Source organism: Aeromonas sp. LsrichE-8G (assembly GCF_022869435.1).
Lineage (GTDB): Bacteria > Pseudomonadota > Gammaproteobacteria > Enterobacterales > Aeromonadaceae > Aeromonas > Aeromonas caviae.
Genome location: NZ_JALIHH010000032.1, coordinates 57672 through 115342, shown reverse-complemented (window position 1 = coordinate 115342; position 57671 = coordinate 57672). Strand labels below are relative to the sequence as shown.

Annotated in this window: 46 protein-coding genes, 5 tRNA genes and 1 riboswitch; of the genes, 35 read left to right on the top strand and 16 right to left on the bottom strand. The window is 63.0% G+C overall.

From position 1 onward, the window contains the following. Positions 1 to 172: 172 nt before the first annotated feature. The 3 genes from MUW49_RS07125 to MUW49_RS07115 form a co-directional block, all read right to left on the bottom strand. Complete coding sequence (locus MUW49_RS07125) at positions 173 to 382, bottom strand: cold-shock protein (RefSeq protein WP_005297820.1); 210 nt, start codon at positions 380 to 382, stop codon at positions 173 to 175. Between the two features lie 295 nt (positions 383 to 677). Beyond that, positions 678 to 1337 carry a LysM-like peptidoglycan-binding domain-containing protein gene (locus tag MUW49_RS07120; protein WP_223919918.1) on the bottom strand — a complete coding sequence of 220 codons (660 nt, stop codon included), beginning with the start codon at positions 1335 to 1337 and terminating at the stop codon, positions 678 to 680. Between the two features lie 99 nt (positions 1338 to 1436). Beyond that, on the bottom strand, positions 1437 to 3539 hold the full coding sequence (locus MUW49_RS07115; protein WP_214002447.1) for a methyl-accepting chemotaxis protein: 2103 nt from the start codon (positions 3537 to 3539) through the stop codon (positions 1437 to 1439). A gap of 263 nt (positions 3540 to 3802) precedes the next feature. Here MUW49_RS07115 and gltX point away from each other — a divergent pair, with 263 nt between their 5' ends. From gltX to MUW49_RS07085, 6 genes are all read left to right on the top strand, one after another. Next, positions 3803 to 5218 (top strand): glutamate--tRNA ligase, encoded by a 1416-nt coding sequence (gene gltX / locus MUW49_RS07110; protein WP_167824622.1) that lies wholly within the window; start codon positions 3803 to 3805, stop codon positions 5216 to 5218. Between the two features lie 513 nt (positions 5219 to 5731). Further along, positions 5732 to 5807, top strand: a tRNA-Ala gene (locus MUW49_RS07105). 28 nt (positions 5808 to 5835) lie between these two features. Continuing rightward, a tRNA-Ala gene (locus tag MUW49_RS07100) sits at positions 5836 to 5911 on the top strand. 63 nt (positions 5912 to 5974) lie between these two features. Continuing rightward, a tRNA-Ala gene (locus MUW49_RS07095) sits at positions 5975 to 6050 on the top strand. Between the two features lie 48 nt (positions 6051 to 6098). Continuing rightward, positions 6099 to 6174, top strand: a tRNA-Ala gene (locus MUW49_RS07090). A 34-nt stretch (positions 6175 to 6208) separates the two neighbouring features. Then, positions 6209 to 6284: transfer RNA gene (locus tag MUW49_RS07085), tRNA-Ala, on the top strand. Between the two features lie 460 nt (positions 6285 to 6744). On the opposite strand, the gene MUW49_RS07080 is transcribed toward MUW49_RS07085, so the two are convergent. Continuing rightward, the gene (locus tag MUW49_RS07080; RefSeq protein ID WP_128313561.1) at positions 6745 to 8886 is read right to left on the bottom strand and encodes an ExeM/NucH family extracellular endonuclease; all 2142 of its coding nucleotides are present in this window, start codon (positions 8884 to 8886) and stop codon (positions 6745 to 6747) included. A 293-nt stretch (positions 8887 to 9179) separates the two neighbouring features. Then, positions 9180 to 9263, top strand: a riboswitch (cyclic di-GMP riboswitch). A 145-nt stretch (positions 9264 to 9408) separates the two neighbouring features. Here MUW49_RS07080 and MUW49_RS07075 point away from each other — a divergent pair. Then, entirely contained in the window at positions 9409 to 12414 is a 3006-nt protein-coding gene (locus MUW49_RS07075) for a glycosyl hydrolase family 18 protein (protein WP_244812571.1), read from the top strand. A gap of 322 nt (positions 12415 to 12736) precedes the next feature. Here MUW49_RS07075 and MUW49_RS07070 read toward each other — a convergent pair whose 3' ends face one another. The 7 genes from MUW49_RS07070 to MUW49_RS07040 form a co-directional block, all read right to left on the bottom strand. Beyond that, entirely contained in the window at positions 12737 to 13972 is a 1236-nt protein-coding gene (locus tag MUW49_RS07070; RefSeq protein WP_042014300.1) for a tetratricopeptide repeat protein, read from the bottom strand. A gap of 11 nt (positions 13973 to 13983) precedes the next feature. Further along, the gene (locus MUW49_RS07065) at positions 13984 to 14619 is read right to left on the bottom strand and encodes an energy transducer TonB (RefSeq protein WP_043154309.1); all 636 of its coding nucleotides are present in this window, start codon (positions 14617 to 14619) and stop codon (positions 13984 to 13986) included. A gap of 16 nt (positions 14620 to 14635) precedes the next feature. Further along, a complete protein-coding gene (locus MUW49_RS07060; protein WP_010675476.1) occupies positions 14636 to 15043 on the bottom strand; it encodes a biopolymer transporter ExbD in 408 nt (135 codons plus the stop codon). 67 nt (positions 15044 to 15110) lie between these two features. After that, entirely contained in the window at positions 15111 to 15638 is a 528-nt protein-coding gene (locus MUW49_RS07055) for a MotA/TolQ/ExbB proton channel family protein (RefSeq protein ID WP_043154305.1), read from the bottom strand. Between the two features lie 10 nt (positions 15639 to 15648). Continuing rightward, positions 15649 to 17022, bottom strand: a complete 1374-nt coding sequence (locus MUW49_RS07050; protein ID WP_244812569.1) for a MotA/TolQ/ExbB proton channel family protein — start codon at positions 17020 to 17022, stop codon at positions 15649 to 15651. Further along, entirely contained in the window at positions 17019 to 17783 is a 765-nt protein-coding gene (locus MUW49_RS07045) for a DUF3450 domain-containing protein (protein ID WP_244812567.1), read from the bottom strand. Before MUW49_RS07045 ends, MUW49_RS07050 begins: the two co-directional genes overlap by 4 nt. Positions 17784 to 17885: 102 nt before the next feature. Further along, the gene (locus MUW49_RS07040; protein WP_244812566.1) at positions 17886 to 20492 is read right to left on the bottom strand and encodes a TonB-dependent receptor; all 2607 of its coding nucleotides are present in this window, start codon (positions 20490 to 20492) and stop codon (positions 17886 to 17888) included. A gap of 736 nt (positions 20493 to 21228) precedes the next feature. Between MUW49_RS07040 and MUW49_RS07035 the strand changes: the two genes are divergently transcribed. The 5 genes from MUW49_RS07035 (at position 21229) to MUW49_RS07015 (ending at position 27359) form a co-directional block, all read left to right on the top strand. Continuing rightward, a complete protein-coding gene (locus MUW49_RS07035) occupies positions 21229 to 22254 on the top strand; it encodes an ABC transporter permease subunit (protein WP_010675471.1) in 1026 nt (341 codons plus the stop codon). A 2-nt stretch (positions 22255 to 22256) separates the two neighbouring features. After that, positions 22257 to 23300 carry an ABC transporter permease subunit gene (locus tag MUW49_RS07030; protein ID WP_162624619.1) on the top strand — a complete coding sequence of 348 codons (1044 nt, stop codon included), beginning with the start codon at positions 22257 to 22259 and terminating at the stop codon, positions 23298 to 23300. A gap of 82 nt (positions 23301 to 23382) precedes the next feature. Beyond that, positions 23383 to 25200, top strand: coding sequence for an extracellular solute-binding protein (locus MUW49_RS07025; RefSeq protein WP_043154299.1), 1818 nt, complete (start codon positions 23383 to 23385; stop codon positions 25198 to 25200). A 25-nt stretch (positions 25201 to 25225) separates the two neighbouring features. Then, positions 25226 to 26263 carry an ABC transporter ATP-binding protein gene (locus MUW49_RS07020; protein WP_201956805.1) on the top strand — a complete coding sequence of 346 codons (1038 nt, stop codon included), beginning with the start codon at positions 25226 to 25228 and terminating at the stop codon, positions 26261 to 26263. Positions 26264 to 26357: 94 nt separating this feature from the next. After that, positions 26358 to 27359 (top strand): dipeptide ABC transporter ATP-binding protein, encoded by a 1002-nt coding sequence (locus MUW49_RS07015; RefSeq protein ID WP_041212969.1) that lies wholly within the window; start codon positions 26358 to 26360, stop codon positions 27357 to 27359. A 629-nt stretch (positions 27360 to 27988) separates the two neighbouring features. Here the strand turns inward: MUW49_RS07015 and MUW49_RS07010 are convergent. Further along, a complete protein-coding gene (locus MUW49_RS07010; protein WP_039040348.1) occupies positions 27989 to 29440 on the bottom strand; it encodes an aminoacyl-histidine dipeptidase in 1452 nt (483 codons plus the stop codon). Positions 29441 to 30366: 926 nt separating this feature from the next. On the opposite strand from MUW49_RS07010, the gene gpt reads away from it, so the two are divergent. The 6 genes from gpt (at position 30367) to MUW49_RS06980 (ending at position 36062) form a co-directional block, all read left to right on the top strand. Beyond that, on the top strand, positions 30367 to 30834 hold the full coding sequence (gpt, locus tag MUW49_RS07005; protein ID WP_039040347.1) for a xanthine phosphoribosyltransferase: 468 nt from the start codon (positions 30367 to 30369) through the stop codon (positions 30832 to 30834). Between the two features lie 174 nt (positions 30835 to 31008). Beyond that, the gene (gene frsA, locus MUW49_RS07000; RefSeq protein ID WP_010675462.1) at positions 31009 to 32277 is read left to right on the top strand and encodes an esterase FrsA; all 1269 of its coding nucleotides are present in this window, start codon (positions 31009 to 31011) and stop codon (positions 32275 to 32277) included. Positions 32278 to 32339: 62 nt separating this feature from the next. Beyond that, a complete protein-coding gene (gene crl, locus MUW49_RS06995) occupies positions 32340 to 32732 on the top strand; it encodes a sigma factor-binding protein Crl (RefSeq protein ID WP_039040346.1) in 393 nt (130 codons plus the stop codon). 145 nt (positions 32733 to 32877) lie between these two features. Further along, on the top strand, positions 32878 to 33981 hold the full coding sequence (gene proB, locus MUW49_RS06990; RefSeq protein ID WP_010675460.1) for a glutamate 5-kinase: 1104 nt from the start codon (positions 32878 to 32880) through the stop codon (positions 33979 to 33981). Between the two features lie 32 nt (positions 33982 to 34013). Next, complete coding sequence (locus MUW49_RS06985) at positions 34014 to 35270, top strand: glutamate-5-semialdehyde dehydrogenase (RefSeq protein WP_262512438.1); 1257 nt, start codon at positions 34014 to 34016, stop codon at positions 35268 to 35270. Between the two features lie 156 nt (positions 35271 to 35426). Beyond that, positions 35427 to 36062: a murein L,D-transpeptidase catalytic domain family protein gene (locus tag MUW49_RS06980; protein ID WP_042016892.1), complete on the top strand. Its 636-nt coding sequence runs from the start codon at positions 35427 to 35429 to the stop codon at positions 36060 to 36062. A 169-nt stretch (positions 36063 to 36231) separates the two neighbouring features. On the opposite strand, the gene MUW49_RS06975 is transcribed toward MUW49_RS06980, so the two are convergent. Next, complete coding sequence (locus MUW49_RS06975; RefSeq protein ID WP_041212463.1) at positions 36232 to 36663, bottom strand: universal stress protein; 432 nt, start codon at positions 36661 to 36663, stop codon at positions 36232 to 36234. Positions 36664 to 36857: 194 nt separating this feature from the next. Between MUW49_RS06975 and MUW49_RS06970 the strand changes: the two genes are divergently transcribed. Further along, on the top strand, positions 36858 to 37601 hold the full coding sequence (locus MUW49_RS06970) for a hypothetical protein (RefSeq protein WP_042865053.1): 744 nt from the start codon (positions 36858 to 36860) through the stop codon (positions 37599 to 37601). A gap of 43 nt (positions 37602 to 37644) precedes the next feature. On the opposite strand, the gene MUW49_RS06965 is transcribed toward MUW49_RS06970, so the two are convergent. Continuing rightward, the gene (locus tag MUW49_RS06965; protein ID WP_151028079.1) at positions 37645 to 38148 is read right to left on the bottom strand and encodes an RNA methyltransferase; all 504 of its coding nucleotides are present in this window, start codon (positions 38146 to 38148) and stop codon (positions 37645 to 37647) included. A 284-nt stretch (positions 38149 to 38432) separates the two neighbouring features. Between MUW49_RS06965 and MUW49_RS06960 the strand changes: the two genes are divergently transcribed. The 10 genes from MUW49_RS06960 (at position 38433) to MUW49_RS06915 (ending at position 51219) form a co-directional block, all read left to right on the top strand. Next, the gene (locus MUW49_RS06960; RefSeq protein ID WP_227263450.1) at positions 38433 to 41057 is read left to right on the top strand and encodes a nitrate reductase; all 2625 of its coding nucleotides are present in this window, start codon (positions 38433 to 38435) and stop codon (positions 41055 to 41057) included. 28 nt (positions 41058 to 41085) lie between these two features. Continuing rightward, positions 41086 to 41844, top strand: a complete 759-nt coding sequence (cobA, locus tag MUW49_RS06955; RefSeq protein ID WP_010675453.1) for a uroporphyrinogen-III C-methyltransferase — start codon at positions 41086 to 41088, stop codon at positions 41842 to 41844. A 125-nt stretch (positions 41845 to 41969) separates the two neighbouring features. Then, complete coding sequence (locus MUW49_RS06950) at positions 41970 to 42554, top strand: ANTAR domain-containing protein (RefSeq protein ID WP_010675452.1); 585 nt, start codon at positions 41970 to 41972, stop codon at positions 42552 to 42554. Positions 42555 to 42897: 343 nt separating this feature from the next. Then, positions 42898 to 44253, top strand: a complete 1356-nt coding sequence (locus MUW49_RS06945) for a CmpA/NrtA family ABC transporter substrate-binding protein (RefSeq protein WP_244812564.1) — start codon at positions 42898 to 42900, stop codon at positions 44251 to 44253. Positions 44254 to 44267: 14 nt separating this feature from the next. Further along, positions 44268 to 45227 carry an ABC transporter permease gene (locus MUW49_RS06940; protein ID WP_128342978.1) on the top strand — a complete coding sequence of 320 codons (960 nt, stop codon included), beginning with the start codon at positions 44268 to 44270 and terminating at the stop codon, positions 45225 to 45227. 31 nt (positions 45228 to 45258) lie between these two features. Continuing rightward, positions 45259 to 46080 (top strand): ABC transporter ATP-binding protein, encoded by an 822-nt coding sequence (locus MUW49_RS06935; RefSeq protein ID WP_010675449.1) that lies wholly within the window; start codon positions 45259 to 45261, stop codon positions 46078 to 46080. A gap of 26 nt (positions 46081 to 46106) precedes the next feature. After that, positions 46107 to 48680: a nitrite reductase large subunit NirB gene (nirB, locus tag MUW49_RS06930; protein WP_244812562.1), complete on the top strand. Its 2574-nt coding sequence runs from the start codon at positions 46107 to 46109 to the stop codon at positions 48678 to 48680. A 47-nt stretch (positions 48681 to 48727) separates the two neighbouring features. After that, on the top strand, positions 48728 to 49081 hold the full coding sequence (gene nirD, locus MUW49_RS06925) for a nitrite reductase small subunit NirD (protein WP_048208634.1): 354 nt from the start codon (positions 48728 to 48730) through the stop codon (positions 49079 to 49081). Positions 49082 to 49225: 144 nt separating this feature from the next. Continuing rightward, positions 49226 to 50317 (top strand): PfkB family carbohydrate kinase, encoded by a 1092-nt coding sequence (locus MUW49_RS06920; protein WP_042014421.1) that lies wholly within the window; start codon positions 49226 to 49228, stop codon positions 50315 to 50317. Next, positions 50311 to 51219, top strand: a complete 909-nt coding sequence (locus tag MUW49_RS06915) for a pseudouridine-5'-phosphate glycosidase (protein WP_161470691.1) — start codon at positions 50311 to 50313, stop codon at positions 51217 to 51219. The genes MUW49_RS06920 and MUW49_RS06915 overlap by 7 nt, the downstream gene beginning before the upstream one ends. 73 nt (positions 51220 to 51292) lie before the next feature. Here the strand turns inward: MUW49_RS06915 and MUW49_RS06910 are convergent, their stop codons facing one another. Further along, positions 51293 to 52018, bottom strand: coding sequence for a carbonic anhydrase (locus tag MUW49_RS06910; protein WP_109113145.1), 726 nt, complete (start codon positions 52016 to 52018; stop codon positions 51293 to 51295). Between the two features lie 643 nt (positions 52019 to 52661). On the opposite strand from MUW49_RS06910, the gene MUW49_RS06905 reads away from it, so the two are divergent. Continuing rightward, positions 52662 to 53417, top strand: coding sequence for a DNA/RNA non-specific endonuclease (locus tag MUW49_RS06905; RefSeq protein ID WP_111896736.1), 756 nt, complete (start codon positions 52662 to 52664; stop codon positions 53415 to 53417). 206 nt (positions 53418 to 53623) lie between these two features. Beyond that, positions 53624 to 53971, top strand: coding sequence for a DUF2541 family protein (locus MUW49_RS06900; protein ID WP_029314779.1), 348 nt, complete (start codon positions 53624 to 53626; stop codon positions 53969 to 53971). A gap of 31 nt (positions 53972 to 54002) precedes the next feature. Here the strand turns inward: MUW49_RS06900 and mog are convergent, their stop codons facing one another. Continuing rightward, complete coding sequence (mog, locus tag MUW49_RS06895) at positions 54003 to 54533, bottom strand: molybdopterin adenylyltransferase (protein ID WP_041212474.1); 531 nt, start codon at positions 54531 to 54533, stop codon at positions 54003 to 54005. Positions 54534 to 54942: 409 nt separating this feature from the next. Between mog and MUW49_RS06890 the strand changes: the two genes are divergently transcribed. The 4 genes from MUW49_RS06890 (at position 54943) to folA (ending at position 57290) form a co-directional block, all read left to right on the top strand. Next, positions 54943 to 55281, top strand: coding sequence for a DUF3135 domain-containing protein (locus tag MUW49_RS06890; protein WP_010675440.1), 339 nt, complete (start codon positions 54943 to 54945; stop codon positions 55279 to 55281). A 232-nt stretch (positions 55282 to 55513) separates the two neighbouring features. After that, entirely contained in the window at positions 55514 to 56311 is a 798-nt protein-coding gene (locus MUW49_RS06885; protein WP_042014428.1) for a threonine/serine exporter family protein, read from the top strand. Beyond that, positions 56308 to 56775, top strand: coding sequence for a threonine/serine exporter family protein (locus MUW49_RS06880; protein WP_052816098.1), 468 nt, complete (start codon positions 56308 to 56310; stop codon positions 56773 to 56775). Before MUW49_RS06885 ends, MUW49_RS06880 begins: the two co-directional genes overlap by 4 nt. A 23-nt stretch (positions 56776 to 56798) precedes the next feature. Next, the gene (gene folA / locus MUW49_RS06875; RefSeq protein ID WP_039040330.1) at positions 56799 to 57290 is read left to right on the top strand and encodes a type 3 dihydrofolate reductase; all 492 of its coding nucleotides are present in this window, start codon (positions 56799 to 56801) and stop codon (positions 57288 to 57290) included. Positions 57291 to 57671 lie beyond the last annotated feature (381 nt).

Genomic DNA, 57671 nt, shown 5'->3' with positions numbered 1-57671 from the left:
GGGCATTTAACCAAAGCTCATAATTTTGATTTATAGCGGCTGGTGGCGGCCATAGACGGCTTACAGGTGGGGATGGCAAGCCCGGCAAGAGCTCTGCCGATCGGGGAGGGGAAATCGCGGGCAAAAAAATAGGAGGGGCGATGGCTCCTCCTACGGGTTCACTGGCGCTGGCTCAGATAACGGTGACGTTCTCGGCCTGAGGGCCTTTTTTGCCCTGGGTCACAGTGAACTGGACTTTTTGACCTTCAGCCAGGGTCTTGAAACCTGCGCTCTGGATGGAGGAGAAGTGAACGAAAACGTCCGGTCCCTGGGATTGCTCGATGAAGCCAAAACCCTTGGTTTCGTTGAACCATTTTACTTGGCCGGTGCGAATGTCAGACATGTGGTAAGTCCTATCTATAACAAAATGAAACTAAGCCTGGTTGGGCAGCATTTGCCTGGAAGTCAGGGGTTGAAGCATGACTGACCACGTCTCTTTGTCCCAGTAGCATGTAGCACAATCCCTGTCTAAAGCCTGACCGATTGTACTGGAGCCCGATCCCTTGTCAATTTGGCACTTTTCATTTTTTGAGCGAGCTAAAAGTATTGTGAAGTCAGCAGCTTGTTTCATGCTTCACATCAAAAAAAACGGGAGGCCATGGCCTCCCGTCTGCATAAGGGGAAGTGGTCGAGCCCCCTTATTCCTTGAGGGCGAACCCTTCCCCCTGGCGGTCGTAGCGGTAGCTGACCTGACCGAGAGAGCGGACCTCGACCCGCTGGATGCGGCGGCTGGTGTCCACCAGGATGAACACCGACTTGCCCGACTGCAGCCGGGTCAGCGGCCTGTCCGGCCCTTCGATGGCGATGAGCCGGCTGAGCTCGGCCCCCGGCAACTCGAACTTGCGGAAGATGGAGTAGAGGGTTTCACCGGCCTGCACGTCGTGCTGCAACCAGGTGCCATCCACTTTCTCCTCGACGGGCTTGGCGGCCTGGGGCTCACCGGCGTTGCCGACGGTCAGGGCCTGGGCCGGCACGGCCAGGGGGACCGCCAGAGAGCCTGACGGCGCCGTGGTCGGGGCGGCGGGGGCGGGCTCCCAGGCCAGCACCAGCAGCCAGAGCGGGATCAGCACCAGCAACCCTATGGTGTGTTTGCGGGGCAGGGGGCTTGCCAGCTTGAACGAGGCCGCCTTCGGCTCCTTGTTGCGCTGACCCAGGCCACTAATACCCTGGCCGAGACGCTGGCGCAGGGGCAGGGTAGCCGCGTTGATACGTTGGAGCAGGGTTCCTTGTGATTCGTCTTGGCGACGCTGCTGGGCTCGTCTGTTATGGCCACGTGGGCGACGGTCCGGGGTGGGCACGGCATTTACCTCTCACTACATTGCCTGCCATCAGGCAAATATGCCGCCTATGGTAAACGGACTCGCCCCCGAGGGGGAGAGTCCGGAGCATGAAAATTATCAGCTGAGACGAAACTGACCCAACAATTGCTGCAAACGTTCCGCCGCCTGACGCAAGGCCTGACTGGCGTTGGCCGTGCTGGTGGCGTCCCTGGCGATGTCGTTGGCCAGTGCGCTGGTTTTTGACAGATTGCCGGAGACAGTCTCGGAAACCGAGCTCTGCTCCTCGGCGGCGGAGGCGATTTGGTAGGTCATGTCGTTGATGGTGGCGATGGCCTGGAAGATGCTGCCGAGGGCCGCCTCCGCCTGATCCGCTTCCCCCACCGCCTGATGGGTCAGCTGCTGGCTCTGCTGGATGGCGTTGACCGCGTTGGTGGAGCTGTGGCGGATCTTGTCGATCAGCTCCTGGGTATTCTGCACCGCCTGCTGGGTGTTGCCCGCCAGCTTGCGCACCTCGTCGGCCACCACCGCAAAACCGCGCCCCTGCTCGCCGGCCCGGGCCGCCTCGATGGCGGCGTTGAGTGCCAGCAGGTTGGTCTGATCGGCGATCCCCTGGATGACGGTGAGGATGCTGGTGATCTGCTCGCTGTCGTGAGCCAGCCCTTCCACCACTTCGGCTCCCTTGCCTGCCTCGGCGGCCACCTTGTGCATGGAGTGGATCACCCGCTGGAAGCGTACCTTGCCCTCGTCCGCCGCGCTCTGGGCCTGCTTGGCGGAGTCGGCGGTGTTGTTGGCGTGGGTGGCCACCTCCTGGCTGACGTAGGACATCTCCTGTACCGCGGTCAGCATCTGCTCCATTTCCGCCTGGTGATGCTGCAGGTTGCTGTCGGTCTGTCCGGCGATGCGATCGGTATCCCCGGCGTGGCGATGGACCTCGCTCGCGGTCTTCTGCACATCCCCGAGCAAGGCCTGCAGCTTGTCGATGAAGCGATTGATGCCCCGGGCCAGGGCCCCCAGCTCGTCCCGGGAGCGGCTCTCCAGGCGCTTGGTGAGATCCCCCTCGCCGTCGGCGATGTCATCCACCAGGCTCACCATCTGGCGGATGGGGCCCGTGATGCTGCGGGCAATGACCAGCATGGTGCCAAGGGCCAGCGCCAGTACGATGAGGGCACCGATGAGCTGCTGGGTCATGGCGGCGCGGTTCATGTCGGTGAGCTGGCGTGCCAGCTCGTCCGCTCCCGCCAGCACCACCTTGTAGGGCAGGGTGACGATGATGGCCCAGTTGCGGGCCATGCCGGGCACCGCAATGGGCACCGAGATGCGAAACGCGTCGGTGAGCTCCTGGCGCTGCACGTCCGGTTTGAGGTACTGCTGCCAGCCGTTGCCGAGCACCTTGTCGGCGCGGCTGCCGAGCAGGCTGGCGTCGCCGCTGGTGCCGGTGATGACGCCGGCGGCGCTGACGATCAGGGTCTCCCCCTTGCCGTCATAGATGTTGCTGTTGAGGGACTGGGCCTGGCGGCTGATGGAGTCCACCGCCAGATCCAGCGCGGCGATGCCCTTGAACCGGCCATCCACCAGGATGGGGGTGGTGATGGTGCTCACCAGCACCTGCTGGCCGTTGATGTCCACCTTGAAGGGATCGATGAGGCAGGGGCGCCCCTCCCGTTTCGGGCAGGCATAGTAGTCGTTGGCCGGGTTGCCGAACTCGTCCGGATCGCTCTTCTCGATGGAGAGCAGCAGATCGCTGCCGATCTGATCCTTGTCGCGATAGAAATAGGGAACGAAGCGCCCCTTGTCGTCACTGCCGAGCGCGCTCTGGCCGGCGAAGCTTTCGTCCTGGCCGTCGAAGCCGTTGGGCTCGAAGCCCGCGAAGGCGCCATAGAGCTGGGGCTCCAAAGCAAGCTGGGCCTTGAGCAGATCGGTGGCCTGCTGGCGATCCAGCGGCAGTTTGCCCTCCTGCTGGCGGGCGAAAACGCTGGCCATCTGCTGGGTGTAGGAGAGCCCCTTTTGCAGCAGTTGGGTGATGGTGGCGGCCTCGGCGCGGGCGTTGGCGCTCACCTTCTGCCACGCCTCCTGTTGCAGGGCGGCGCGACTGGAGTCGATGGTGAGCTGCTGGGTCTGCCGGCCTGAATACTGGTTGAGCAGGATCAGGATGACCAGGGCCGTGGTCATGGCGACACCGGCCAGTACCAGGATACGATTCTGGATAGAACGAAACTGCATCGTGCGTTCCTTGTATCGTTGAGGGTTCGTTGACGGGGTGACTGAAGTATCGGCTGTGCGGGAGATCTCTCCAGCAACCTCGCCTAGCTAAGCGGGAAAAAAGGGAAAATTCTGAGACATCACTCTAAAACAGCGGTTTTTGCGGGAATAGACCCTATTTTCCCCTCTGCCTCGCCATGGTTTTCCCATCCGTCATTGTCGGTGCTAAAATGCGACGGTTTTTTTAACGAATTGGCCCAAGGCCCTCTACACAAGGCTTAAAGATGAAAGTCAAAACCCGTTTTGCTCCCAGCCCGACCGGCTTTTTGCATGTCGGCGGTGCCCGTACCGCACTCTATTCCTGGTTGTTTGCAAAGAACCAGGGCGGTGAGTTTGTGCTGCGTATCGAGGATACCGATCTGGAACGTTCCACTCAGGAGGCCATCGACGCCATCATTGAGGGCATGGAATGGCTGGAGCTGAACTGGGATGAGGGCCCCTACTACCAGACCAAGCGCTTCGATCGCTACAACGGCCTCATCGACGAGATGCTGGCTGACGGCCGCGCCTACAAGTGCTACTGCTCCAAGGAGCGGCTGGAAGCGCTGCGCGAAGGCCAGATGGCCAACGGCGAGAAGCCCCGCTATGACGGCAAGTGCCGGGATGGCGACCACGATCACCCGGCCGATGCGCCCCACGTGATCCGCTTCCGCAACCCGACCGAAGGCTCCGTGGTGTTCGATGACCACGTCCGTGGCCGCATCGAGTTCGCCAACACCGAGCTGGACGATCTGATCATTCGCCGTACCGATGGCGCGCCGACCTACAACTTCTGCGTGGTGGTCGATGACTGGGACATGGAGATCACCCACGTGGTGCGTGGGGAAGACCACATCAACAACACCCCGCGCCAGATCAACATCTACAAGGCCCTGAACGCGCCGGTGCCGGAGTTTGCCCACGTCTCCATGATCCTGGGTGACGACGGCGCCAAGCTCTCCAAGCGCCACGGCGCCGTCTCCGTCATGCAGTACCGCGACGACGGTTACCTGCCGGAAGCGCTGCTGAACTATCTGGTGCGTCTGGGCTGGTCCCACGGGGATCAGGAGATCTTCACCCTGGACGAGATGATCAAGCTGTTCAGCCTGGATGCCATCTCCAAGTCCGCCTCCGCCTTCAACACCGACAAGCTCTTGTGGCTCAACAACCACTACATGCGCAGCCTGGATCCGGCCTATGTGGCCAAGCACCTGGCCTGGCACATGGAACACCAGCAGATCGACACCAGCAATGGCCCGGCGCTGGCCGACGTGGTCACCCTGCTGGCCGAGCGCTGCAACACCCTGGTGGAGGTGGCTGCCCAGAGCCGCTACCTGTTCGAAGAGTACGAGGCCATCGACGAAGCGGCAGCCAAGAAGCATCTGCGCGGTGTGGCTGCCGAGCCGCTGGCGCTGGCCAAGGCCAAGCTGGCGGCCCTGGAGACCTGGACCACCGAGGCGCTGCACGAGCTGATTGAAGCGACCGCCGCCGAGCTGGGTCAGGGCATGGGCAAGGTCGGCATGCCGCTGCGTGTGGCCGTCACCGGTCTGGGCCAGTCTCCTGCCATCGACGCCGTGATGGCGCTGGTGGGCAAGGAGCGGGTCCTCGCCCGCATCGACCGCGCCCTGGCGTATATCGAAGCGCGCATGGCCGCCGAGTAAGCTTGTCGCCGCACATTGCCGTCACCGGTCTGGGGTAATCTCTCCCCTGCCATCGACGCCGTGATGGCGCTGGTGGGCAAGGAGCGGGTCCTCGCTCGTATCGACCGCGCTTTGGCGTATATCGAAGCGCGCATGGCCGCCGAGTAATTCAGAGCGCCGATACGGGTCAGTCCCCTGGCATCGCCGACGCCGTGATGGCGCTGGTGGGCAAGGAGCGGGCCTCGCTCGTATCGACCGCGCCCTGGCGTCTATCGAAGCGCGCATGGCCGCAGAATAAACATCGGCCATGGCATGAAAAGGGCCCCCTGACGGGGGCCCTTTGTATTTTGGCCTCAAGCGGATTTGCGACGTAAAACAGCGACATAGCGACGAGGTTGGCGGTAAAAACAGCTAACTGCCTGAATTTTGACTAAACGCTCCAGCGGGTGAGAATTTTGGGTTGACAGCAAAGCGGGTGATGCCTATCATGCGCCTCCGTTGCCAGAGATAACTTTGGTAGCGCCGAGGTGAGTTGGGGTTATAGCTCAGCTGGGAGAGCGCTTGCATGGCATGCAAGAGGTCCGCGGTTCGATCCCGCGTAGCTCCACCAAATTCTCCTCGAACAATCTGGAGTCCAAGGGGTTATAGCTCAGCTGGGAGAGCGCTTGCATGGCATGCAAGAGGTCCGCGGTTCGATCCCGCGTAGCTCCACCAGGTTCCCGATTGACATGAAGTACCCAGGGCAGTGCGGTGTGTATCACCCAGGCCGACCTTTGTGGGGTTATAGCTCAGCTGGGAGAGCGCTTGCATGGCATGCAAGAGGTCCGCGGTTCGATCCCGCGTAGCTCCACCATTATTGAGGATGAATGGCCGCCAGAACCATTCATTCAGTACCGAATTTGGGGTTATAGCTCAGCTGGGAGAGCGCTTGCATGGCATGCAAGAGGTCCGCGGTTCGATCCCGCGTAGCTCCACCAAATTCAGAGTGATTCAGCGTCACTCACACACATCGGGGTTATAGCTCAGCTGGGAGAGCGCTTGCATGGCATGCAAGAGGTCCGCGGTTCGATCCCGCGTAGCTCCACCATCTTTCGCAAGAAAGCACCAAGGCCACCGCATCGCGGTGGCCTTTTTGTTTGCCTGTCATTTGGATTTCCCATGATCTCGCCCTTTGCATTTGTCTGGCAAATGGCGTTTCACCCTGTCCGCGAGGGCATCAGCGGCCCTGGCCGCCGCTGACGGGGGTGAGGGTGGGGATTGGCGCCGATGCCGCCATGGCCATGGCGCGGGCTGCGTGGTGCCATCCTCTGCCGCGTGGCGGTTGGCTCGTTCGGCAGCCTGCGGGATACGCTATCCGGCCCCTGATGTCAGCACCGGGTTTCCCCGTCGGCAGGGTGCCAGTCCCCGGGAAAGGGGCGAGGCGGGGGCAACAGGGTATTTATTCATCCCATGATGTGGCCCTTTGCATTTGTTTTTCAAATGGCCCTGGCACAAAAAAAGCCCGCGATCATCGCGGGCTTTGCACCTGGCATCGAGGATGCCGCGTTTTAGCGACGGCGCCGCCAGGCGAGCGGCAACAGGGCCAGCAGCAGGGCGCCCATGGCGCCGCCACCCCCCTTGCTCGCTTCCTTGAGCTTGAGGTCAACGATGACGGGGTCGTGGTCCGAGGCGCTGAAGGGGTTGTCCGACTTGATGAGGTCGCCGGTGTAGGCGCTGCCATATTCGAACAGGTTGCTCTCGAAGGAGTTGATGTGCCAGTCGGCCACCGCCACCACCTTGTCAGCCAGCGCCGGGTTGGCGAGGGCGTAGTCCAGGGTGCCGAGCTCGGCCTCGTAGCTGTAGGAGATGGCCTTCTCCTGGTTGAACTTGACGTTCAGATCCACCAGGCCGTAACCCTTGGCCACCGTCTGGCCCATCTGCTCATAGGGCTTGTCGCCGATGTAGGTGTGGGAGGCGGAGCGGATCTGGCGCTCCCCCGCGACCGGCGCATAGTCGGTCAGCACCCGGATGGGATCCTCCTTGGCGTAGGAGTTGAAGTCCCCCACCAGCAGCACCTGGCCCGGCATCTTGCTCACCGCCTCCCCCAGCACCTTGGCGGCGCTCACCCGAAACTCGGTGCACTTGCCCTGCAGATCCGCAGGCTCCGTCTTGCCATCCCCGTTCTCATAGCAGCCCGACCCCTTGGACTTGAGGTGGTTGACCACCAGGGTCAGGGGGGCGTCGCTGCCCGCCACGGTGAAGCGCTGGACCAGGGAGTCCCGCTGACCGGCGCTCTTGGTGACGCCGCCCGTGGTGTAGCGCTGCTGGGGCAGGGGGATGACGTCGGCATCCCCGCTCGGGGTGAGCAGGGCGGGGCGGTAGATCATGGCCACCATGATGGCGTCGCCGCCAAAGAAGCGATCCTCCGTGAGCAGGGCCTTGGGCAGGGTGACGAAGGCGTAGTGCTTGCTCGCCTCCTTCTGCCTGGCGTTGAGGCTCTCCACCAGATCGTGGAGGGCGGCGTGCTCGTCAAAGCCGTTGTTCTCCATCTCCATCAGGCCGAGCAGGTCGGCGTCCATCTCGGTGATGGCGTTGACGATCTTGGCGCGCTGCAACTGGAACTCCTCCAGGCTCTTGGCGCCGCGGTTGCAGCCCTTGGCGCTGTCCGCATCCGCCTGATCCGCGCAGAGCACGTTGAGGGCGCCCCCCACGCTGGAGTGGCTGGTGAAGTAGTTGAGCACGTTGAAGCTACCGATGCGAAGGTCAGTGCCATCCAGGCGGGCCGGGGCGCTCTGGCGGTCGTTGTCGCCGGTGCGCAGCAGATCCCCCGCGGTGATGGTCTGATCCCGGGGCACGATCAGGCGGTACTCGTTGTAGCTGTAGCCGACCATGGCCTCCAGATTGACAGGGGCATCGCCGATGCGCAGGTAACCCTGCTCCGGCTCCCAGGCGGGCAGCCAGGGGAGCTTGCCGTCCCCCGCCTTGAAGTCCGACTCGAGGAAGACGCGGTTGCTGGCGTTGGCCTCGGCCAGCGCCACGGCCTCGGGGCTGCTCGCCACATGGAGCTGGGTCGGTTTCATCAGCGGGGCGCCGTGAGCGAGCACCAGGTTGTTGCGCCGGGCGGCATAGTCGTAGCTGAAGTTGCGGCTGATTTGGAGGGCGCTGTCGGCGTCGAGGCGCACCCGCATCCCTTCGTGACGCTCCAGGGCCCGGGCCAGGGTTTCCCCCTCCAGTACCCGCAGCGCCGTGGCGGCCGGGGCGTCGCCCTGGGCCAGGGTTGTCAGGCGCGGCGTGCTGCCGTCAAACAGGGGCTTGAGCTGGGTGTGGCCGTAATACTCCTCGACCTTGGCCTCCAGACAGACCAGGGCGCCCGGCTGGATGTCCGGGTACTTGCTGGCGAAGTTCTTGTCGTTGAGGTAGACGAAAATGCCGTCCGACGTCTCGGGGTTGCCGTCCCCCTGCACATCCAGCAGGTAGAAGCCCTTGTTGAGGCTTTCCCCCAGACCTGAGACCACCGCCTTGACCGAGACGCTCTGGGCGCTTTCGAACTGATCGTCCGGGACGAGGGGGCTCTTGTCGCCACTGCCCTGGATGGCGGGGATGGGGGTGAGGGCACTGTCGGCCGGGCAACTGAAGCCGGCGGCGTAGAGAGAGGGGGACGCGAGCGCGAGCCCCACGGCCAGCGACAGCAGGGTAGGTGTTCCTTTCATGGGTATTCCTTTTTTTATTTTTGCCAGTGTTTCCATAGCCTTGGCATCGTGGCCAAGGGCGCGCATTGTCACATTTCTGGCAGCTCTGACCAGTGAGCCAACGCACATTATGAGGAGACAAAGGAGCCCATCTGCCATTTTTTGACGTGGCTAACAGTTTGATATTGATGATCTATTTGTCATCAGGTGGGAGCGAAAAGTGTGAGGCGGCCAGCATTCACATATTTTCCTTCGAGAATAAAGATTGAGCAGTGGTCACTTGCTTCCTATACTCGAGCCGTTCCTCACGGAACCCAGGCAAAGGGCAAACCGGCAGTGATGCCGGGACGCAAAGCCTCCGATCTGTCCCATCCGGGCCAGACAGCGGGGTTACCCAGGGTGACTTGAGGGTTTGTGGCCCGTCCATGGCCTGTTGTCGCTCCCTTGTTCCCTGTTGCGATTGCGCTTTTCCCGGTATTGAAGCCAAGACAAAACAAGGAAGATAACAATATGCAACAGATCTTGAGGCCCAGCAGGCTTGCCATGCTGGTCGCCCTTGCGGCCGTCCCTGCCTGGGCGCAGGCTGCTTACCCCGCCTATCAGGCCGGCACCGCCTACAAGGCTGGCGACATCGTCAGCAACGCAGGCGCCCTCTATGAATGCAAGGAATTCCCTTACTCCGGCTGGTGCGGCGCGTCCCCCTATCACTACGCCCCCGGGGTGGGGGTGGTCTGGGCCGATGCCTGGAAGCTGTATGGTGGTGAGGTGCCGCCGCCGGCCCTGGTCGTCGCCATCGGCTCCCCCGCCGTGGGTGCCAGCGTCAGCGAGGGGGCCAGTGTGGCCCTGGCGGTGACGCTGAGCGGCCCGGTCACGGCGCTCGCCCGGGTGGAATACCTCATCGACGGCGCTCTGGTCGCCACCGCCACGGCTTCTCCCTGGAGTGCGAGCTGGTCTGCCGCCGGTGCGGGCAATCACGCCCTCAAGGCCCGGGCGCTGGATAAAGACGGCAAGGTGCTGAGCGAGGCGGATTCGAGCTTCAAGGTCGCCGCCGTGGTGGCCCCGGAGGCGCCCAGGGTGAGCATCGCAAGCCCGGCCGCCGGCGCCAGGGTGACCTTGGGCCGCGCCCTCACCGTCAGCGGCAATGTCACCGACGCCAATGACGACGTCGCCAAGGTCGAGCTGTTCGTGAATGGCCAGAAGGTGGGCGAGGACACCAGCGCCCCCTGGCAGCTGAGCTGGACGCCCCAGAACAAGGGGCTGACCGGCCTCAAGCTGGTGGCGACCGACAAGAGCAACCTCTCTGGCGAGTCGGCCCAGGTGGACGTGCAGGTGGAAGAAGCGGCCCTGCCCCCTACCGGCGGCAACCTCTCCTGCGACGTGCGCCAGATCTACCGCGCCGACGGCAGCGAGTGCATGGGGGATGACCACGGCCGCCGCGTCATCGGGTATTTCACCTCCTGGCGCACCGGCAAGAACGGCCTGCCCGCCTATCTGGTGAGCGATATTCCCTGGGACAAGATCACCCACATCAACTACGCCTTCGCGGCGGTGGACGAGCAGAGTCACACCATCAAGGTGGATGACGCCGCTACCAAGCTGACCTGGAACGGGGTGCCGGGCGCCGAGATGGATCCGGAGTTCGCCTATCAGGGTCACTTCAACCTGCTGTCCAAGTACAAGAAGCAGTACCCGGACGTGAAGACCCTCATCTCCGTCGGGGGCTGGGCCGATACCCGCGGCTTCTACGCCGCCACCACCAAGGGCGACTGCTCGGTCAACACCGCCGGCATCAACGCCTTTGCCGACTCGGCCGTGGGCTTCATCCGCCAGTACGGCTTCGATGGGGTGGATATCGACTACGAGTACCCCACCTCCATGAAGGATGCGGGCAACCCCAACGACTTCCCGCTCTCCAACCAGTGTCGCGGCAAGCTCTTTGCGAACTATGAAGTGCTGATGAAGACCCTGCGCAACAAGCTCGACAGCGCCGGCACCGAGGACGGTCGCAAGTACATGCTGACCATCGCCTCGCCGGCCTCGGCCTACCTGCTGCGCGGCATGGAAAACTTCCAGGTCACCCAGTACCTCGACTACGTCAACCTGATGACCTATGACTTCCACGGTGCCTGGAACCACTTCGTCGGTCACAACGCCGCCCTGTTCGACAACAAGGCGGATCCCGAGTTGTCCCAGTGGGGTGTCTACACCCAGGCCCAGTTTGGCGGCATCGGCTATCTCAACTCCGCCTGGGCGGCCCACTACTTCCGTGGTGCCCTGGCGGCGGGCAAGATCAACATAGGGGTGCCCTATTACACCCGTGGCTGGCAGGGGGTCACCGGTGGCACCCACGGTCTGGGTGGCAAGGCGGCGCTGCCGAGCCAGAGCGATTGCCAGCCGGGCACCGGTGGCAGCACCATTCCGTGCGGCAACGGGGCGGTGGGCATCGACAACATCTGGCATGACCTTGACAAGAACGGCAAGGAGATTGGCGGCGGCGCCGTGCCCATGTGGCATGCCAAGAACCTGGAGCACGCGGCCAGCCTCGGCATCACCACCTTGCCGAGCTACGGCCAGGCCTGGGGTCTGGATCCCAACAACCCGGCCCACGTGATGCAAGGCCAGTATGTGCGTTACTACGACGACAAGGCCCATGCGCCCTGGCTCTGGAACGAGCAGAAGAAGGTGTTCCTCTCCACCGAAGATGAAGAGTCCATGGGTCACAAGCTCGACTACATCGTCAAGCGGGGCCTGGGGGGCGTCATGTTCTGGGAGATGGCGGGGGACTATGACTTCGATGCCGCGAAGAACGAGTACGTGATGGGCAGCACCCTCACCAGCCTCGCCTACGAGAAGTTCAGCAAGGCCGACAAGGCGGCCCTGAAGCAGAATGATCTGCCGGCGCCGGCTGCCCAGCTCGACATCGGCGTGAGCCTCTCCGGCTTCAAGGAAGGGGACTCCAACTACCCGATCAACCCGACCCTCAAGCTCACCAACAAGTCGACCCAGACCATTCCGGGCGGCACCCGCATCGAGTTCCTGGTCCCCACCTCCACCTCAGACACCATCACCGACCAGAGCGGCATGGGACTGAAAGTGGTGGAGAGCGGTGGCAACCAGAACTCGGACGGCATCGCCAATGAGAAGGACTTCCACAAGGTGGCTCTGACGCTGCCGGCCTGGAAAGCCTGGACGCCGGGCACCGACGTGGAAGTGGCCATGACCTACTACCTGCCGGCCGCCGGCGTGCCGAGCGGCATGCGCCTGATTGCCGGCAGCCAGACCATAGGCCTGAAGTCCGACTTCCCGGCCCTGGCCGAGGCGGTGCTGGGCAGCAGTGGTGGTGGTGACGGCGGCAGCGGTGGCACCACCTGTGCCAGCCAGAACGTCAACCCGGCGGACTACAATGCCTATCCGACCTGGCCGCGCGGGGATCACGCCAATGGCAACGACCGCATGACCAACGGCAAGGCGGTGTGGCAGGCCAACTGGTGGACCAGCAGCGAGCCCAAGACGGGCGATGGCAGCTGGAAGCTGGTGTGCAGCTACTGAGTTGTCCCGGCTGCTGTACCAGCCGCGAGCTCAGAGCGGGCGACGGCAGCTGGACGCTGGTATGCAGTGACTGATGACCTGTTGAAGGGGTTGCCCCCTCCCAACGCAACGACCCAATCCGGAGCCCAGGCTCCGGATTTTTTTGTGCCTTGTATCAGGAGAAGGAGGGGGAAAAGGGCAGGGGCGGTGCCATAAAAAAGACCGCTCCGAAGAGCGGCCAATTGCCACCAAGGCAATCTGCGGGGTGACCCCCTTGTCGATGTGTCGCGGCCCGGATGCCGAGTCGGGGAGATCCCCGCCCCGCCAGCCGGGCCGCGCAGCTTTATTGGGTGACGGCGCCGCCCTGCTGCTCTTTCAAGAAGCTGATCCAGGGGGAAGCACGACCACTGACGTTGCCGTTCTGGGCGGCCTGAGTGAAGGCGGAGAGCGCCTCCTTGGGCTTTTGCTGCTCAAAATAGGCGACCCCGGTCAGGAACTTCAGATCCGCCCGCTGCTCGCCGCTGGCGTTGGCGGCAGGCTTGGCGGCGAAGGCCACCAGATCCTGGTAGCGTTTGCTCTGGATCATCATGCGCGCCATCTTGAGCTGCAGCTCGGCATTGGGGGCCAGCTTGTAGGACTTGGCCAGGGTGTCGATGGCCGGGTCCAGCTCCTTGGCCTGATGCCAATAGTTGGCCAGCGTCTTGTAGTTGGCCGCGGTGCTCTCGATCTGCCCCTCCTTCATGGCTTTCTCCATCACGCGGGCGGCGCGGTGGGGAATGCCGGCGAAGGCGAGGTAGTTGGCGAGCCGCTGCAACTCGTTGGCCTCGGTCAGCATGCCGAGGTTGTAGGCCCCTTCCAGTGCCGCCAGGGCCTTGGCATCGTTGCCCGCCTGCATGTGCATGGCCGAGAGCTGGGTCCAGTACTTCTTCTTCTCCGGGTAGCGGTCCACCAGGGCGGTCAGCACCTCGGTAGCCGGCTTGTACTGTTTCAGCTCGTAGTGGGCCGCCATCTTCAGCAGGTACCAGGACTCCGGCGCCTTGCCCGCTGAGAGCTTGATCGCGTTGTCCACCGCCGGAATGGCTTCCCTGTACTGCTTGAGCTGCACATGGGCGTTGGCCAGGGTGATGTAGGCGTGCGGGGTCGGCTTCTCGTCCTTGCCGAGGTTTGCGAACCACTCCTTCATGGTGTTGATGGAACCCTTGAAGTTCCCCTCCGCCATGTAGAGCTGGGCCAGGTTGTAGCGCACCTGCTGGGCCACCGGGGGCGGCAGGCCGCCGGTGGCGATGGCGTCGGCGAAGTACTTGGTCGCCTGACCGTACTTCTCCTGCTGCGCCGCCACGAAGCCCAGGGTCTGCAAAATGACCCCCTTGTCGTAGACCCGCTCGCCGGCGCCGGACAGCGCCTCCTGCAGCTTGGCATTGGCCTCGCCGTATTTCTTCTCGGTGATCAACGCCTGGGCCTTGTTGACCGCGCGGTAGGCGCGGTCAGACAGGGCGGGTTGTTCGGCGGCCCAGGTGGCGGTGCTGAGCAGCACCGCCATGGCCACCGGGGCGAGGATCAGGGTATGTAACTTTTTCATCGCCACCCTCCTTAGTTGGTCGCAAACTCGATCTCTTGCTGCATGCGACTGGCCTGCGGCTTGCCGTCCACCATGGCCGGCTTGAAGGTCCACTTGGCGATGGTCTGGCGCGCCGCCTTGCCGAGGTCATAGCTGCGGGGCTCTTCCTTGACGATGCGGATGTTGCTCACGGTACCGCGCTCGGTGACGGTGAACTCCACCAGCACCTTGCCGGATGCGAGGCCGGCCAGGGCCGCCTTGCGGGGCATCATGGGCTCGAAGGTCGCCATCGGGATGGCGCCGTTGTTGCCGCCCATGCCGCCGCCACCGCCGCCGGTGCTGTAGGCACCCAGGGCGTTGCCGCCACCGATGTTGACCGGGATGTCGAGTTTGGGCATGTCCATGGGGGAGCTGTCCATCTTCGGCCTGTCCGTGCTCGCCACCTCCATCTCGGGCGGGGGCGGCGGGCGGTTCGGGGGCGGCGGCTTGGGCAGTTCCCGTTGCTTCTCTTGCAAGGTCTCCTGAGGCTTGAGGCGGATGAAGTCGGTCATGGTGACGTCCTCCCGCTCCGTCAGCTCCCGGTGATCCGGCGTGATGAGCTTGTTCATTCCCAGAAACAGGAAGAACACCACCACGCAGGAGACCGCTAACGATATCAGGTATCTCATGGCATTCGCTCCGGCATCAGCTGCTCTTGTCGGCGGCGATGGAGATGTTCTGGACACCGGCCATGCGGATCTGGTCCATGACCTGCACCACCAGACCGGAACGGGATTCGCTGTCGGCCTGGATCACCACGGCGCTTTCCGGGTTCTCCGCCCGCAGCCGCTCGATGTTGGCACGCACCGCGCCCACTTCGACGATGCGCTTGTCGACCCAGACCTGGCCGTTCTCGCGGACCGCGACCATGATGTTCCCCTTCTTCACCGTCTCGGCCGTGCTGGCGCTCGGGCGGTTGATCTCCACGCCGGACTCCTTGACGAACGAGGTGGTGACGATGAAGAAGATCAGCATGATGAACACGATGTCCAGCATGGGGGTCAAATCGATGGCCGCCTCGTCAGCACCGCTGTCGCTGTGACGTTTTCTCATGGCAAAAAACTCCTTGCTTGTTCTGTGCCCCGGCGGGCATGGCCCGGCCGGGGATGTGCATCCTGCATCAGCCGTGTCTCAGGTTGTCTTCCAGCTTCTGCACCGCCAACTTGGCCTTGTGATCGAGCCGGCTGACAAAAAACAGGCCGGAAAGGGCGGCAATCATGCCCGCCATGGTCGGTACCGTCGCCTTGGAGATCCCCGAGGCCATCGCCCTGGGGGAGCCTGTGCCGGTAATGGCCAGGGTATCGAACACCTGCACCATGCCGACCACGGTCCCAAGCAGCCCCATCAGCGGGCAGAGGGCGATCAGCACCTTGATGACCGGCATCCCCTTGTCCACCGCCATGGCGACCCGGGAGACCAGCTCGCGGCGGATCTGCCTGGCAGACCAGGAGAGGTGATCGGTGCGGGCCAGCCAGGCCGTCTTGGTCTGCTTCACCTGCTGGGGATAGACCGCCATGAAGTAGAACCAGCGCTCCAGCAGCAGGGCCCACATCATCAGGGTCAGGAAGAACAGGGCGACCAGCACGTCGCCCCCCAATCCCAGAAACCGGCGGACCGACTCGACTTCTTCAATCAACCAGAACCACATGGGTGACTCCTTAGGCTGCGGCTTTGGCGGCGTGCAGACGTTCCTGATAACGGGCAACGAAACCGGCGCTCTGCTCTTCCAGTACCTGGATCAGACGGCGGCTCTGGGTCTGGACGATGGTGTAGAGGAACAGCATGGGCACGGCCACGACCAGACCCTGCATGGTGGTCACCAGGGCCTCGGAGATACCGCCCGCCATCAGCTTGGGATCGCCGGTACCGAACAGGGTGATGGCCTGGAAGGTGGCAATCATCCCGACCACGGTACCCAGCAGGCCCAGCAGCGGGGCGACGGAGGCGATCAGCTTGATGAGGCTGATGCCCTTCTCCAGCTTGGGCACGTTGCGCAGGATGATCTCGTCGAGCTTGGATTCCAGATCCTCGATGTTGTCGCCACGATGGCTCTGGTAGGCTCCCAGCATCTCGCCGATGGGGTTGCCCTTGATGATCTGCTCGGATTTCAGTTGCTTGCGCATGGCACCGCCGATGAGGGAGAGACGGGCGCCGCAGAACAGGGCCAGCAGGGTACCGATGACACCCAGCGCCAGGATCACGTAACCCACGGAGCCACCCTGATCGATGCGCTCCTTGAGGGTCGGCGATTGCACCAGCAGGGAGAGGATCACGCCGCGGGACGGGTCGATGAAGATGGGTTCGACGCTGCCGCCACCCTGTTCAAACTTGGCGACCGGTTCCAGCACCGCGTTCTCGGGCTGGCGGGAGAGTTGTTCGAACTTGCCGGTCTCCGGCACGAAGGTGAGGTACTTGCCTTCGGAGACGGTGTTGAACTCGCCGATCTGGGTCACGGTCTTCTCGGCCTGGTTGCCCTCGCCGTAGACCACGGTGGCCGGGATCTGGCTCACCTTGCCACCGTCGACCATGCGGCTGAGGGTGGTGGTCCAGAAGGCGGTCAGGTCATCGCTGGAGGGCAGTTCCTTGCTCTCGGCCAGGCGAGTCAGCAGGGCAGTCTGCTCGGGATGTTCGACCCGGCGGGCGGAGGCATTGAAGATCCCCTTGAATTCACCGGCGAACTGGCGCAGCACGCCAAACATCTCGCCCATGTTGCCGGAGCGCTGGCGCAGGGTTTCGGTCAGCTCGGTGAGCTGCTTGTCGTTGGCATCGAAGGTGGCCTTGAGCTGTTCACCTCGGGCGGTCTCGGCGGCGAGCTCCGCCTTGGCCTTGGCCAGCAGGGCGCCCTGCTCGTTCTTGTCAGCCAGGAAGCGGGCTTCCCGCTCCTTGTTGATCTGGGATTCGCTGGCGCTGGCGGCTTTCACTTGGCTCAGCAGGGCATTGAGATCCACCGGCTTCTCGGCGGCGGTCACCGGCAAGGTGACCAGGGTGGCCCCCGCAATCAGGGAGGCAATGGCGAGTTTGATTCCTTTCATGATGCTTTCTCCGCAGTTTGAACCGGCAGCTTGATGAGGGCGGGGGGCGCCTGCTTCTTCGCGATGCGAAGGCCTTGTTCAACCGCACTGCGATACTCCTGGGGCAGTACTTCCCACTGGCGGGTCTGCTTGTTCCACATGCCGGTCTCGTTGCCATCCGGGGACTGGTAGAGCAGGGCGATGCGGCCAACGCGCAGGAACTCGTAGGTCTTCTCGTCCCCATCCTTGTCCAGGCTCGCCTTGTAGGCTTCGATGGTGCGGCTGAAGCCCTCCTCGATCTGGTAGGCCTCGAGGATCTTGCGGTACTTCTCGGAGATGGTGACGTCGGCCCGGTTCATCAGGTCGGTCAGGGCCGCCACGCGGTCCTCACGCTCCACCTTCTGGAACGGCAGGTCCAGGGCCACGAACTGATCGAGGGAGTCGATCATCTTGAGCATCAGGGGCACCACTTCGGTGCTGGTCTGGTCGATCTGGGCGATCTGCTTTTGCATGGAAGCGAGTTCGGCACTCTGGGAGTCGACCATCTTGCCCACTTGCTCGTTGTAGGTGCGCAGGCTGTCGACCTGGCGCAGGGCGGCCTTGTACTGTGCCAGGGCAGACTCGGCAGACTCGGCGTAGTTGTCGATCTTCTGCTGGGAAACTTTGGAGGCATTGTCGGTGGCGGCTTGAGCGTCCACTGCCTGACCGGCAGAGGCGGCACTCAGATTGAAGCTGGTCAGCAAGGCAGCCGAAATCAGGCTGCCGAGGAGCGCTTTCTTCATTGTAATTGTCCTTGTTTTCATAGAATTACCCTATCTCCGTAACTTCCTTGGGGCATGGGGCAAAGCCGGCCCGACCGGGCCGGCTTGTCATCTGCAGGTGAATTAGAACTTCTGGCTGTAGTCGAGGTAGTAGATGCGACCGTCGATGCTGTAGAGATCTTCGTTATAGGTGAAGCCATCGCTCTCGAGGGACGGGCCCGAGTTGAACATGTTCTTCACCCCGACCTGGATCTTGCCGTTCCAGGGCGCTTCCACGCCGACGTTCAGGTTCCAGGTGGTCTGGGACGCGATGTGGCCCACTTCCTCACCGGTATCGGCGATGTAGTCCTGGCTCTGGGAGTCGATGTAGTTCGCGCTCAGGTAGGTGTCCATGTTCCACCATTGGGGAACATTGACGCCCACACCGGAGCTGAAGCGCAGCTGCGGCAGGCCGTTCTGGCCGATCTTGTCGATGACGGGACCACCGGCGTACAGACCTTCCTTGTACTCGAGGATGTAGGTACCACCCAGGTCGTAGCGGATGGTGGCGTAGTTCAGGTCGTACTTGTAGTCCACCTTCAGGTCAAGACCCGAGGTATTGAGGGTACCCAGGTTGACCATGGGGGCGATGGCGCCGCTGATCTTGCCCTGGCTGTTACGGGTGATGTAGCTGGAACCGCCGTTGTTCAGCTCGTCATAGATGACGGACTGCAGGGAGTTCAGCTGGATCATGTCCTCGATCTTGATGGTGTAGTAGTCCAGGGAGAGGTTCAGGTCATCCACCGGGCTGTAGGCCACCCCGAAGTTCCAGGTGTCCGCGGTCTCTTCCTTCAGATCCTCGTTGGAGGTACGGGTGGTGTCGTACTGGCGGTTCGGGCAGTCAGCCGCGGAGATGCCGTTGGCCTCGCAGTAGACATAGTCCTTGGCCCAGTCGGCGGAGTAGGAGTCAGCCGAGTAGAGGTCGCTCAGGCTGGGGGCGCGGAACGAACGGGACCAGGAGGTGCGCAGCATCAGGTTGTCCAGCGGCTGGTAACGCAGGCTCGCCTTGGGGGAGAAGGCGCTGCCGAAGTCGCTGTACTTGTCGAAGCGACCGGCCACGTTCAGCTCGATCTGCTCGGTGATGGGCACCAGGGACTCGATGTAGGCGGCAGTCACGTCACGCACGCCACCGGAGGAGTTGCCGGAGGAGCCGATGATGTTGCCGGCTTCGGACTGGGCGTCGTATTTGTCGGCATAGACCCAGTCGTTGTACTCGGCACCGGCATACCAGCTGACCGGACCGGCCGGCAGTTCACCCATGTCCCACTGGACACCGGCGTACCACTGGTAGAAGTCCATGGTGGCGCGGCGGCTGGTGTCGGCGGCCATGGAGGCCGTGGTGGAGGCGTCGAACTCGCCACCGACGAACTTGCCGTCGGCGACCGCCTGCTGGGCGGCGGACTTCAGTACGTAACCGGTGCCGTTCTCCTTGTTGTCGGTCTTGGAGTACATGTAGCCGGCGTTCCACTGCATGTCGCCGACGCTTTCAGTGGTGATGGTACCCTCGAAGCCCAGGTTCATGCTGCCGGTCATGTCGGTGACCAAGTTGTCGCGGGGGCCGACGTTGTTGAAGCGGTAGTAGGCATAGGCAGCTTCACCCAGCCCCTGGGTGGCGGCGGCATCCAGGCCGTTGTCGGCGAAGAACTGGGCGTTCTTCGGGTTGGCCGGATCGATGGTGAAGGCGCCGGCGGCAGGGGCGAAGCGGCCGAAACTCTCGACCCGGGAGCCGATGAGCTGCGGCACGAAGTCGACGTTGTCGTTGATGTGATAGCGGCCGTTCACGTACAGGGTGTCGCGGCTGCGGGAGGCCGTGGTGGCGGCCACCTGACCGTAGTTGAAGTTACAGCCGTCCTCGAACCCGACGAAGGGGGACTTACAGGTGCCATCGGCATTGGTGGCGCCGGCCAGCGGGCCGTATTTCCAGATGCCATCCCCGTTGGCATCGAGGCCGGTGACCCCTTCCACGTTGCGGCCATAGGCGCTGGGGGCATCGTTGCCCTGCTTGGAGAGATAATCGCGATCCCGGCTGTAGATGACGTCTTTCTTGTCGTGCTCGTAGACCGCCATCAGGGAGCCCTTCTCGCCGTTGATCCCCGCGACCATGGAGCCGCTCTTCTCGTCACCGCCGTCTTCGGTCGGGGAGCCAAGGCGTCCCTGGAAGCTCAGGCCTTCATAGCCCTCTTTGAGCACCACGTTGATGACACCACCGATGGCGTCGGAACCGTAGATGGCGGAGCCGCCGTCCAGGTTGACTTCGACCCGCTCAACGGCGGCCATGGGGATGGTGTTCAGGTTGATGGAGGTGCCGCCCATGGTGGGGGAGCCCGCCACCCGCTTGCCGTTCAGCAGGACCAGAGTACGCTCTGAACCCAGGCCGCGCAGGCCGACGGTGGCTTGGGACTGGAAGGAGCTGCCGGAGGCCGGGGAGACGCCGCCAAAGGAGTTATAGGAGGCCTGCTTGAGGTAATCGGCGACGGTCTGCTGACCGGATTGCTCGATCTTCGCCTTGGTCACGGAGACGACCGGGGTGGCGCCTTCCACATCGACTCGGGAGATCCGCGAGCCGGTGACCTTGATTTTTTGCAGTTTTTCGACGTTCTGGCCCTCTTCGGCCAGGACAGGGGTGGCCACTACTGCCGCGCTCGCCAAGGCAAACGCTACGGCAGCAGAGAGTCTGCTTTTCCTAAGCATCGCTAGTATCCTTCCTGATTGTTTTTTGTTTGCTTCCATTACCGCCCTCGTTGGAGCGGTGCGTAAGGCTTATCAAGGTTTGGTGATGGACGTCAAATGGAGCGGCGGGGATGGGGGCAGTAGAGGGAATTAGATGGGAATATGCACTTGATGGAATATTTTTGGCGTTTTATTCCGTAAATGCCGCGTCAACTTATGTAAAGATGTTGTTAGGTTCGATTTTTACAATTTTATTGATTATTTTTTAACTTATCGATAAGTCGCTTGTCACTCCAGTGTCGATATCGAGAAAACGGTTTTTTGTAGTATTTTCATCTGCTTTTGTGGCGAGAGCGTTTTCCGGGGAACGGAGGGTGGGGGCGGCTATCCCTCTTCTATAGGTAAATAAGAAAGCAGTCCGACTTACCGTTAACTTGTTGATTTTGTTCTGCTTGATATGGATTAAAACACCTGTGTAATTAATTTTTTAATAATTAAAATCGAGTTGGACGGGTAGGCGTAGCAGTTTTTTATATTGAAGTTGGGTTTTTTGGAAAAAATCATCCGCGGGATATGCTGCGGGGGGACATTCCCGGTCGCAGACCGGGTTCTACTTGATTTTTGTTGCAGAGCTTTTACAGTGACCGAGCCGGATTGTCTGTCAATGCCAGTCAATTCAGTGAGTAATGCCAGGTAAGGATAGGCCCGTCACCGGATGTGACTGGCCATAAAAGAACAACAAGGACGAGGTTCCACCATGCTGTCGTATTTCCTACGTCGGATGCTTTTGATCATCCCGACGTTTCTCGGTATCACCCTGCTCGTCTTCACCATCACCCGCTTCGTGCCGGGCGGCCCGGTCGAGCGCATGCTGCTGCAGGCGCAGGTCTCGCAAAACGAGTCAGGCCGCTCCAGTGGCAGCAAGGGGGCGCAGGCACTCTCCGACGAACAGATTGAAGAGCTCAAGGCGTTCTACGGTCTCGACAAGCCCATGCTGGTCGCCTACTGGGACTGGTTGCAGAAGCTGGCGGTGCTGGATCTCGGGGAGTCGACCCGTTATTACGAGCCGGTGTGGGATCTCATCAAGGAGAGGTTGCCGGTGACCGCCTTCTTCGGGCTCGCCACCTTTCTGCTGAGTTATGCCGTCTCCATCCCGCTCGGGGTGGCCAAGGCGCTCAGGCACAACAGCCGCTTCGATTCCCTGAGCTCCATGCTCATCTACATGGCCTATGCGCTGCCCGCCTACGTGGTGGGGATCTTCCTCATCACCGTCTTTGCGTTCCATCTGGAGTGGTTGCCCATGGGGGGCTTCCCGGGGGACGAGTTTGACGGGATGGAGAGCAGCTGGGATCAGATCCGCACCGTCTTCGCCCACGCGCTGCTGCCGCTCATCGCCTACGCCATCGGGGATTTCGCCATCCTCACCATGACCATGAAGAACAGCCTGATGGAGAACCTGTCGGCGGATTATGTGCGCACCGCCGTGGCCAAGGGGTTGCCGTTTCGCAAGGCGGTGACCGATCACGCCATGCGCAACAGCCTGATCCCCATCGCGAGTCACTTAGGGTCGGTGCTCACCGTCTTCTTCGGGGGCTCCTTCCTCATCGAGACCATCTTCAACATCGACGGCATCGGCCTGCTCGGTTATGAGGCCATTGTCGAGCGGGATTACCCCACCGTCATGGGCATTCTGGCCATCACCTCCATGCTGATGCTGGTGGGCAACATTGTCTCCGACATCTGCGTTGCCCTGGTCGATCCCCGCGTGCGGTTTGGAGAGTGAGCATGAACCTGAATCCGGTAACTCTGAAAAAACTCAAGCGCTTCAAGTCGATAAAGCGCGGCTACTACTCCTTTGTCATCTTTTCGGTCCTGGTGGTCATCTCTCTGCTGGCGGAACTGCTGGTCAACAGCCGGGCCCTGGCGGTGAGTTATCAGGGGGAGCTCTATTTCCCCACCTATGGGGACGTGATCCCGGGCCAGCACTTCGGGCTCGACTACGAGTACGAGACCAACTACCGCCAGCTCAAGAGCCAATTTGCGAAGGAAGATAAGGGGGATTGGGTGTTGCTGCCCCTGGTCCCCTGGAACCCCTATGAGCAGGACTTCAAGGAGGAAGCCTATCCGCCCTATGCCCCGAGCCTGGTGGAGCGCCACTTCCTCGGCACCGACACCAGCGGTCGCGATGTATTGGCACGGCTGGTCTACGGCTTTCGCATCGCCATCGGCTTTGCCTTCATCGCGCTGGTGGCGAGCTATGTCATCGGGGTCAGCATCGGCTGCATGATGGGGTTCCTCGGCGGTCGGTTCGATCTCCTGATGCAGCGTTTCATCGAGATCTGGTCCCAGGTGCCCTTCCTCTACGTCATCATGATCCTGGTCTCCCTGGCCAAGCCGAACTTCGGCCTGTTCGTCGGTATCAACGTGCTGTTCGGCTGGATGGGGATCACCTGGTACATGCGCACCCTCACCTACAAGGAGCGGGCACGGGACTACGTGATGGCGGCGCGGGCCCAGGGGGCGAGCACCCGGCGCATCATCTTCAACCATATTCTGCCCAATACCCTGATGATGATCGTCACCCTGGCCCCGTTTGCCGTGGTGGGCAACATCTCCACCCTGACGGCGCTGGACTACCTGGGCTTTGGCCTGGCGCCGCCGACCCCGAGCTGGGGGGAGCTGCTCTCCCAGGGGATCAACAACCTCGACGCCATCTGGATCGTGAGTTCGGTGGTGGCGGCGGTGAGCCTGGTGCTCATCATGGTCTCCTTCATCGGGGAGGCCATCCGGGAGGCGTTCGATCCGCGCAAATTTACCCGTTATCAGTGAGCGATGGTGCCTTGCCAGGGCACATCGACAGGACCCTTAATGAAGACGCCCCCAGTGCAGGGGCATGACCAGGAAGTCAAACATGAACAATAAAATCAAATGGACAGGTGCTCTCTTTCTGCTGTTGAACGGATCCTGGGTGTGGGCGGCCAGCCTGCCCGCGGATCTGACGTGGGAGACCAACGACACCGACCCCGTGTTCGCCTCTCCCAAGGCGCTGCCCGGCGGCAACCTCAATCTCTTCGTCGACAGCTTCCCGTTGACGTTTCGCACCGTGGGGCCGGATTCCAACGGCTCGTTCCGCTCCTTCATCCTCGACAACCAGATGAGGCTCATCAGCTTCCATCCCAACACGGGCAACCCCATTCCGGCCCTGGCGAATGCCTGGGCCATCGCGCCAGACAGCCAGACCGTCTATTTCAGGCTCGACCCGCGCGCCAAGTGGTCCGACGGCAAGCCGGTCACCGCCGATGACTACACCTTCGGCTACGAGATGATGCGCTCCAAGGACATCAAGGGCCCCTGGTTCAACAACTACTACACCACCGAGGTGGTGGCAGTGGAGAAGATTGACGACCACACCATCCTGGTCAAGGCGGGCAGCCGCAAGGCCAAGCTCGATCTCCTCAACACCACCGAACTGTGGCCCCAGCCCAAGCACTACTACAAGATGGGCCCGAACTGGGTGAAGCAGTACAACTGGGCCGTGGTACCCACCACGGGCCCCTACGTGATGAGCGACGTGAAGAAGGGCAAGTCCGTCACCTTCAGCAAGCAGAAGGAGTGGTGGGCAAAAGACGATCGCTACAACCAGCACAGGTTCAACCTCGACACCATCAAGGTGCAGGTGATCCGCGACCACAACATCGCGTTCCGCCACTTCCTCAAGGGGGAGCTGGACACCTTCGAGATGATCCTGCCCAACTGGTGGCATGAGAAAGCGGTCACCCCGGAGTACAAGCAGGGATACGTGCAGAAGGTGATGGCCATGACCGACACCAAGCAGGGGGGACAGGGGGTTCACCTCAACGTGGCCAATCCCAAGCTGGCGGATCTCAACGTGCGGCTCGGCATTCAGCACGCCTTCAACATCGACAAGATGATAGAGACGGTGCTGCACGGCGATTATGACCGCGCTACCACCTTCGGCTCTGGCTTCGGGGCCTTCACCGACATCGCGCTCCCTGAGCGGGCCTACGACATCGCCAAGGCACGGGAGTACTTCGCCAAGGGCGGTTACGGCAAGCAGGGACCGGACGGCATCCTGCAAAACGACAAGGGAGAGCGGCTCACCCTGGCCCTCACCTACACCAGCCAGGAGCACTCCAAGCGGCTGACCGTGCTCAAGGAAGAGGCCAAGAAGGCGGGCCTGGATCTGGAGCTCAATCTGGTGGATGGCGCCACCGGCTTCAAGGTGATGCTGGAGAAGAAACACGAGGCGGCCTGGCTTGGCTGGGGGGGCGGCGGTCTCTATCCGCAATACTGGGAGTCCTTCCACTCCGACAACGCCAACAAGCCCCAGACCAACAACCTGTTCAACGTGGCTGACAAAGAGCTCGACAGCCTGATCGACGCCTACAACGTCGAGTTCGACATGGACAAGCGGGCCGCGCTTTCCCACCAGATCCAGCAGCGGATCTATGATCTCGCCATCTTCGTGCCCGGGGTTCAGCTCAACTACGTGCGAGCCAGCAGCTGGCGCTATGTGATGCTGCCGGAGGTGCCCGCCACCCGCAACACCCCGGATCTGCTCTACTGGCCCATGGATGGCTACCCCCACAGCAGTGGCGGCCTGCTCTGGATCGATCCCAAGGTGAAGGAGGAGACCCAGAAGGCCAAGGCTGACGGCAAGGCGCTGGCCCCCATCACCCTGATCGACAAGACCTATGCACATCATTGATGTGGTCCAGAAGGGAGCAGCAGTCATGCCCAACACACAGGCCACCGCCCCCGGCACCAGCGATCATGAGGGGCAGTCTCTGTCCCCCATCCTCGAGGTGCGGGATCTCGAGGTGGAGTTCGCCGTCGACGACGGCAAGATCAAGGTGCTCGACGGGGTCAGCTTCCAGGTCGCCCCGGGCAAGACCCTGGGGATAGTCGGCGAGTCCGGCTGCGGCAAGAGCGTCACCTCGCTGGCCATCATGGGGTTGCTGCCAAGGCCTCACGGTCAGGTGGTAGGGGGATCCATCCTCTTTCAGGGGGAGGAGCTGCTCAATCTGCCGCCGGAGCAGATGTACAAGGTGCGTGGCAACCGTATCTCCATGATCTTTCAGGAGCCCATGACGGCCCTCAACCCGGTGCAGACGGTCGGCGATCAGCTGATGGAGGTGTTTCGCCTCCACCGCCCCGATTACAGCAAGGCCCAGCGCCGTGACGCCGCCATCGCCATGTTGCAGAAGGTGGGGATCCCCGAGCCTGCCCAGCGTTTCGCGGCTTATCCCCACAATCTTTCCGGCGGCATGCGCCAGCGGGTGATGATCGCCATGGCGCTGGCCTGCGAACCGGCCCTGCTCATCTGCGACGAGCCGACCACGGCGCTCGATGTGACCATCCAGGCCCAGATCCTGGATCTGATGAAGGAGCTGCAAGCCCAGACCGGCATGGCCATCATCTTCATCACCCACGATCTCGGGGTGGTGGCGGAGCTGTGCGACGAGGTGGTGGTGATGTATGCCGGGCGTGCGGTGGAGCGGGCCGATATCTATGAACTGTTTGACCACCCGCGCCATCCCTATACTCATGGTCTGATGGCCTCGATCCCGCGTCTGGAAGATGTGCCAAAGAGCCTGCTCAAGACCATCAAGGGTCAGGTGCCCGCCCTGCACGAGATGCCGGCAGGGTGCCGTTTCTCCAACCGCTGCCCCCATGCCACGCCCCTTTGCGTGGAGACCATACCGGTGACCGAGCAGTTGAGCGAACGTCACGGGGTGGCCTGCCACCACTGGAAGGAGGTGAGCCTATGAACGGTCTGGTGTGGGGGCGGGGTGTCGCAGGGCAGCCAGGCGGCGGGAAGGCGACCAGGTCGTCTGCTGCCATGAATCGTCGGGGATGGAAGTCATGACCAGCTTGTTGTCGGTAAGCAATTTAAAGCAGCATTTCAAGATGGGTGGCGGTTTCTTGCGCAAGCAATACACCGTCTACGCGGTGGATGGCATCAGCTTTGATCTCAGGCAGGGGGAGACCCTTGGCCTGGTGGGAGAGTCGGGATGCGGCAAGTCCACCCTGGGGCGTTCGTTGCTCAAGCTGTTCGAGCCGAGCGCCGGCTCCATCACCTTCGAGGGGCGTGACATCACCCACCTCTCGCCCAAGGAGATGCGATCCCTGCGTCAGGAGATGCAGATCGTGTTCCAGGATCCCGCAGAATCCCTCAACAGCCGCCACACGGTGGGGCAGATCCTGGAGGAGCCTTTCATCATCCACGGCAAGGGCAACGCCGAACAGCGCCGGACATGGGTGCAGGAGCTGCTGGAGAAAGTCGGCTTGCCCGGCAGCGCGGTGGATCGCTACCCCCATGAGTTCTCTGGCGGCCAGCGCCAGCGCATCGGCATCGCTCGCGCCATCGCCCTCAAGCCCAAGCTGCTGGTGTGTGACGAGGCGGTGTCGGCGCTCGACGTGTCGGTGCAGTCCCAGATCGTGAACCTGCTGCTCAATCTGCAGCGGGAGATGAACCTCGCCATCATCTTCATCGCCCATGACCTGTCGGTGGTCAAGCACATCTCGGACAGGATTGCGGTGATGTATCTGGGCCGGATCGTCGAGCTGGCCGAGGCCCAGGCTCTCTACCTGGCACCGCGCCATCCCTATACCCAGGCGCTCATCTCCGCCATTCCGGTGCCGGATCCGCGGCGGCGCAGCCAGCGCATCCTGCTGACGGGGGATGTGCCGTCCCCCATCTCGCCGCCGAGTGGCTGCCATTTTCACCAGCGCTGCCCCCATGCAACGGATCTGTGCCGCACCCGCTCGCCCGCCCTTGAGGCGTGCGGCGGGCAGGGGCATCAGGTAGCCTGCCATTTCCCCTTGCCCGTGCAGGAGGCGGTGCCGTTGGGAAAGGCGATATGATGCCGGCGCCCGCCGCGTCGCGACCGGCATCGCTGCAAGGTGGCACCGAGGAGGCGCAATAGAGGCGGAAACGGGATAAAAAAATGGGGCCTGCGGGCCCCATCTTCATGGTTGGAGTTCAGGTTTGGCCGTGGGAATTCTGGCCCGGGCAGGACAGCGCCCCGATGGGGGTGGCTGTTGTGTGGATTGCTGAGTTGTTTTGTAGTTTTATTACGTTGCCAATTTCAACATCCGGACAGGCGATATCAGGCGCCATAACGGAAGTAGTAATTGCGGGTTGCAGGCGCATAAGTGTCTTTCTCTTCAGCACCTTTCTTGCTGGTTGCACCCTTCAGGTGGAACAGCACTGCCAGATTCTCGAACATATGATGACCTCGTTTCTCTGTGGTTCATGGGTTGTGTGACCTTGGTCACGTTCTGATCCTAGGGGCATATGTGAGCTGGATCAACTTTTTGTGTTGTAAATTTACATAAATCATGGAAAGGGTTTTCAAATGCAGACCTGTTCATGGATACGATTTCAAGCCAGGGCCGCGCGTGGAATCGGGGATATGAGAGAGGTGGCCGAGGAGGAAGCACAAAAAAGATGCCCCGCACGGGGCGGGGCATCGGTATGGTCGTGAGTTGGCTTACTTGGCCGGGATATGTTCCAGCACGTGAACCAGCAGTTGCCAGAAACGCTCGACCGCCGGGATGTGTACCTTCTCCCCCGGTGCGTGGGCGCCACGGATGGTCGGGCCGAAGGAGACCATGTCCCAGTCCGGGTAGGCGCTCTTGAACAGACCGCACTCGAGGCCTGCGTGGATCACCATGACGTTCGGCATCTCGCCAAACAGGGTCTGGTAGCTGCTTCGCACCAGCGCCATGACCGGTGAGTCGACGTTCGGGGCCCAACCCGGGTAGGCGCCGGTGAACTCGCAGCTGGCGCCGGCCAGGGTGAACAGGGAGCGGGTCATCTGCTCGATGTTCTCGCGACCGGAATCGATGAGGGAGCGGATCAGGCACTGCACATAGACTTCCCCCTCGAGTGTCTTGATGACACCCAGGTTGGTGGAGGTCTCGGTCACGCCCGGGATGGCGTCGCTCATGCGCATCACCCCGTTCGGGCAGGCCATCAGGGCATCCAGCAGGCGGCTTTGCAGGGACTCGCTCATGAGCTGGGCCGGTTTCTCCCGGGCGGTGAGCAGCACGGTGAGGTTGGCCTCGGTGGCGGCCAGCTCGCTCTGATAGATGCCGGCGTAGCGGTCCACCAGGGCCTTGAAGTCAGCCACGCTGGCGGCGGGCACCAGCAGGCTGGCACGGGCCTCGCGGGGGATGGCGTTGCGCAGGGTGCCGCCACTGAGATCGCCAAGGCGCACCCCCAGCGGTTCGGCGGCCTTGAGCAGACGCACCAGCAGCTTGTTGGCGTTGCCGCGGCCGCGATGGATGTCGACCCCGGAGTGGCCGCCGCGCAGGCCCTTGACCTGCAGCTCGAAACCTTCACCCTCGGTGGCAGCAACCCGCTCCAGGGGGAAGCGGATATTGGCATCCACCCCGCCGGCGCAGCCCATGTAGACCTCGCCATCCTCTTCGGAGTCGGTGTTGAGCAGGATCTCGCCCTCAAGCCAGCCCGCTTCCAGACCGAAGGCGCCGGTCATGCCGGTCTCTTCGTCGGTGGTCAGCAGCACTTCCAGCGGACCGTGCTTGATGGTCTTGTCGGCCAGCACGGCCAGGCAACCCGCCATGCCCATGCCGTTGTCGGCACCCAGGGTGGTACCGCGGGCGGTGACCCATTCGCCATCGATGTAGGCATCGATGGGATCGGTGGTGAAGTCGTGCTGGGTGTCGGCGTTGGCCTGGGGCACCATGTCGATGTGGGCTTGCAGCACCACGGCCTTGCGGTTTTCCATCCCCGGTGTGGCCGGTTTCTTGATGATGATGTTGCCGACGGCATCTTGCTTGACCGCCAGGCCTTCTCCCTGGGCCCATGCGACGATCCAGGCGCTCAGTTGGGCTTCGTGCTTGGAGGGGTGGGGGATGGAGCAGATCTGCTCGAAGAATTGCCAAATCAACTTGGGAGACAGAGAACTGAGCTGTGCCACGTCGGGACTCCTTACCAGCATGGAAAATGTCGGGCCCCACTCTGCGGGCCGGGGAAGAGGATAACGATAATACAGTCAATCACGCAAAAATGTGAGCGATCAGCGCAAATGACGCTCTGCTTGTGCTGGGAAAGGGAGCATGGATGGCGAACTTCACTGCCTGCCTTATTCGTGTCAGCACAACATCAATTATGTGATGTTGGTCACAAAAATATTGTCTTTTTGGCGGCGGGTGGTAAATTAGCCGCCGTGGCCAGCCCACTTGTCAGGATGACAATCAATGCCTCCAGGGAACCGAAGCAAAGCAAGTGCGCCTCCATGGAACCGAGTGTCAGTTCAAGGATGTGAACCCGCATTAAGGTACGTAACTTGTTAAGCAATCAGGAGTTTATGATGTCAGGCAGCAATTCAACCTATTGGTTTGCCCAATCTCTCTATACCCAGGGCTTCAACTACCCGAATCCCTACGCCACCCGCCGTTAAGGCTCGCAGGCGTCACAGGTAACAGCAGCAGGTGCGTGAGGATCCTCTCCTCCCCCTGCTATTTTTTTGCCCGAATGTCATGGAATGTGTGTCAAACGGCTAACCTGTCGGTGTCGCCGGAGCCCTCCCAAAAGGGCGACAGAGCGGAAGATGGCGGACATTTCCTGTTTTTCGCATACGTTTGCCGCTCAATTTATCCATAAAGAGTGCTATCATACCGGCCCAACAGCCGGCCCGAGCTCGGGAGTCCACCCGACATGGCCGCCAGCTACACCCCATCCCTGTTCGCATTGCATCCGTTTTTGCCGCCGAGGCGTCAGCCCCGAGGCCGAAAAAGTGCAAGCAAAATTCGGGAAACGGGGTGCCAGAATTGACCTGAACCCGTCTCTTTGCCGGGTTTCGCCTCATAAGTGATTGCTTTATAACTCGTTGAGATCGATAGCATGCCAAAAAAGTTTTATGTATCGTGGGATAACCTGCAACGCGAAGCGCGCCGTCTGGCCCGTCGTCAACTGCCTGTCAGCCAGTGGAAAGGGATCATCGCCGTCAGTCGCGGTGGTCTGGTGCCTGCGGCCCTGATGGCCCGCGAACTTGGCATTCGCAATGTCGAAACCCTCTGCATCTCCAGCTATGACCACGACAACCAGCGCGAGCTGGTGGTGGTGAAGGCTGCCACCACCGCAGGTGACGGCGAAGGCTGGCTGGTGGTGGACGATCTGGTGGACACCGGCGGCACCGCCAAGGCGATCCGCGAGCTCTACCCCAGAGCCAAGTTCATCACCATCTTCGCCAAGCCCATGGGCGAACCCCTGGTGGATGACTTCGAAGTCGCCATTCCGCAGGATACCTGGATTGAACAGCCCTGGGACATGGCGCTGGAGTTTGCCAAGCCGATCTGCGACGAAGCGTAATCGCTGCACCGGTCGCGACCAGTGACTCCCCGGTATTCGGGTGCTGACTGATCCGTCGTGATGCAAGGTTGACCACATTGAGCCCCTTTTGGGGCTCAATGTGTTTCTGGTGTGGCTGCTCGATGTGAAAAGTGGTTAAGATGGGACATTGTTTGAGACAGAAGAGCCACCATTTTGGAACCAAACGACGATACCAATCTGACGGAAAAGCTGTTTACCCGGGTCAAAAAGGTATTGGAAACTTCCGAAGTCTCCAACTCGAGCCCCGTCGACGAGCAAGACAGCGCACTGTCTGACAGCTTCATCGATGGCGCCCTGTCGCCCCGCTGGTATCGCCTGCTGCGCAGACCGACCTGGGCCTGGCAGGGGGCCGATCCCGTCGAGGTGGAGCAGACCCTGGCGCACATCGCCATGGGGCAGGGGGAGCGCAGTCACGAACGCTATCTGGACACCATCAAGGGCTATGTGCCCGGCAACTGGGTCTATGAGTGGAGTCAGCTCGCCGGCCGTTATTTCAATACGGGGCGGACGCTGCTGGGGGAAGGGGATCGCGCCGCGGCGCTGAAGAGCCTGCTCAAGGCCGTGCGCTACTACTCCATCGCAAGCTACCCCCACCTCAAGCACGACGAGCTGGCGGATCAGGCCCAGTTGCTCGGCAACATGGCCTATCGCGAGGCAGGACGCCTGTTCAAGGTGCCCCTCAAGGAGTTGCAGGTCCCGTTTCGGGGCAAGACCATCCAGGGCTACCTGCATCTGCCCACCACCGAGAAACCTGTGCCCCTGGTCATCGTCAGCGGTGGCATCGATTCGCTTCAGGTGGACTTCCTCAACTTCTATTTCAAGTGTCTCGAGCCCCACGGCATCGGGATGCTCTCCCTGGACATGCCGGGCACCGGCTATGCCGAGCACTGGCCCCTCGTGCAGGACACCAGCCGCCTGCACCAGGCGGTGCTCAACTACCTCTCGGAGGTGGCCTGGGTCGATCACCAGCGCATCGCCATGGTGGGGTTCCGCCTCGCCGGCAATGTGGCGGCCCGTCTCGCCTTCGTCGAGCCGTTCAAGCTTAGGACCGTGGTCTGCATCGGTGCCGGCATCAACCAGGTGTTCACCAATCAGGAGATGTTCGCCCGCTGCCCGCGCATGATGCGCGACGGGCTGGCGAACCGGCTGGGGGCGGACGCGGCCCAGTGGGATCTGCTGCGCACCAAGTGTCAGGTCTTCTCCCTCAAGACCCAGGGATTGCTGGGGAGTCGCACTTCCGTGCCGATATTGAGTATCGGGCACAAGAAAGATTTTATTTGTCCCGAGCAGGATGTCCGGGCATTGGCCGCTGCGAGTCGCAACGGCAAGGCGGTGGTGTTTGACAAGCAGCCACTGCTCGAGGTCTATGACGAGGCACTGAAAGAGACGGTAGATTGGCTCAAAAAGCACTTATGTACATGATATAAAACTAAAAATGTAACATCACCATGTGATGGTATGGCTTGTTCAACAGGGAGGTTAGCATGTCAGAAAGAGTGACTTACAAGCGATTGCTTCGGCAGTTCGCGGCCATTGGCCCCTATTTGCGTGAAGACCTGTGCGAGGAGGGCCGCTACCGCTTTGACTGCCTGTCCGTCTGCGTCAGCGCCAAGCCTGCCCCGGACAAGCGGGAGTTCTGGGGCTGGTGGCTGGTGCTGGAGCAGGCGGATCACAGCTTCAGCTACCACTATCAGACGGGGTTCTACAACGCGGACGGGGAGTGGATCGACAAGGCGCTGCCCAAGAAGCATCAGGCGGAAGTGGAACGCACCCTGCAACATTTCTACAAGCTCATCAGCGGCAAGTTGACCCAGCTGGAGTGCACCCTCTCCCCCGCGAAGCAGGTGACCGCCGAACTGAGCGTGACGGCAGCCTGATCCCCAAGCCCCGCATCTTCCCGGTGCGGGGTACCCCGATGCTTTGTCACCAAGCCCGCAACTGCCTGGCGAGGCTTAATTGCCTTGCAGGGCAGGGGGGCCGTGGGTATAAAGGGATTCCTTACTTTTCTAACCCTTCGTTCCCATGGAAAACAGAACCATAGTCGTCAAACTGGGCACCAGCGTGCTCACCGGGGGATCTGCCCGCCTCAACCGTGCCCACATGGTCGAGCTGGTCAGACAATGTGCCGCCTTGCATCGACACGGGCACCGTGTCGTGCTGGTCACGTCGGGGGCCATCGCCGCCGGTCGTGAGCATCTGGGCCACCCTCCGCTGGCGCCTACCCTGCCGAACAAACAGATGCTGGCGGCGGTGGGTCAGACCCAGCTCATCCGGGTATGGCAGGACCTGTTCAACCTCTACGGGCTGCACATCGGCCAGATGCTGCTGACCCGCGCCGACCTGGAAGACAGGGAGCGCTACCTCAATGCCCGCGACACCCTGCGCACTCTGCTTGATCACCGCATCATCCCCGTCATCAACGAGAACGACGCCGTGGCCACCGCCGAGATCAAGGTGGGGGACAACGACAACCTCTCCGCCCGTGCCGCCATCCTGGCGGATGCGGACTTGCTGATCCTGCTCACGGATCAGAAGGGGCTCTTCACCGCCGACCCGCGCACCAACCCGGATGCCCAGCTCATCGAAGAGGTGCAGACCATAGACGACACCCTGCGCTCCCTCGCCGGTGACAGCGTGAGCGGCCTTGGCACCGGTGGCATGGCCACCAAGTTGCAGGCCGCCGACGTGGCGCGCCGCGCCGGGGTGGACGTGGTGATCGCCACCGGCCAGATCCCGGAAGTGATCGGCCGCCTCGCCGCCGGGGAGCGGGTGGGGACCCTGTTCCCGGCCCTGGCATCTCCCCTGGAAGGGCGCAAGAGCTGGATCCTGGCAGGCCCCCCCCCTCACGGCGAAGTGCAGGTGGATCAGGGGGCCGTGGCCGCCATGCAGGAGAAGGGCTCCAGCCTGCTGCCCAAGGGCATCGTCGCGGTGAAGGGAGATTTCGTGCGTGGCGACGTGGTGCGTATCCTGGATCCCAAGGGGAGCGAGCTGGCTCGCGGCATCTGCCGTTACGACCATCTGGAGCTGGATCGGCTGCGGGGTGTCCACTCGGATCAGATTGAACAGGTATTGGGTTACGGCTATGGGGCCGTGGCCATCCACCGTGATGACATGGTGCTGCTCTGAACAGGGCGGCACCGCATGAACAAAAGGGAACTGTGATGAGTCTGGAGAAAATGGGGCAGGCGGCCCGTGAAGCCGCCTATCAACTGGCCACCGTCAGCACGGCACAGAAGAACCGGGCGCTGGCGGCCATCGCCGATGAACTGGAAGCACGCAGTGCCCAGATCCTGGCGGCCAACGAGAAAGACATCGCCGCCGGGCGCGAGGCGGGGCTCACGGAAGCCATGCTGGATCGCCTGCTGCTCAACCCGGCGCGCCTTGCCGGCATAGTGGCGGATGTGCGCAAGGTGATCACCCTGGACGATCCGGTCGGGGCCGAAATCGACAGCCGGGTGCTGGAGAATGGCCTGCGCCTCTCCCGTCGCCGGGTGCCCATCGGGGTCATCGGCGTCATCTACGAGGCGCGCCCCAATGTCACCATCGACATCGCCAGCCTCTGCCTCAAGACTGGCAACGCCAGCATTCTGCGCGGCGGTCGCGAGACCTTCCACTCCAACCTGGAGCTGGTGCGGGTGATCCAGCATGCCCTGGCGGCATCCGGCCTGCCCGAGGCGGCGGTGCAGTACATCGACAACCCGGACAGGGCGCTGGTGGCCGAGTTGCTGCGCCTCGACCGCTACGTGGACATGATCATCCCCCGCGGCGGCGCGGGTCTTCACAAGATGTGCAAGGAGAACAGCTCCATCCCCGTCATCATCGGCGGGTTCGGTATCAGCCATATCTTCGTGGACGAGAGCGCCGATCTGGCGCGTTCCCTGGCGGTCATCGAGAACGCCAAGGTGCAGCGCCCCTCCGCCTGCAACGCCCTCGATACCCTGCTGGTACACGAGAAGGTGGCGGCCACCTTGCTGCCGCAACTGGTGGCTCTGATGAACGAGCGCAAGGTGACCCTGGTGGGCGCGCCCAATGCCATGGCGCTGCTGGCTGGCAGCGACAACCTGTGCGACGCGGGGCCGGAAGATTTCGACACCGAGTGGCTGGGGCTGACCCTGGGGGTCAAGGTGGTGGCGGACGTCAACGAGGCGCTGGCCCATATGCGCGAGCACAACGCCGGCCACTCCGATGCCATCCTGACCAACTCCCTCGCCAATGCCGAGCGTTTCGTCAACGGGGCCGGTTCGGCGGCGGTCTATGTCAACGCCTCCACCCGCTTCACCGACGGCGGCCAGTTTGGCCTCGGGGCCGAGGTGGCGGTCTCGACCCAGATGCTTCACGCCCGTGGCCCCATGGGGCTGACCGAACTCACCAGCTACAAGTGGGTGGGGCAGGCGGATTATCTCAGCCGTGCCTGATCCAGGCACGCTGAGCAAGCAGGACAATGCCGACTCAGGTCGGCATTTTTGTGCTTTTTTATTGCTCGCAATCAATGGCTTGCATATAACTATCCAGCAGGATGCGGTGTCACCCGGGGCATCAGGCCAGCGACAGCAAGGGGAGCAACTTCAAGGATGAAGGGACAGGATAGGAGTGCGTGGTGGGGCAGCCTCTGGCTGAGCCTGCCACTGCTGCTGGGGGCGCTCTGTTTCAGCGGCGCCAGCCACGCCAGCTGGGACCAGGATCTCTATCGTCAGCTCGGCCTGGCGGGCAAGCTCGACAGCCGCGTGTTTCGCAAGGCCCTGGACGGTTACCAGAGCGTGCGCCACAAGCGAAAACCCATTCTCACCATCATCGACTACAGCAAGCCCTCGACCATGCGCCGGCTGTTCGTCATCGACGTCAAGCGCCACAAGCTGCTCTACCACACCTGGGTCAGCCACGGCCGCAATTCGGGGGAGCTGGCCGCCCGCCAGTTCTCCAATCAGATGAATTCCCGGCAAAGTTCCCTGGGGGTCTACCGCACCGCCGAGACCTATCAGGGCAAGCACGGTTACTCCCTGCGTCTCGACGGCCTCAGTCCCGGCAAGAACAGCAATGCCCGCAAGCGCGCCATCGTGGTGCACGGGGCGGACTACGCCAGCCCCAGGCATCTGCAGAAGTTTGACAAGCTGGGGCGCAGCTGGGGATGCCCGGCCCTGCCAAGGGAGCAGTCCAGGGCCATTATCGACACCATCAAGGGAGGGAGCGTCATCTATGCCCATGGCTGAGACCCTGCCCGCGAGCCTGCGGCGAGGGCGTCACCAGGACTGGTGGGCGGCGCTCTACCTTGCCGACGACCTCTCGTTATCCCTCGTGCACCGGTTCTGAGATGAGCATCCCATGGCAATGAACAGCAAAAAGGCCAGCATATGCTGGCCTTGGCGCATCAGGCGGGGATTATTTGCGGACCACCAGCACAGGGCAGGGAGCGTGGCGCACCACGGATTCCGCCACGCTGCCCACCAGCAGGTGGGTGATGCCGGAGCGGCCATGGCTGCCCATGACCACGAGATCCACCTTGTCTTCCTTCGCCTGGAGGACGATTTCATCGGCGGCGCGGCCAAAACGGACCTCGAACTTGGCCGGAATGGGCAGGCAGGCGACCAGCTCCTTGAGCTGACTCTTGGCCTGGCGTTCCATCTCGTGGGTGATCTCGATGGCCGTCATGTGCAGGATCTTGTAGCTGTCGAAGCCGTGCAGCTGATCCACCACGTGGACCAGTTTGAGCTCGGCCTGGTGGGTGTTGGCCATGAAGACGGCGTAGTCGAGTACCGCTCTGGACATCTCGGAGAAATCGACGGGGCAGAGCAGGGATTTGATGGTTGGCATGAGAATCTCCCCTCAAGTTGGGCTACTAATGAATCTTGTTTGCCATGATACGCTGTGGGGCGACAATAACCCTCGACCCGCTCGCAAAATGGGGAAAATGTCGGCCGGGACTCTGTTTTTCTATGCTATCTGTATGCCTGAACGGGCCGTCCGGCGGTGAGCATCTGCCGAGTGCCATATCACTGAGGATATTCATGGTTCGTCTTTTTCTGTTCTGTTGCCTGCTGATCACCTCGTTCGTGCGGGCAGACACCATACACGTCTATTGCGACGACTGGCCCGGCTTCTGTCACCGGGACGGCAAGGGGGTCTATCTGGATGTGGTTCGAGCCATCTATGAACCCCTGGGGCACGAGGTGAAGCTTCACATGGTGCCTTACAAACGGGCACTGGCGGTGGTGTCGCAAAAGGAGGGGGACATGGCGATGGGGGTCTATCGGGGAGAAGTGCCCGGGGTCCATCAGCCCGACTACCCCGACTCGGCGGACTACGTGAGCGTGGTGATGCAAAAGCGCTGGCTGCCGCACTGGGCAGGGGAGCACAGCCTCAAGGAGCAGGAGGTGCTCTGGCTGAGGGGGTGGGCCTTTGACAAGTTCATCCCGGAGCCGATGCGCTGGTTCGAGATAGACAGCCACGAGATGGCGCTGCAATTGCTGATCAAGGGGCGTTACCGCTACTACCTGACCGACGGCGCCCTCTACCCCGAAGGCTCCCTTCCCCCCGAGCTGGTACAGGTATTCCTGCGCTGGATCCCGACCTACCCCATCTTCGCCGATACCCCGAAGGGCAGGCAGTTGCACGGGCTCTGGGATCCCGGCATGCGCACCCTGATAAGGCAGGGCAAGCTGGCGGAGATCTATCGGCAGAACAAGCTCTACGACTACTACCAGGACTTTCTCAGGGAGCAGGTGGTGCGGGCGAACAAGCCACAGCCCTAGCTGTCGGGCCTGATGCCGTCATCGGGCCCCTCTTGCCCCGCCCTTAGTCTTTGGCTCTGAGCGTCTTGGCCAACCGGTCATAGAGGATGACGTTGACCGAGGCGGCCAGGTTCATGCAACCCTGAGTCGGCACATAGATGACCTCCTTCACCGCCGCGAAGCGGGCGGGTTCCAGGGTGCCATCCTCCGGGCCGAAGATGTAGAAGGCTCTCTCGGGGTGCACGTAATCCGGCAGGGGCGTGGCCCCCTCGATCAAATCCACCAGCACAGGGGTGCAGCCCTCGGGCACGAAGTCCAGCAGCTCCTCGACCCCGAGCAGGGGGATCTTCTCCACCATCTGCTTGGTGTCGGTGACAAAACGCCTCGCCAGCTCGAAGCGCTGCCCCGTGTAGTAGACTTCGTCCGCCCCGTAGCAGCCGGCGGCCCGCATCACGGCACCCACGTTCTCCGGGGATTTGGGATTGACCAGCCCGATGGCGCAATAGTCCCCTCTCTCCCGGGCATCTGCCCGGTGCTGCCCGGCAGCGTCTTCATCTGACACTTTCATCTCTCTCTCCTGTGTGGCGGCGCATTATACCCCCGGTGGGCCCCTTGCCCAGCGTGCGGGGCGGATTCCCGCAAGGCGGGCCCAACAAGGGGGCGGCTGCACCGTGGCGGCGCAGCCCGACACCCTGATGCGCAATGGCGGCGCCCCTTGCATCCTGGCGCGGGGTTTGCAGTCACTTCCCCATACAAGACGATGAGGCATCCGGACAAAGGCGTCCGTCCCCGCAGGGGGGCGGACGCTTTTTTTATGGGCCCCTCGTCAGACACATGACAAGGAGCAAGGGAATGAAGACCACCTGTGCCTATTGCGGAGTGGGGTGCGGCATCCGGCTGAGCCGGGAGGGTGACAACTGGCAGTTGCAGGGGGATGAGCAGCATCCGGCCAATGGCGGCGCCCTGTGCGTCAAGGGAGCCAGCCTGCTGGAGAGCCTGGCCTTTCCCGATCGCCTGCTCTATCCGCGCTGGATGGGGCAGCGCATCGGCTGGGAGGAGGCCCTGGACACCCTGGCGGAGCGTTTTGCCGCCATCCTGGCCGAGTCCGGGCCGGATGCCATCGGCATCTATCTGTCGGGCCAGCTGACCACCGAGGATTACTACGTCGCCAACAAGCTGATGAAGGGGTACCTCGGCAGTGCCAACGTGGACACCAACTCCCGGCTCTGCATGTCGTCGGCGGTGGTGGCCCACCAGCGCGCCTTCGGGGAGGATCTGGTGCCCGCCTGCTACGAGGATCTCGAGCTCGCCGATCTGGTGGTGCTCACCGGTGCCAACACCGCCTGGACCCATCCCGTGCTGTTTCGCCGCCTGCAGCAGGCCAGGGCGCGGCGCCCCGAGCTCAAGCTGGTGGTGCTGGATCCCCGCCGCACCATGACGGCGGAGCAGGGGGATCTGCACCTGGCACTCAAACCCGGCAGCGACGTGACGCTCTGGAACGGCCTGTGCCGCTACCTGCTCGATGTCGATGGCTGGGACAAGGCCTATGTGGCGCAGCACGTGAGCGGCTTCGAGGCGTTGGCGGCGGCGCTGGACGATCCGGCCTGGCAGTTGGACGAGGTGGCCCGCAGCTGCGGCCTCTCCCGCAGCGATCTGATCGGTTTCTACCAGCTCTTTGCCCGTACCCCCAAGACCGTCACCCTGTTCTGCCAGGGGATCAACCAGTCCAACCAGGGGGTGGACAAGGCCAACGCCATCATCAACGCCCACCTGATGTGCGGTCGCATCGGCAAGCCGGGGGCGGCTCCCTTCTCCATGACGGGGCAACCCAACGCCATGGGAGGGCGCGAGGTGGGAGGGCTCGCGACCCAGCTCGCCGCCCACATGGGCTTTGGCGAGGCCGAGTGCGATCGGGTACAGCGCTTCTGGGGAAGCCCGACCATGGTGCGCGGGCCAGGGCACAAGGCCGTCGAGCTGTTCGAGGCGGTGCACCGGGGGGAGATCCGCGCGCTCTGGGTGCTCGGCACCAACCCGGCGGTCTCCCTGCCGGACGGCAACCGGGTGCGCGAGGCCCTGAGCCGCTGCGAGCTGCTGGTGGTCTCCGAGGTGACGGCCAACACCGACACGGCGCGCCTCGCCCACCTGCTGTTGCCTGCCGCCGCCTGGGGGGAGAAGAGCGGCACCGTCACCAACTCCGAGCGCACCATCAGCCGCCAGCGCGCCTTCCTGCCCCTGCCGGGGGAGGCCAGGCCCGACTGGTGGGCCCTGACCCGGTTCGCCCGTCGGCTCGGCTTTGGCGAGGGGTTCGCCTATGAGCACGAGCACGAGATCTTCTGCGAGCATGCCGCCCTCTCCGGCTTTGAGAACGACGGATCCCGCCAGTTCGACATCTCCGGGCTGGCGGGTCTCACCCGTGCCGAATTCGAGGCGTTGGAACCCTTGAGCTGGCCCGTCAACGCCGACTGGCCCCGTGGACGGGATCGCCTGTTCGAGGACGGACGCTTTGCCACCTCGGATGGCCGGGCCCGCCTGCTGCCCCTGGCCCAGCGCTTCCCCGAGCAGCCAGAAACGCCCCCGCTTGCAGGGGCTGTCTCCCTGCTCCTCAACAGTGGCCGCCTGCGGGATCAGTGGCACACCATGACCCGCACCGGCCACGTGCCCCGGTTGCAGGAGGCCGAGCCCTGGCCCAGGGTACGAATGGGAGCCGCCAGCCTGCTGGCGCTTGGCGTGAAGGAGGGGGATCTGGTGCGCCTTTGCAACGGGCTCGGGGAGGCGCTGCTGCTGGTGGGGCTGGATGAGGGGCTCAGGGAGGGGGAGGCCTTCCTGCCCATGCACTGGACCGACAGCCAGTGCAGCCAGGGGGCGGTCAACCGCCTCATCGCCCCCGTGGTGGATCCCCTCTCGGGCCAGCCGATGTTCAAACAGGGGCGTGTGCAGGCCAGGGCGCAGCTCACCCGCTGGCAAGGGCTCTGGTGTGGCCGGGGTGAGTGGCGCGAGCCGGTGGACTGGTGGGCCAGGCGCCCCCTGCCCGAGGGGAACTGCACCCTGCTGGCCTCCTGGTCAGAGAGCACAGAGAGCCTGTGGCAACGGCTGGGGGCCGAGGGGCACTGGCTCAGGCTGCCCATGAAGGAGGGGTGGCTGGCCGTGGCCCTGGCCGGAGATCGCATCGAGGGGATCCTGCTGGTGGGGGCGCGGCGCCCGGACATCAAGGTCGACCTGCTGGCCAGTCTGCTCGGCACGCCGCTCCAGGCGGGGGCCCTGAGCCAGACCCTGAGCCAGGCCCTGGCCGGGGAGAGCCGGCTGGTCTGCTCCTGCCTGCGGGTCTCGGAGCAGCGCATCGTCGATGCCATCACCCGGCAGGGGGTGAGCGAGTTGGCGGGGCTGCAGGCCCTGCTCGGCTGTGGCAGCAACTGCGGCACCTGTCTGCCCGAAATCGACAAGCTGTTGATCAAACATGTTTTCCTGGCATCCGCTTAGTGCGGTGCCAGGACACAAGGAGCCTGAGATGAGCCAAATCAGTCTGGTGGGAGCGGGCCCCGGGCCCCTCGAATTGTTGACCCTGCGCGCCCTGCACCGTCTGGAGGCGGCAGAGGTCGTGGTCTATGACCGCCTGGTGGGGAGCGAGATCCTGGCCCGCATTCCCCACGGGGCGGCCCGCTTCGACGTGGGCAAACGCTGTGGTGAACCGAGCCCGACCCAGGAGGAGATCAACGCCCTGCTGCTGGCCCTGGCCCGCACGGGCAAGCGGGTGGTGCGCCTCAAGGGAGGGGATCCCCTGGTGTTCGGGCGCGGTGGCGAGGAGGCGCTGCACCTGGCCCGGCACGGCATTGAGGCCGAGCTGGTGCCGGGGATCACGGCGGCCCTGGGGTGCGCCGCCAGCAGCTTCATTCCCCTGACCCACAGGGGGCTGGCCCGCTCCCTGACCCTGGTGACGGGGCACCTGATGGACGAGCGCGACTATCAGGGCTGGCAGGGGTTGACCCGGGCGGGCCACACCCTGGTGTTCTACATGGGGCTGGAGCGGGCGGCCCGCATTCGGGAAGGGATGTTGAGGGCGGGGGCTCCGGGCGCGCTGCCGGTGGCCCTGGTGGTGGCTGGCTGCAGCCCCCGCCAGCAGGTGCACGAGGCCACGCTCGATGGCCTGGAGCAGGCCGCCCGTGCCCTGCTGGGCCAGAGCCCGGTGCTGATCATCATGGGGGAGGTAGTGCGGCTGCGCGCCGAGCTGCAGGGGCTGCTGACGGAGGCCCTGGAACGGGTCGCCTGAGGGGCGATTTTCCCTCTACCCCCACTACCTCCTGATAGATAAAAAGGAGGTAGATTCAAAGAGTTGGCCTTCATGTTGCGGCATTTTCGCCAGACAGAACGCGATCGTCGCCGGCAAGGAGCGCCATGACCACTTTTTCCACCCGGGGCCAGGACGGCCCCGCTTCCCGGCTGTTGATCCACGCCGATGACCCGGGCCAGGCGAACCGCCTGGCCCTGCTGGTCAGTCACTACGGCCATCAGCCCGGGATCCTCGATACCCGCCAGTTGCTGACTCCGACGCAGAGGGGGGATGCCCTGCTCGTCAGTTGCCGCCAGTTCAGCGCCGAGGTACGCCTTGGCCTCTCCCTTTGGCCCGACATGCCGCGGCTCTTGTTCTGCGAGCGGCTGGGGGGCGATACCCAGCTCGCCCTGTTGCAGCAGGGGGTGTTGCTGGTGCCCCACCCTTGCGGCGAGCGTGAGCCGGTGGAGCAGTGGCTGCGTCTGGCCCGCAGTCAGCTCGCCATGGTGCAGGCCCTGATGCAGACCGAGAGCGAGCTGCGCCAGAAGCTGGAGGATAGGCGGCTCATCGAGCAGGCCAAGGGACGCCTGATGCGCCATCAGGGGCTGGACGAGGACGAGGCCTATCGCCTGATGCGCAGCACCGCCATGAGCCGTCACCTGAGCCTGGGTGAGCTGGCGCGGCAACTGCTGCAGGCTTTGCCCGCCTGAGCGCTCCCGTGGCCAACCGTTTTGGTGCAACTGCGCCTAATTGAGGCAAATTTGAGGGAGGATCAGGGCTCCACAGGCCGCAAAGGGCCGCCTGATGCACCCTGGACGAGCTGGCACGGAAAGTGAATAACAAAAACACGATAGCAATGAAGTAATGATGCGCAGTGAGGGGCCGGTCAGGCCACTCACCCGCAACAGGGCAAAGAAGCCCCGCCGATCCCGGATCGGCGGGGCTTTTTTTGGTCGCGACGCACCTTGGGTCGCAGCGCTGCAACGAGGTGGCACTGCGATTCCAGGCAGCCTGGCGCCATGGCCCTGACCCGGAACCGAGGGAGGAGATGCAATGAACGGACGACAAGGATGTGCGGGGCTGCTGCTGGCGGCGTTGTCGCTGCCGGTGCTGGCACTGGGAGCCCCGGAGCAGGAGGAGCTCAGGCTCGGCTTCATCAAGCTGACCGACATGGCGCCGCTAGCGGTGGCCTACGAGCGTGGCTATTTCGAGGATGAGGGACTCTACGTCACCCTCGAAGCCCAGGCGAACTGGAAGATCCTGCTGGATCGGGTAATAGACGGCGAGCTGGACGGCGCCCAGATGCTGGCGGGCCAGCCCCTGGCGGCCCACATCGGCATCGGCACCCAGGCCGAGCTGGTGACGGCGTTTGCCATGGATCTCAACGGCAACGCCATCACGGTGGCCAACAGCGTCTGGGCCGCCATGGCGCCCCAGTTGCCCAGGCCGCAGGCGGGCCAGGTGCCGCCCCCGGTGAGCGCCGCCGCCCTCAAGCCCGTGGTGGCGGAGTATCGCCAGGGGGGCAAGCCCTTCAACATGGGGATGGTCTTCCCCGTCTCCCCCCACAACTACGAGCTGAGGTACTGGCTGGCGGCAGGCGGCCTGCACCCCGGTTTCTATGCACCCCGGCTCGGCGACAACTCGGGCCAGCGCCAGGCGGACGTGCTGCTGTCGGTGACGCCGTCCCCCCAGATGCCCGCCACCCTGGAGGCGGGGACCATCGCCGGCTACAGCGTGGGGGAGCCCTGGAACCAGCAGGCGGTCGCCAGGGGCATAGGGGTGCCCGTCATCACGGATAACGAGATCTGGCGCAACAACCCGGAGAAGGTGTTCGGCGTCACCCGGCAGTGGTCCGAGCGTCACCCCAACACCCATGTGCGGCTGGTGAAGGCGCTGCTGCGGGCGGCCTGGTGGCTAGATGCAGACGACAACGGCAACCGGCGCGCGGCGGCCAAGCTGCTGGCCAAACCCGAGTACGTGGGGGCGGACGAGCAGGTGATCGCCAGCTCCATGACGGGCACCTTCGAGTACGCCAGGGGGGACAAGCGCCAGGTGCCGGATTTCAACGTCTTCTTCCGCCACCACGCCACCTATCCCTACTACTCCGACGCCATCTGGTACCTGACCCAGATGCGGCGCTGGGGCCAGATCCCCGAAGCCAGACCGGACGCCTGGTTCGAGCAGGTGGCCAAGGCCGTCTACCAGCCAGAGGTCTATCGCCAGGCCGCCGAGGCGCTGATCGCCGAGGGCAAGTTCAAGGCCAGTGACTTCCCCGACTTTGCCAGCGAGCAGGGCTATCGCGGCCCCCAGGATGGCTTCATCGACGGCCTCATCTACGACGGCCGCCACCCCAACGCCTACCTGCAACAGTTCGCCATCGGCCTCAAGGGCGATGAGCGGGTGCAATGAGCAAGGAGATCCCGATGAAACGACACACATGGCCCCTCATCCATTTAAAAACCATCAACTGGAAAATCATGGTGCAGCCCCTGCTCGGCGTGCTGCTGTTCCTCGGCCTCTGGCAGTGGGGAGCGAGCCAGGTGCAGACCAGTCTGGGCACCCTGCCGGGGCCGCTCGCCACCGCCAGCCAGCTCTGGTCCCTCGGGCAGGAGCATCTGCAGGAGCGGGAGAAGGCGGCGGCCTTCCTCGAACGCCAGCAGGTGCGCAACGCCGAGCGACTGGCGGCGGATCCGGCGGCCGAGGTGAAGCTGCGTCCCTACACAGGACGTCCAACCTTTTTCGATCAGATAGCCACCAGCCTGCTCACCGTGCTGTGCGGCTTCGCGCTGGCGACTCTGATCGCCATTCCGTGCGGGGTGCTGCTCGGCATGAATCAGGGGCTCTATCGCGCCGCCAACCCGGTGATCCAGCTGCTCAAGCCGGTCTCCCCCCTGGCCTGGCTGCCCCTCATCACCCTGGTGGTGAGCGCCCTCTACGCCAATCCCGCCCCCTGGCTTGCCAAGTCCTTCCTCACCTCGGCCCTGACGGTGACCCTCTGCTCCCTCTGGCCGACCCTGATCAACACGGCGGTGGGGGTGGCGGGGCTGGACCGGGATCTGCACAACGTCAGCCGGGTGCTGCGCCTCTCCTTTGTGACCCATGTGCGGCGCATCGTGCTGCCAGGGGCCCTGCCCATGATCTTCACCGGGCTGCGGCTCTCCCTGGGGGTGGCCTGGATGGTGCTGATCGCGGCGGAGATGCTGGCCCAGAACCCGGGGCTCGGCAAGTTCGTGTGGGACGAGTTCCAGAGCGGCGGCTCTGCGTCTCTGGCCCGCATCATGGTGGCGGTGATCACCATAGGCCTCATCGGCTGCGCCCTGGACAGGGGCATGCTGGCCCTGCAGCAGTGGTTGTCCTGGGACAAGCGCCAGGTGCTGCGTTAATCACATTTCTATTCAGGCAGGAGAAGAGCCAATGAAGAGTTATCTGGAGATAAGCGACGTCGGCATCTCGTTCGAGACGGAGCAGGGCAGCTTCGAGGCCTTGAGCCGGGTCAACCTGCGCATCGAGAAGGGGGAGTTTGTCTCCCTCATCGGTCACTCGGGCTGCGGCAAGAGCACCGTCCTCAACCTGGTGGCCGGGCTGCTGGAGCCGACCCTGGGGGGCATCATTCTCGATGGTCGCGAGGTGGCGGGCCCGGGGCCCGAGCGGGCCATGGTGTTCCAGAACCACGCCCTGCTGCCCTGGCTCAGCGTCCAGCAGAACGTGGCGCTGGCGGTGGCCCAGGTGGAGTCTGACAAGCGGGCGGTGGCGGAGCGGGTGGACTACTACCTCTCCCTGGTGCAGATGGATCACGCCAGCCAGAAGATGCCCCACGAGCTGTCGGGGGGGATGAAGCAGCGGGTCGGCATCGCCCGCGCCCTCTCGCTCTCCCCCAAGGTGCTGCTGATGGACGAGCCGTTCGGCGCCCTCGATGCCCTGACCCGGGCCCATTTGCAGGACGCGCTGATGGCGATCCAGGCGGAGCTTGGCAACACCGTCATCATGATCACCCACGACGTGGACGAGGCGGTGCTGCTCTCTGATCGCATCGTCATGATGACCAATGGCCCCAGCGCTACCGTCGGGGAGATCCTGACCGTGGACCTGCCAAGGCCCAGAGACAGGGTCGCCCTGGCGGACGATCCCCACTACCACAAGCTGCGTCAGCAGGTGCTGCGCTTCCTCTACGAGAAGCAACGCAAGGTGACCCCCCTCAAGGCAGCCGGGCAGGTGCGCAGCAAGCTGCGCGCCTGAGCCCACCGGATTCAAGGAAGAGAGATATGACTGACAAAGAGCAACAGTGGGTGATCGGTGACGACGTGGACCTGATCGATCGCCAGAGCGCCGGATCCGCTGAAAAGCAACGTCTGCTGGTGGTGGGCAACGGTATGGTGGGTCACCACTTCGTCGAACAGCTGGTGGCGGCCGATGGCCTGAGCCGGTTCGAGGTGACGGTATTTGGCGCCGAGCCGGACCCCGCCTACGACAGGGTGCACCTCTCCGAGGTATTCGGCGGCAAGGCGCCCCAGGCCCTGCGCATGGCGGATCCCGCCTGGTATGAAGAGCACGGCATAACGCTGCGGCTGGGGGCCGAGGTGGAGGTGCTCGACCGGGCGGCCCGCACCCTGACGCTGGCCAACGGCGAGCGGTTCCCTTACGACCGTTTGGTGCTGGCGACCGGCTCTGTCCCCTTCGTGCCCCCTATCCCCGGCCATCAGCGGGAGGGCTGCTTCGTCTACCGCACCCTGGGAGATCTTGCCGCCATCCGCGATGCCTGCGCCCAGGCCCGCAGCGGCGTGGTCATCGGTGGCGGCCTGCTGGGGCTGGAGGCGGCCAACGCCCTGCGCCTGCTAGGCCTCAAGACCCAGGTGGTGGAGTTCGCCCCTAGGCTGATGCCGGTACAGCTCGACGAGAGCGGCGGCGCCGTGCTGCGGGACAAGATCCAGGCCCTCGGGGTCGAGGTGCTGGTGGAGAAAGCCACCGAGTGCATCGAGCAGGGGGAGCAGGCCCGTCATCGCCTGCGTTTCAAGGACGGCACTCACATTGAGACCGACGTGCTGCTGTTCTCGGCGGGGATCCGCCCCGCCGATACCCTGGCCCGGCAATCCGGGCTGGAGGTCGGGGAGCGCGGCGGCATCTGCATCGACGACGGCTGCCACAGTTCGGATCCCGCCATCCTCGCCATCGGCGAGTGCGCGCTCTGGCAGGGCCGCATCTTCGGCCTGGTGGCCCCCGGCTACCAGATGGCCCGGGCCGCCGTGGCCAGCCTGTGTGGCGGCGAGACCCGCTTTATCGGGGCCGACATGTCCACCAAGCTCAAGCTGATGGGGGTGGACGTGGGCTCCATCGGCGATGCCCACGCCAGCACCGCCGGCGCCCAGGAGCTGCTGCTGCTGGACAGGGTCAAGGGCATCTACAAGAAGCTGGTGACCGACGGCGAGGGCAATCGCCTGCTCGGCGCCATCCTGGTGGGGGACGGGGCCGATTACGAGCGGCTGCTGCAGTACTACCAGAACGGGGTGGCGCTGCCCCAGCCGCCGCTCTCCCTGCTGGTGGGGGAGGCAGGGGCCGCTCCCGCGCCCCTGGTGCTGCCGGACAGCGCCATCCTCTGCTCTTGCCACAACGTGAGCAAGGGGGACGTGGTGGCCGCCGTTCGGGCGGGCAATCACGAGCTGTCGGCGGTGAAGAGCTGTACCAAGGCCGGCACGGGTTGCGGCGGTTGCAGCAACCTGCTCAAGCAGGTGGTGGATCAGACCCTGGCGGACCTTGGCGTCGAGGCGGACAAGGGGTTGTGCGAGCACTTTGCCTACGGCCGTCAGGAGCTCTATCACCTGGCCCGGGTGGGCGAGCTGAAGAGCTTCGAGGCGCTGCGGGACAAGCACGGCCAGGGGCTGGGGTGCGACATCTGCAAGCCGACGGTGGCCTCCATCCTGGCGTCCCTCTGGAACGAGCACGTGCTGGAGAAGCCCCACCGCGCGTTGCAGGATACCAACGACGCCTTCCTTGCGAACCTGCAAAAGGACGGCACCTATTCGGTGGTGCCGCGCATCCCGGGGGGGGAGATCACCCCGGAGGGGCTCATCACCATCGGCGAAGTGGCGCGCAAGTACAGCCTCTACACCAAGATCACCGGCGGCCAGCGCATCGATCTCTTCGGCGCCCGGGTCGACCAGCTGCCCGCCATCTGGGGCGAGCTGGTGGCGGCGGGCTTCGAGACCGGTCAGGCCTACGGCAAGTCGGTGCGCACCGTGAAGTCCTGTGTGGGGTCCACCTGGTGTCGCTACGGGGTGCAGGACTCCATGACCCTGACCCAGACCCTGGAACACCGCTACAAGGGGCTGCGGGCACCACACAAGCTGAAGTTTGCGGTCTCAGGCTGCACCCGGGAGTGCGCCGAGGCCCAGAGCAAGGACATCGGCGTCATCGCCACCGAGCGGGGCTGGAACCTCTATGTGTGCGGCAACGGCGGCATGCGGCCGCGCCACGCCGACCTCTTTGCCACGGATCTCGACGAGCAGACCCTGATCCGCTACATCGACCGGCTGCTGATGTTCTACGTGCGCACCGGGGACAGGCTGCAACGCACCTCGGTCTGGATGGAGAACATGGAAGGGGGGCTCGACTATCTCAGGTCGGTGATCATCGAGGACAGGCTCGGCATCGGTGCCGAGCTGGAGGCCATGATGGAGGGGATAGTCGGCACCTGGCAGTGCGAGTGGAAGAGCACATTGGCGGATCCGGACAAGCTCAAGCTGTTCGAGGCCTTCGTCAACCGGCCCGAGGACGAGACGCCGCCGCGCCGTGAGGAGCGGGGGCAATGGGTGCCGGATATCGCTGTCAAGGAGGTGGTATGAGCGGGGGCAACGGGTTGCACGCCCGCCATCAGTATCAAGGAGGTGGTATGAAAGATGACAAGGACGATGCACAGCTCTGCGGGCAGTGGCACCGGGTGTGCGAGCTGGCGGCGCTGCCGGAGCAGGCCGGGCGCAGCGCCTGGCTGGAAGGGCGGGTACTGGCGCTGTTTCGCCTCGGGGAGCATGTCTATGCCCTGGACGGGGTGGACCCCCTGGCCGGCGTCGCGGTGCTGGGGCGTGGCCTGGTGGGGGATGCCGGTGGGGAGCCCGTGGTGGCCTCGCCGCTGTACAAGCAGCGCTACGCCCTGATGGACGGTCGCTGTCTGGACGATCCTGCCCTGAGCGTCGCCTGCTGGCCGGTGCGGCTGGAGGGGAGCGAGGTCTGGGTACAGCTGGGCTGAGTGGCCCATCTGAAAACCATGTTGTGATCGCCGGGCACTGCCCGGTGATTTTTTGTGCGCGACCCGACATTTCTTGTACGAGAGGATGGCGGGAAAACGTTTTTCGGAAATAATGGACAAACGTTTGCAATTGGATGTTTGTCTATGACGGAACGTGAGCAAGAGATCCTCGCCCTGCTGCGCCAGGATCCCATGATTGCCCAGCAGGAGCTGGCGGACAGGCTCGGCATCAGCCGCTCCGCGCTGGCGAGCCACATCTCCAGCCTGATGCGCCAGGGCTATGTGCAGGGGCGCGGCTATGTGCTGCGCGAAGGCCCCTACGCCGTGGTGATCGGCGGCGCCAACATGGATATCTGCGGCTGTAGCCACGACAACCTGCGCATCGGGGATTCCAACCCGGGTCGGGTACGCACCTCCGCCGGCGGGGTGGGGCGCAACATCGCCGAGAACCTGGCGCGCCTTGGCACCGATACTCGCCTGCTGACTGCGGTGGGCAACGATCAATACGGCCACCACCTGCTGGAGGTGAGCCAGCGCGCCGGGGTCGATGTGCGCCAGGTGCTGGTACTGGAGGGTCAATCGACCTCCTGCTATCTCAGCCTGCACGATGGCAGCGGCGAGATGAGCTGCGCCGTCAACGACATGGGGATCATCGAGCAGCTCACCCCGGCCCGGCTCACCCCCCTGAGCGGTTTTCTCGGTGCGGCCCGGCTCTGGGTGCTCGACACCAACCTCGCCACCCACACCCTGGACTGGCTGTTCGAGCGCCAGGGGGAGCACATCATCTTCGTGGACACCGTGTCGGTGGCCAAGGTGGAGAAGATCCGCCCCTGGCTGCACCGCATCCACACCCTCAAACCCAATCGCACCGAGGCGGAGCAACTGTGCGGCTTCACCATCGGCGGGCCCGACACCTGGCCCATGGCGGCGGCCTGGTTCCACCGCGCCGGGGTGCAGCGACTCTTCCTGAGCCTCGGCGATCAGGGGATCTTCTATAGCGACGGGGCCTGCCAGGGCCATCTGCCCGTGCTCGGCAGCCCGGTCGTCAACGTGACCGGTGGCGGTGATGCCTTCATGGCAGGGCTGGCCCACGCCTGGTTGCAGGAGCAGGGCATCATGGAGACAACCCGGTTCGCCCTCGGTTGCGCCGCCCTCACCGTCAATTGTTCCGATACCGTCTTTTCCGGCCTATCCAAGGCCGCCGTTGAACGCATGCTGGAGGAGTACCCATGTTGAACGCTTACCTCGATATCCAACCTGAAGTTGCCGCCGCGCTGGCTGCCGGCAAGCCGGTGGTGGCCCTGGAGTCCACCATCATCTCCCACGGCATGCCCTATCCGCAGAACGTGGAGACGGCGCGCCAGGTGGAGCAGGTGGTGCGGGACAACGGCGCCGTGCCGGCCACCATCGCCATCATCGATGGCCGCCTCAAGGTGGGTCTGGATGCGGGGGCCCTGGAGGCGCTGGGCCGGGCCGGTCATGCCGCCACCAAGTGCAGCCGCCGCGACATCCCCTTCGTGCTGGCCAACAAGGAGCTGGGGGCGACCACGGTGGCCTCCACCATGATAGTGGCCGCCATGGCCGGGATCCGGGTGTTCGCCACCGGCGGCATCGGCGGCGTGCATCGCGGCGCCCAGGAGACCTTCGACATCTCCGCTGACCTGCAGGAATTCGCCCAGACCCCGGTGGCCGTGGTTTGCGCCGGCGCCAAGTCGATCCTCGACATCGGTCTGACCCTGGAGTACCTGGAGACTCAGGGGGTGCCGGTGATCGGCTACCAGACCGAGGAGCTGCCCGCCTTCTACACCCGGGAGAGCGGCTTCAAGGTGGATTACCGCCTGGAGAGCCCGGCGGCCATCGCCGAGGCGCTGCGTCTGAAGTGGGAGCTGGGGCTGGCCGGGGGCGCCGTGGTGGCCAACCCGATTCCGACCCAGTTTGCCATGCCCAAGGCTGACATCGACGCCGCCATTGCCCAGGCACTGCGTGAGGCGGACGAGCAGGGGGTGAAGGGCAAGGCGTCGACCCCCTTCCTGCTGGCCCGGGTGTGCGAGCTGACCGGTGGCAACTCTCTGGCGGCCAATATCCAGCTGGTGCTGAACAACGCCGCGCTGGGGGCACGCATCGCTGCCAGCCTGTAAACACCTTTGCGAAAGATGCAAAAGAGGGCCAACAGGCCCTCTTTTTATTGCGCGAATCGGTGAGATAACCCCCTTATTCCAGCACCAGTCGCCCGTTGAGAGGCTGGACGGGGCGGTTGTTGGGGTGGTGCATCACCGCCTTGAAGGCATCGATCTGGGCCTGGCTGGCCTGGACCGGCTCCTTCATCACCAGCCAGCGCACTCCTTCCGAGCAGGGTGGGGTGGTCAGGGACCCGCTGAAGCGGTAGTAGTCGTGCTGGGCGGGCAGCAGTTGCTCTGCCGAGATGGGTTCCTTGAAGGCATGGATCTCCCCCGCCTTGGCTGGCAGCACCTGCCAGGCCTGGCTCAGGGCCCCATTGGCCTGGCCCGGCTCGAACATCACGGCGACCACCGCCAGCTCCCCCTTGTCATTGGCATGGACCAGGTGACCCTCCAGGGGGTAGGACTTGCCCTCGATGAGGTTTTCGCTGGGGGCGTGGAAGTGGAACTGCTTGAGTTCGAAGTGCATGCCGTCGAGCTCAAGGGTGCTGCCGGGGGCATAGTTGACCTGCACCGTGTGGCCGTTGTTGACCAGCGTCTTGCCACCCGCCTGATAGTGGAACTGCAGGGGGGCCAGATCGGCCTTCACCAGACCCGAGAGGTTGACCGGCGACTGGTTGCTGCCGGCACACTGGCCATATTCCGGGGTCAGGCTGGCCCATTTCGCCGGGCCGGCCTCGCCGCTGTATTCCCAGTGTGTGGTGGCGGCAAAGGCGGCAGGGCAGAGCAGCAGGGCGCCAGCCAGCAGGGACTTTTTCATCATGCATCCTTATCCTGATTGAAAAGCACGACCATTCCTGGCCTTCCGGCAGGAAGGCCAGGAATGGCATCGTTGGAAACGCAGGGTACGCGGTGCCAGACCGGATTAATTGTTATGAAAAGTCTGTCGTCATCGTTATTTGAAGCGTGGCATGAGGCTACGTCATGATGTATTCCGGCAACGGGGCACGCTTATTCATGAAGGAGAAATCCTGCGGGCATTTTCGCAATGAACGGCCCCCTTTCATGGCGCCCCAAATAGATGACGGGCTGATTCTAGAGGGCTTTTCATGGCTCCGTTTGATCTCGAGCAAACAAGCGCGGACTAATTATCGGGCTTGAGGATCCCTTATTTCGTTGGGATTTTTTCGATATTCCCTGACCCGGCCAGGGGCGTGCGTGGCGGGAGCCGGGCGCTGCGCTGACAGAGTGCCTCGGTGTTGACCCCTTATCTCTCTGATAGTGCTGGAGAAATTCCCCCCTCAGCACAGTGACGGCGGGATGACAATCCCCCGGTTGGCGGCGCCTTGTTTGCGGTTTTGCCGTCCTCTTCACATTTCCGGATTGCTCGCTATTTGTGCGATTGCCTTACTCATCCGACCTGGTGTCAAATCACTCCGCCTAACACAAGGAGTGGCATAATAATGAATAATATCAATAAATTAGTTCTGGCTATCGGATTCGCTCTCACCACCTTCCCGAGCCTGGCGGCGGGATTCCAGTGCGGGGAGCACGTCACCCTGGGGGTACCCGGTCAATCCAGTCAGCTGTTGTGCCGGGAGGGCTATGCCGCCGGGTACAACTACGACACCAAGGTCTCTGACTGGGTCTCTTACCGGATGACGGCCGCCAGCGCCCAGGGCCAGGTGCCGCGCAAGGATGCCTTCGCCGAGGACAAGGAGGTGCCGGTGCAGTTTCGCGCCACCCTGTCGGACTACAAGGGCTCGGGCTATGACCGCGGCCACCAGGCGCCGGCGGCGGACATGCGCTCCACCGCCAACACCATGAAGCAGAGCTTCCTGCTGACCAACATGACCCCGCAACTGCCGGCGCTCAACCAGGGGGCCTGGCGCATCCTGGAGGAGAAGACCCGGCAGTGGGCCATCACCTACAAGAGCGTGCAGGTGATCACCGGCCCCATCTTCACCCACTCCGATGGCGCCATCGGCAACGGCGTGACCGTGCCCCACGCCTACTACCGGGTGGTGATGGATCTGGCGGGCAAGCGGGCCATCGCCTTCATCCTGCCGCAAGAGAACGTCTCGGCCAGTCGGCTGGCGGACTATGTGGTGACGGTGGATGAGGTGGAGGAGCAGACCGGACTCGACTTCTTCACCGAGCTGCCGGATGAGCAGGAAGAGGCCATGGAGTCGCGGCTGTCGGCCATGTGGGGCGGTTAGCGCGTCCGGCAGGGGTAACGGGGGCCCAGGCCCCCGTTACCCACACGGCCTCCGGCCATTGCCATGGCCCCTGGTACAGGGCCAGTACAGCTTGGGTCTGGCATCGGGCCCTTATCATGACTCCTTTTTCAGGAGGCATCATGTCAGCGCTGTTTTCCCTTTACTCCTTGTCCACTCTTGCCCGCCCGTTGCGCATCTGCGTACCCATGGCGCTGCTGGGGGCTGCTGTTCCCCCCGCCATGGCCGACGAGGATATCCGCTTGGGGCAGACCATTCTGCTCGGGGTCGGCGATCATCCCGCCATCATTCCCATGCTCGCCTGCCGACCGACCAAATCCATCATGGTCAAGGCAGGGCGGGAGTTGACCCTGGAGCGGGTCAAGGTGTTCTACGGCAACGATCGCAGCAAGACCCTCTATTTCGACAAGGTGTTGAGAGAGGATCAGGAGTCGGGGTGGCAATCCCTCGGCAGCCGACTCTGCATCAAGCGCATCGAGGTGTACGGCAATTCGGAAGGGAGCAGGGCGGGGGTCAAGGTGTACGGGCGCAAATGAGCAAAGGGCGGGGGAAATCCCCGCCCAGTGCTTATTTCTTCGGGCGGAACGGTTTGATGATGGCCTCGTCGCACTCGAGATAGGGCCCTTCCATCAGGTCGATGCAGTAGGGAATGGCGGGGAAGACCGCATCCAGGCACTCGCGGATCGATTTGGGCTTGCCCGGCAGGTTGACGATGAGCGAGCTGCCGCGCAGGCCGGCGGTCTGGCGCGACAGGATGGCGGTCGGCACGAACTTGAGGGACTCGGCCCGCATCAGCTCGCCAAAGCCCGGCATCATGCGATCGCACACCGCCTCGGTGGCCTCCGGGGTCACATCCCGCCTGGCCGGCCCGGTGCCCCCCGTGGTAACGACAAGGCAGCACTGCTCATCGTCCACCAGCCGAACCAGGGTCGCCTCAATCTGATCCTGCTCGTCGGGGATCACCTGATAGACGGGCTCCCATTCCGAGGTCAGGTAGGCGTTCAGGGTGTCGATGATGGCCTTGCCGGAGAGATCTTCGTAGATGCCTGCACTGGCGCGATCGCTGACGGTGACGATACCGATTCTTGCCTTGCTCATGGTCTGCCCTTGGTTGCCGCAATAAAGTGGTAAATAAAATAACATAATCAGTGAGATATGTTAAACCGCCGGATGAGGCAAGGGGAGGGCATTGAGCCTGGGAGAGAGTCGAATGAAAAACAATTTTGAGGAAAGTCCCTTAATAAGGCATAAGGCCGAGAAAAATGGTGCTGAAATTTTATAAAAAAACTGACGCAGGCCGGATTCGGTTAATTTCATGAATCATAAGGAATAAATGATTTTTTCCGCCAACGATGCGCAATTCGTGCCAAAAACCGGACTCCTGTGGCTCGGCGGTGAATGGCCCAAAATCGCCACCATCCTATATAACCTTCCCTAGGGACAGTGAAACATAGTGATGTGCCCGGCGTCGTTCCATTCCATGGGCGAGGTCCGGCCAGGAGGGTATATGGAGCTGCCTGATTTCGATACCCTGAAGTACTGGGCGCTGGCCGAGCCGGAGCGACTCGACGCGCTGCTGCACCAGCAGATAGAGACCCTGATCGCCCAGGTGGGGCCAGAGCGGCAACGTCGGTTGCGAGGTCTGCAATTTCGCATCGACTGCCAGCGCCGCCTGGCAAGAAACAACCTCGACAGCTGCATCCGGATAGCCAACATGATGCATGACTCCGTCTACGCCATGCGCCAGCACATTCTGGATCTGCAGAACGAATCTTGTCAGGAAATGGCAGAGCCCCCGCTGCCGGATAATGTGATAGCGTTTTCCAGTTATCTGAAACGGAAATAATTCACGGCCCTGTTCAAGATATAAAAAAACAGGGTATTTATTAATTTGTTTCACCCCTTCTAAAACAAGTTGTTAAGCAAGTTGGGTGAATTGTTTTTTATTTGCTGCAAATATTCCCCGGGCGGCTGAATAATAGTGACCAGTGCACGCAGTCCGATAGAGATGGATGAAGGTGTATTTATTTTGGGGTAATATCCAGACACATTTCATCTTGCTATGACTCAAAGGGATCATGAGAAGCATCACACCAGGAAGGGTGCTGTCGCGAGAGCAGCAGACGGAGATCACCCGGATCATCGTCAAGGCGGGCCAGATGCTGGCCCAGTTTGGGGCGGAGAGCCGCATCATCGAGCAGACCACGGTCCGGCTCGGCATGGCGCTCGGGCTGGAGAGCGTCGAGATGGCCATCTCTTCCAGCGCCATCGTCCTCACCAGCCTCTACCAGGGCAGTTGCGTCACCACCACCCGCCGGGTGCGGGAGCACGGCATCAACATGCAGGTGGTGTGCGAGATCCAGCGCATCTGCATCATGACGGAAAAGTCGCTTATCGGCGCGCGCGAGGTCCGTCAGCGCCTCGAGGCCATCACGCCGTTCCATTATCACCCCTGGCTGGTGGTGCCCATGGTGGGGCTCTCCTGCGGTGCCTTCAGCCTGCTGTTTGGCGGTGACTGGCCCATCTTCCTGGTGACCTGCTGCTCGGCCTCGGTCGCCATGCGGGTGCGCCAGCTCATTGCCCGCCATCACCACAGCCCCCTCATCAACTTTGCCGCCACCGGGTTTATCGCCACCCTGCTCGCCTCCAGCGCCACCTTCTTCGGCTGGGGCGAACAACCCTATCTCGCCATGGCCGCCAGCGTGTTGCTGCTGGTGCCGGGGTTCCCGCTCATCAATGCGGTCTCCGACATGGTGAAGGGTTACTTCAACATGGGGCTGGCCCGCTGGGGCACGGCGACACTGCTGACCATCAGTGCAGCCATAGGGATCATTCTCGCCATGTCGGTGACCGGTATCTGGGGGTGGAAGGTATGATGGAACTGCTCTGGCTGCTGGGCAAGGATGCCTTCTGGTCGGCCATTCCGGCGGTGGGCTTTGCCATGCTGTTCAACGTGCCGCCACGGATGCTCAAATATTGCGCCATGGGGGGCGCGTTGGCCCACAGCCTGCGTACCCTGCTCATCCACTACGGCATGCCCATCGAGTGGGCCACCCTGGCAGCGGCGACCACGGTCGGTTTTGTCTGTGTCTACTGGTCGCGCCGCCTGCTGGCACCGCGCCCGGTGTTCAGCGTCGCCTCCATCATCCCCATGATCCCGGGCAGCTATGCGTTCAAGACCATGATCGCCATCGTGGAGCTCAATATCTCCGGGGTGACCATGGAGCTGCTTCAGAGCGCGGTGGAGAACGGCCTCAAGGCGCTGTTTATCGTGGGGGCCCTGAGTTTCGGTTTGGCGATCCCCTCTCTGGTCGTGTACCGTAACCGCCCCATTATCTGACGACGGTGCGAGAGGTTGACCCCATGATGATTTCCATGATTGCCGCCATGGCCCAGGATAGGGTGATCGGCCTGGACAACCAGATGCCCTGGCACCTGCCGGCGGATCTGGCCCACTTCAAGCGGGTCACCCTGGGCAAGCCGGTGCTGATGGGGCGCAAGACCTTTGAATCCATCGGACGACCGCTGCCCGGGCGCCGCAACCTGGTGATCAGCCGCAACCCCGACTACCGGGCCGACGGCGTGGAGGTTATCGACTCGGTGGAGGCCGCACTGGCCCTGCTGGCGGATAGTGACGTCGCGGAGCTGATGGTGATCGGGGGCGGTCATCTCTACGGCCAGCTGCTGCCACGGGCCGACAGGCTCTATCTGACCCGCATCGATCTGGCGGTGGAGGGGGATACCCGTTTCCCGGCCTTCGACGAGGGCGACTGGTCGTGCATCGAGCGCGAGTTACATCAGCCTGACGAGAAGAATCCCCATCCCTACTGTTTCGAGACCTGGCAGCGGCGCTGAGCCCTCTGATGCCATGAAGAGCCCCTTGCGACAGCAGGGGGCTTTTTTGTGCCCTGTTGCTGCAAAGAGAAGGGGGCTGAACCGGCATGGTTGAAGGTGCCTGAAGCAATACCGGGATGCGTGACATCAAAATAGTTAGTTATGTAATGAATTGGCCATTCATTGCTCCGATGGGCGCAGTCATCCCCTTCCTCTCTTTTTGCCTGCTGCTAACGCCTTTTAATCATTAATGAAATGTGCTGAAAGTGCATCGATACTGTGGTAGCCCTGTCTGTTATAGGCGTTTTTATCGTGATTTAATGGATTTTTATGAATAAAAATAACTAATAAAAATCAATGGCTTAAATTTAATCTTTCCTGCTCAGCTTCAATTGGTTCTTT

What these genes read in the sequence shown, in the direction of transcription:
- MUW49_RS06880 (WP_052816098.1), top strand. Translation starts at nt 56,308, where the DNA reads ATGATGGAACTGCTCTGGCTGCTGGGCAAGGATGCCTTCTGGTCGGCC.
- nirD (WP_048208634.1), top strand. Translation starts at nt 48,728, where the DNA reads ATGAAAGATGACAAGGACGATGCACAGCTCTGCGGGCAGTGGCACCGG.
- MUW49_RS07070 (WP_042014300.1), bottom strand. Translation starts at nt 13,972, where the DNA reads ATGAAAAAGTTACATACCCTGATCCTCGCCCCGGTGGCCATGGCGGTG.
- MUW49_RS07025 (WP_043154299.1), top strand. Translation starts at nt 23,383, where the DNA reads ATGAACAATAAAATCAAATGGACAGGTGCTCTCTTTCTGCTGTTGAAC.
- MUW49_RS06950 (WP_010675452.1), top strand. Translation starts at nt 41,970, where the DNA reads ATGACCACTTTTTCCACCCGGGGCCAGGACGGCCCCGCTTCCCGGCTG.
- mog (WP_041212474.1), bottom strand. Translation starts at nt 54,533, where the DNA reads ATGAGCAAGGCAAGAATCGGTATCGTCACCGTCAGCGATCGCGCCAGT.
- MUW49_RS06935 (WP_010675449.1), top strand. Translation starts at nt 45,259, where the DNA reads ATGAAGAGTTATCTGGAGATAAGCGACGTCGGCATCTCGTTCGAGACG.
- MUW49_RS06975 (WP_041212463.1), bottom strand. Translation starts at nt 36,663, where the DNA reads ATGCCAACCATCAAATCCCTGCTCTGCCCCGTCGATTTCTCCGAGATG.
- MUW49_RS07050 (WP_244812569.1), bottom strand. Translation starts at nt 17,022, where the DNA reads ATGAAAGGAATCAAACTCGCCATTGCCTCCCTGATTGCGGGGGCCACC.
- nirB (WP_244812562.1), top strand. Translation starts at nt 46,107, where the DNA reads ATGACTGACAAAGAGCAACAGTGGGTGATCGGTGACGACGTGGACCTG.
- MUW49_RS07045 (WP_244812567.1), bottom strand. Translation starts at nt 17,783, where the DNA reads ATGAAGAAAGCGCTCCTCGGCAGCCTGATTTCGGCTGCCTTGCTGACC.
- crl (WP_039040346.1), top strand. Translation starts at nt 32,340, where the DNA reads ATGTCAGAAAGAGTGACTTACAAGCGATTGCTTCGGCAGTTCGCGGCC.
- MUW49_RS06915 (WP_161470691.1), top strand. Translation starts at nt 50,311, where the DNA reads ATGTTGAACGCTTACCTCGATATCCAACCTGAAGTTGCCGCCGCGCTG.
- MUW49_RS06960 (WP_227263450.1), top strand. Translation starts at nt 38,433, where the DNA reads ATGAAGACCACCTGTGCCTATTGCGGAGTGGGGTGCGGCATCCGGCTG.
- proB (WP_010675460.1), top strand. Translation starts at nt 32,878, where the DNA reads ATGGAAAACAGAACCATAGTCGTCAAACTGGGCACCAGCGTGCTCACC.
- MUW49_RS06910 (WP_109113145.1), bottom strand. Translation starts at nt 52,018, where the DNA reads ATGAAAAAGTCCCTGCTGGCTGGCGCCCTGCTGCTCTGCCCTGCCGCC.
- cobA (WP_010675453.1), top strand. Translation starts at nt 41,086, where the DNA reads ATGAGCCAAATCAGTCTGGTGGGAGCGGGCCCCGGGCCCCTCGAATTG.
- folA (WP_039040330.1), top strand. Translation starts at nt 56,799, where the DNA reads ATGATGATTTCCATGATTGCCGCCATGGCCCAGGATAGGGTGATCGGC.
- MUW49_RS07030 (WP_162624619.1), top strand. Translation starts at nt 22,257, where the DNA reads ATGAACCTGAATCCGGTAACTCTGAAAAAACTCAAGCGCTTCAAGTCG.
- gltX (WP_167824622.1), top strand. Translation starts at nt 3,803, where the DNA reads ATGAAAGTCAAAACCCGTTTTGCTCCCAGCCCGACCGGCTTTTTGCAT.
- MUW49_RS06920 (WP_042014421.1), top strand. Translation starts at nt 49,226, where the DNA reads ATGACGGAACGTGAGCAAGAGATCCTCGCCCTGCTGCGCCAGGATCCC.
- MUW49_RS07075 (WP_244812571.1), top strand. Translation starts at nt 9,409, where the DNA reads ATGCTGGTCGCCCTTGCGGCCGTCCCTGCCTGGGCGCAGGCTGCTTAC.
- MUW49_RS06885 (WP_042014428.1), top strand. Translation starts at nt 55,514, where the DNA reads ATGAGAAGCATCACACCAGGAAGGGTGCTGTCGCGAGAGCAGCAGACG.
- gpt (WP_039040347.1), top strand. Translation starts at nt 30,367, where the DNA reads ATGCCAAAAAAGTTTTATGTATCGTGGGATAACCTGCAACGCGAAGCG.
- MUW49_RS07115 (WP_214002447.1), bottom strand. Translation starts at nt 3,539, where the DNA reads ATGCAGTTTCGTTCTATCCAGAATCGTATCCTGGTACTGGCCGGTGTC.
- MUW49_RS06905 (WP_111896736.1), top strand. Translation starts at nt 52,662, where the DNA reads ATGAATAATATCAATAAATTAGTTCTGGCTATCGGATTCGCTCTCACC.
- MUW49_RS07035 (WP_010675471.1), top strand. Translation starts at nt 21,229, where the DNA reads ATGCTGTCGTATTTCCTACGTCGGATGCTTTTGATCATCCCGACGTTT.
- MUW49_RS06970 (WP_042865053.1), top strand. Translation starts at nt 36,858, where the DNA reads ATGGTTCGTCTTTTTCTGTTCTGTTGCCTGCTGATCACCTCGTTCGTG.
- MUW49_RS06900 (WP_029314779.1), top strand. Translation starts at nt 53,624, where the DNA reads ATGGCGCTGCTGGGGGCTGCTGTTCCCCCCGCCATGGCCGACGAGGAT.
- MUW49_RS06980 (WP_042016892.1), top strand. Translation starts at nt 35,427, where the DNA reads ATGAAGGGACAGGATAGGAGTGCGTGGTGGGGCAGCCTCTGGCTGAGC.
- MUW49_RS06890 (WP_010675440.1), top strand. Translation starts at nt 54,943, where the DNA reads ATGGAGCTGCCTGATTTCGATACCCTGAAGTACTGGGCGCTGGCCGAG.
- MUW49_RS07055 (WP_043154305.1), bottom strand. Translation starts at nt 15,638, where the DNA reads ATGTGGTTCTGGTTGATTGAAGAAGTCGAGTCGGTCCGCCGGTTTCTG.
- MUW49_RS07040 (WP_244812566.1), bottom strand. Translation starts at nt 20,492, where the DNA reads ATGCTTAGGAAAAGCAGACTCTCTGCTGCCGTAGCGTTTGCCTTGGCG.
- MUW49_RS06965 (WP_151028079.1), bottom strand. Translation starts at nt 38,148, where the DNA reads ATGAAAGTGTCAGATGAAGACGCTGCCGGGCAGCACCGGGCAGATGCC.
- MUW49_RS06945 (WP_244812564.1), top strand. Translation starts at nt 42,898, where the DNA reads ATGAACGGACGACAAGGATGTGCGGGGCTGCTGCTGGCGGCGTTGTCG.
- MUW49_RS06940 (WP_128342978.1), top strand. Translation starts at nt 44,268, where the DNA reads ATGAAACGACACACATGGCCCCTCATCCATTTAAAAACCATCAACTGG.
- MUW49_RS07125 (WP_005297820.1), bottom strand. Translation starts at nt 382, where the DNA reads ATGTCTGACATTCGCACCGGCCAAGTAAAATGGTTCAACGAAACCAAG.
- MUW49_RS07080 (WP_128313561.1), bottom strand. Translation starts at nt 8,886, where the DNA reads ATGAAAGGAACACCTACCCTGCTGTCGCTGGCCGTGGGGCTCGCGCTC.
- MUW49_RS07020 (WP_201956805.1), top strand. Translation starts at nt 25,226, where the DNA reads ATGCCCAACACACAGGCCACCGCCCCCGGCACCAGCGATCATGAGGGG.
- MUW49_RS07065 (WP_043154309.1), bottom strand. Translation starts at nt 14,619, where the DNA reads ATGAGATACCTGATATCGTTAGCGGTCTCCTGCGTGGTGGTGTTCTTC.
- MUW49_RS07015 (WP_041212969.1), top strand. Translation starts at nt 26,358, where the DNA reads ATGACCAGCTTGTTGTCGGTAAGCAATTTAAAGCAGCATTTCAAGATG.
- MUW49_RS07060 (WP_010675476.1), bottom strand. Translation starts at nt 15,043, where the DNA reads ATGAGAAAACGTCACAGCGACAGCGGTGCTGACGAGGCGGCCATCGAT.